48 protein-coding genes are annotated in these 57671 nt (G+C 37.1%); 7 read left to right on the forward strand and 41 right to left on the reverse strand.

Annotated elements, in window-relative coordinates; translation table 11 throughout:
• From DFR56_RS08245 to DFR56_RS08250, 3 genes are all read left to right on the forward strand, one after another.
• Window positions 1-443, forward strand: a 443-nt coding sequence (locus DFR56_RS08245; RefSeq protein WP_110394963.1) for an IS3 family transposase, incomplete at its 5' end; no start/stop codon positions are given.
• A gap of 47 nt (window positions 444-490) precedes the next feature.
• Window positions 491-640, forward strand: coding sequence for a hypothetical protein (locus DFR56_RS22905; protein ID WP_158525570.1), 150 nt, complete (start codon window positions 491-493; stop codon window positions 638-640).
• A 329-nt stretch (window positions 641-969) separates the two neighbouring features.
• The gene (locus tag DFR56_RS08250) at window positions 970-2001 is read left to right on the forward strand and encodes a serine hydrolase domain-containing protein (RefSeq protein ID WP_158525572.1); all 1032 of its coding nucleotides are present in this window, start codon (window positions 970-972) and stop codon (window positions 1999-2001) included.
• Window positions 2002-2299: 298 nt separating this feature from the next.
• Here DFR56_RS08250 and ilvA read toward each other — a convergent pair whose 3' ends face one another.
• From ilvA to modA, 12 genes are all read right to left on the reverse strand, one after another.
• Window positions 2300-3307 carry a threonine ammonia-lyase gene (ilvA, locus tag DFR56_RS08255; RefSeq protein ID WP_244916460.1) on the reverse strand — a complete coding sequence of 336 codons (1008 nt, stop codon included), beginning with the start codon at window positions 3305-3307 and terminating at the stop codon, window positions 2300-2302.
• A 9-nt stretch (window positions 3308-3316) separates the two neighbouring features.
• Window positions 3317-3901, reverse strand: a complete 585-nt coding sequence (gene leuD, locus DFR56_RS08260) for a 3-isopropylmalate dehydratase small subunit (protein ID WP_110394965.1) — start codon at window positions 3899-3901, stop codon at window positions 3317-3319.
• A gap of 13 nt (window positions 3902-3914) precedes the next feature.
• The gene (gene leuC, locus DFR56_RS08265) at window positions 3915-5321 is read right to left on the reverse strand and encodes a 3-isopropylmalate dehydratase large subunit (RefSeq protein ID WP_110394966.1); all 1407 of its coding nucleotides are present in this window, start codon (window positions 5319-5321) and stop codon (window positions 3915-3917) included.
• Window positions 5322-5345: 24 nt separating this feature from the next.
• On the reverse strand, window positions 5346-6407 hold the full coding sequence (gene leuB, locus DFR56_RS08270; RefSeq protein ID WP_110394967.1) for a 3-isopropylmalate dehydrogenase: 1062 nt from the start codon (window positions 6405-6407) through the stop codon (window positions 5346-5348).
• A 242-nt stretch (window positions 6408-6649) separates the two neighbouring features.
• Window positions 6650-8230: a 2-isopropylmalate synthase gene (locus DFR56_RS08275; protein WP_170124498.1), complete on the reverse strand. Its 1581-nt coding sequence runs from the start codon at window positions 8228-8230 to the stop codon at window positions 6650-6652.
• Between the two features lie 211 nt (window positions 8231-8441).
• Window positions 8442-9440: a ketol-acid reductoisomerase gene (ilvC, locus tag DFR56_RS08280; RefSeq protein WP_110394968.1), complete on the reverse strand. Its 999-nt coding sequence runs from the start codon at window positions 9438-9440 to the stop codon at window positions 8442-8444.
• A gap of 311 nt (window positions 9441-9751) precedes the next feature.
• Window positions 9752-10273, reverse strand: coding sequence for an acetolactate synthase small subunit (ilvN, locus tag DFR56_RS08285; RefSeq protein WP_110394969.1), 522 nt, complete (start codon window positions 10271-10273; stop codon window positions 9752-9754).
• The gene (gene ilvB, locus DFR56_RS08290) at window positions 10270-11997 is read right to left on the reverse strand and encodes a biosynthetic-type acetolactate synthase large subunit (protein WP_110394970.1); all 1728 of its coding nucleotides are present in this window, start codon (window positions 11995-11997) and stop codon (window positions 10270-10272) included. Before ilvB ends, ilvN begins: the two co-directional genes overlap by 4 nt.
• 692 nt (window positions 11998-12689) lie before the next feature.
• Window positions 12690-13580 carry a branched-chain-amino-acid transaminase gene (gene ilvE / locus DFR56_RS08295; RefSeq protein WP_110394971.1) on the reverse strand — a complete coding sequence of 297 codons (891 nt, stop codon included), beginning with the start codon at window positions 13578-13580 and terminating at the stop codon, window positions 12690-12692.
• 405 nt (window positions 13581-13985) lie between these two features.
• On the reverse strand, window positions 13986-14642 hold the full coding sequence (locus tag DFR56_RS08300; protein ID WP_110394972.1) for an ATP-binding cassette domain-containing protein: 657 nt from the start codon (window positions 14640-14642) through the stop codon (window positions 13986-13988).
• Between the two features lie 11 nt (window positions 14643-14653).
• Window positions 14654-15334, reverse strand: a complete 681-nt coding sequence (modB, locus tag DFR56_RS08305) for a molybdate ABC transporter permease subunit (RefSeq protein WP_110394973.1) — start codon at window positions 15332-15334, stop codon at window positions 14654-14656.
• 16 nt (window positions 15335-15350) lie between these two features.
• Window positions 15351-16190, reverse strand: coding sequence for a molybdate ABC transporter substrate-binding protein (gene modA, locus DFR56_RS08310; RefSeq protein ID WP_244916461.1), 840 nt, complete (start codon window positions 16188-16190; stop codon window positions 15351-15353).
• 182 nt (window positions 16191-16372) lie between these two features.
• Between modA and DFR56_RS08315 the strand changes: the two genes are divergently transcribed.
• Window positions 16373-17287, forward strand: a complete 915-nt coding sequence (locus DFR56_RS08315; RefSeq protein WP_110394974.1) for a helix-turn-helix transcriptional regulator — start codon at window positions 16373-16375, stop codon at window positions 17285-17287.
• Window positions 17288-17366: 79 nt separating this feature from the next.
• Window positions 17367-17810 carry a VOC family protein gene (locus DFR56_RS08320; protein ID WP_110394975.1) on the forward strand — a complete coding sequence of 148 codons (444 nt, stop codon included), beginning with the start codon at window positions 17367-17369 and terminating at the stop codon, window positions 17808-17810.
• 863 nt (window positions 17811-18673) lie between these two features.
• Here the strand turns inward: DFR56_RS08320 and upp are convergent.
• The 19 genes from upp to DFR56_RS08415 all read right to left on the reverse strand — a co-directional run bounded on the left by upp (window position 18674) and on the right by DFR56_RS08415 (window position 39183).
• Complete coding sequence (gene upp / locus DFR56_RS08325) at window positions 18674-19303, reverse strand: uracil phosphoribosyltransferase (protein ID WP_110394976.1); 630 nt, start codon at window positions 19301-19303, stop codon at window positions 18674-18676.
• A gap of 150 nt (window positions 19304-19453) precedes the next feature.
• Entirely contained in the window at window positions 19454-20689 is a 1236-nt protein-coding gene (locus DFR56_RS08330; RefSeq protein ID WP_110394977.1) for a serine hydroxymethyltransferase, read from the reverse strand.
• A gap of 184 nt (window positions 20690-20873) precedes the next feature.
• Window positions 20874-21422: a TIGR01440 family protein gene (locus tag DFR56_RS08335; RefSeq protein ID WP_110395167.1), complete on the reverse strand. Its 549-nt coding sequence runs from the start codon at window positions 21420-21422 to the stop codon at window positions 20874-20876.
• Window positions 21423-21487: 65 nt separating this feature from the next.
• The gene (gene rpiB, locus DFR56_RS08340) at window positions 21488-21928 is read right to left on the reverse strand and encodes a ribose 5-phosphate isomerase B (protein ID WP_110394978.1); all 441 of its coding nucleotides are present in this window, start codon (window positions 21926-21928) and stop codon (window positions 21488-21490) included.
• A gap of 36 nt (window positions 21929-21964) precedes the next feature.
• Window positions 21965-23254, reverse strand: coding sequence for a methyl-accepting chemotaxis protein (locus tag DFR56_RS08345; RefSeq protein WP_110394979.1), 1290 nt, complete (start codon window positions 23252-23254; stop codon window positions 21965-21967).
• Window positions 23255-23271: 17 nt separating this feature from the next.
• Window positions 23272-23730 carry a low molecular weight protein arginine phosphatase gene (locus tag DFR56_RS08350; RefSeq protein ID WP_110394980.1) on the reverse strand — a complete coding sequence of 153 codons (459 nt, stop codon included), beginning with the start codon at window positions 23728-23730 and terminating at the stop codon, window positions 23272-23274.
• Between the two features lie 114 nt (window positions 23731-23844).
• Window positions 23845-24399 (reverse strand): manganese efflux pump MntP, encoded by a 555-nt coding sequence (locus DFR56_RS08355; RefSeq protein WP_110394981.1) that lies wholly within the window; start codon window positions 24397-24399, stop codon window positions 23845-23847.
• 80 nt (window positions 24400-24479) lie between these two features.
• Window positions 24480-25484, reverse strand: coding sequence for an L-threonylcarbamoyladenylate synthase (locus DFR56_RS08360; protein ID WP_110395168.1), 1005 nt, complete (start codon window positions 25482-25484; stop codon window positions 24480-24482).
• A gap of 292 nt (window positions 25485-25776) precedes the next feature.
• Window positions 25777-26181 carry a GNAT family N-acetyltransferase gene (locus DFR56_RS08365; protein WP_110394982.1) on the reverse strand — a complete coding sequence of 135 codons (405 nt, stop codon included), beginning with the start codon at window positions 26179-26181 and terminating at the stop codon, window positions 25777-25779.
• 56 nt (window positions 26182-26237) lie between these two features.
• Window positions 26238-26903, reverse strand: a complete 666-nt coding sequence (gene spoIIR / locus DFR56_RS08370) for a stage II sporulation protein R (RefSeq protein WP_110394983.1) — start codon at window positions 26901-26903, stop codon at window positions 26238-26240.
• 68 nt (window positions 26904-26971) lie between these two features.
• Window positions 26972-27835 carry a peptide chain release factor N(5)-glutamine methyltransferase gene (gene prmC / locus DFR56_RS08375; RefSeq protein ID WP_110394984.1) on the reverse strand — a complete coding sequence of 288 codons (864 nt, stop codon included), beginning with the start codon at window positions 27833-27835 and terminating at the stop codon, window positions 26972-26974.
• A 1-nt stretch (window position 27836) separates the two neighbouring features.
• Window positions 27837-28907, reverse strand: coding sequence for a peptide chain release factor 1 (gene prfA, locus DFR56_RS08380; RefSeq protein WP_110394985.1), 1071 nt, complete (start codon window positions 28905-28907; stop codon window positions 27837-27839).
• 1680 nt (window positions 28908-30587) lie between these two features.
• Window positions 30588-30833: a type B 50S ribosomal protein L31 gene (locus tag DFR56_RS08385; RefSeq protein ID WP_110394986.1), complete on the reverse strand. Its 246-nt coding sequence runs from the start codon at window positions 30831-30833 to the stop codon at window positions 30588-30590.
• Window positions 30834-30964: 131 nt separating this feature from the next.
• Complete coding sequence (gene rho / locus DFR56_RS08390; RefSeq protein ID WP_110394987.1) at window positions 30965-32245, reverse strand: transcription termination factor Rho; 1281 nt, start codon at window positions 32243-32245, stop codon at window positions 30965-30967.
• 854 nt (window positions 32246-33099) lie between these two features.
• Window positions 33100-34068 carry a class II fructose-bisphosphatase gene (gene glpX, locus DFR56_RS08395; RefSeq protein WP_110394988.1) on the reverse strand — a complete coding sequence of 323 codons (969 nt, stop codon included), beginning with the start codon at window positions 34066-34068 and terminating at the stop codon, window positions 33100-33102.
• Window positions 34069-34112: 44 nt separating this feature from the next.
• The gene (locus DFR56_RS08400) at window positions 34113-35405 is read right to left on the reverse strand and encodes a UDP-N-acetylglucosamine 1-carboxyvinyltransferase (RefSeq protein WP_110394989.1); all 1293 of its coding nucleotides are present in this window, start codon (window positions 35403-35405) and stop codon (window positions 34113-34115) included.
• Between the two features lie 137 nt (window positions 35406-35542).
• Window positions 35543-36190: a fructose-6-phosphate aldolase gene (gene fsa, locus DFR56_RS08405; RefSeq protein ID WP_110394990.1), complete on the reverse strand. Its 648-nt coding sequence runs from the start codon at window positions 36188-36190 to the stop codon at window positions 35543-35545.
• 75 nt (window positions 36191-36265) lie between these two features.
• On the reverse strand, window positions 36266-37129 hold the full coding sequence (fba, locus tag DFR56_RS08410) for a class II fructose-1,6-bisphosphate aldolase (protein ID WP_110394991.1): 864 nt from the start codon (window positions 37127-37129) through the stop codon (window positions 36266-36268).
• Window positions 37130-37572: 443 nt separating this feature from the next.
• Entirely contained in the window at window positions 37573-39183 is a 1611-nt protein-coding gene (locus DFR56_RS08415) for a CTP synthase (RefSeq protein WP_110394992.1), read from the reverse strand.
• 763 nt (window positions 39184-39946) lie between these two features.
• On the opposite strand from DFR56_RS08415, the gene DFR56_RS08420 reads away from it, so the two are divergent.
• Window positions 39947-40567 (forward strand): superoxide dismutase, encoded by a 621-nt coding sequence (locus tag DFR56_RS08420; RefSeq protein ID WP_110394993.1) that lies wholly within the window; start codon window positions 39947-39949, stop codon window positions 40565-40567.
• Window positions 40568-40660: 93 nt separating this feature from the next.
• Here DFR56_RS08420 and rpoE read toward each other — a convergent pair whose 3' ends face one another.
• From rpoE to DFR56_RS08475, 10 genes are all read right to left on the reverse strand, one after another.
• Window positions 40661-41077, reverse strand: coding sequence for a DNA-directed RNA polymerase subunit delta (gene rpoE / locus DFR56_RS08425; protein ID WP_110394994.1), 417 nt, complete (start codon window positions 41075-41077; stop codon window positions 40661-40663).
• Window positions 41078-41892: 815 nt separating this feature from the next.
• Window positions 41893-45132 carry a fused isobutyryl-CoA mutase/GTPase IcmF gene (gene icmF / locus DFR56_RS08435; RefSeq protein ID WP_110394996.1) on the reverse strand — a complete coding sequence of 1080 codons (3240 nt, stop codon included), beginning with the start codon at window positions 45130-45132 and terminating at the stop codon, window positions 41893-41895.
• A gap of 43 nt (window positions 45133-45175) precedes the next feature.
• Window positions 45176-45829, reverse strand: a complete 654-nt coding sequence (locus tag DFR56_RS08440; protein ID WP_342353150.1) for a TetR/AcrR family transcriptional regulator — start codon at window positions 45827-45829, stop codon at window positions 45176-45178.
• Window positions 45830-45841: 12 nt separating this feature from the next.
• Window positions 45842-46981 (reverse strand): acyl-CoA dehydrogenase, encoded by a 1140-nt coding sequence (locus DFR56_RS08445; RefSeq protein WP_110394998.1) that lies wholly within the window; start codon window positions 46979-46981, stop codon window positions 45842-45844.
• 27 nt (window positions 46982-47008) lie between these two features.
• On the reverse strand, window positions 47009-48148 hold the full coding sequence (locus tag DFR56_RS08450) for an acyl-CoA dehydrogenase (RefSeq protein WP_110394999.1): 1140 nt from the start codon (window positions 48146-48148) through the stop codon (window positions 47009-47011).
• Between the two features lie 38 nt (window positions 48149-48186).
• Entirely contained in the window at window positions 48187-49038 is an 852-nt protein-coding gene (locus DFR56_RS08455) for a 3-hydroxybutyryl-CoA dehydrogenase (protein ID WP_110395000.1), read from the reverse strand.
• An 18-nt stretch (window positions 49039-49056) separates the two neighbouring features.
• Complete coding sequence (locus tag DFR56_RS08460; protein WP_110395001.1) at window positions 49057-50244, reverse strand: acetyl-CoA C-acetyltransferase; 1188 nt, start codon at window positions 50242-50244, stop codon at window positions 49057-49059.
• A 270-nt stretch (window positions 50245-50514) separates the two neighbouring features.
• Window positions 50515-52623, reverse strand: a complete 2109-nt coding sequence (locus DFR56_RS08465) for a (Fe-S)-binding protein (RefSeq protein WP_110395002.1) — start codon at window positions 52621-52623, stop codon at window positions 50515-50517.
• A 211-nt stretch (window positions 52624-52834) separates the two neighbouring features.
• Window positions 52835-54505 (reverse strand): arginine--tRNA ligase, encoded by a 1671-nt coding sequence (gene argS, locus DFR56_RS08470; RefSeq protein WP_110395003.1) that lies wholly within the window; start codon window positions 54503-54505, stop codon window positions 52835-52837.
• A complete protein-coding gene (locus DFR56_RS08475; RefSeq protein WP_110395004.1) occupies window positions 54502-54936 on the reverse strand; it encodes a YwiB family protein in 435 nt (144 codons plus the stop codon). Before DFR56_RS08475 ends, argS begins: the two co-directional genes overlap by 4 nt.
• Before the next feature lie 163 nt (window positions 54937-55099).
• Between DFR56_RS08475 and DFR56_RS08480 the strand changes: the two genes are divergently transcribed.
• Window positions 55100-57118, forward strand: a complete 2019-nt coding sequence (locus DFR56_RS08480) for a transglycosylase domain-containing protein (protein ID WP_244916462.1) — start codon at window positions 55100-55102, stop codon at window positions 57116-57118.
• Window positions 57119-57671: the final 553 nt, after the last annotated feature.

Genomic DNA, 57671 nt, shown 5'->3' on the forward strand with positions numbered 1-57671 from the left:
TATATTTAAATCCAATTCTTGATCTTTATAATGGTGAAATTATTGCCTATGAAATGAAGAAACGTCCAACTTTAGATCTTGTCATGGACCCTTTGAAAGAAACGATCGGGATAATAAAGAATCGTGCAACTTATCGCACCACCATTCATTCAGACCAGGGCTGGCATTATCAACACAACCAATGGGTCAAGACATTAAAAGAAAATAAAGTGTTTCAAAGTATGTCACGTAAAGCAACCTGCGCAGACAATGCTTCGATGGAGAATTTCTTTGGCATTTTAAAGCAAGAAATGTATTACGGAGAAGAATTAGTAAGCTATGGAGAATTAAGAAGACGGATTGAAGAATATATCTACTGGTACAACCATGAACGATCAAAAGAAAAATTGGCTGGATTGAGTCCAGTCGAATACCGAACTCAATCCAGCCAATCAGCTTCATAATAAAAACTCTAACTTTTGGGGGTAACCACCCTTTAGGGGGTGTTTTTATGGTTGAGTCAATTCATAATAGACTACCTAGAACAACAAACAAACGTATAATGTTATCGTTCGTTTTTACATCTTATAAAATTTTGTCTGGAACGGCAGGTGGTCGACTCCTAGATAAGACCCCGCAATATCGAAAGATTACAGACTAAAACCGCCCTTTGCGGGCAACGTCTGCATACCCCTTGCCAGGGCAGGAGGCTTATCAGCCGCCAGCGGAAAGCGACCACCTGGAGTGAAAGCCTTTTTCTCAAGCAATATAGTTCGATTTTTGAAGCACTATATTGAATGATGAAATTGATTCGGTTAAACATAGTGAACAGTTTAAAATAAAACTCATCACCAAGTATGTACTTGGAAATCACACGCCTATTGTAATTATTTTCTTTCATAATCTGCATAAGTGATGAATTCTCTTTTCATACCATTTTGTGTATGTATATGTTAATATTGGATTAAACAGGAATGTAAAGGAGTAATGATGAAAAACAGGATTGAAAGCCTTTTAGAGTCTAAGCTTCATAGAGAAAACGAAAAAATTTTACTAGGGATTATTAATCAAAATGGGCGTGAATTGTACTCTGTAGGTCTTGATAAACATTCCAATGTAGCAATGGAGGACAAAATTTTTGAAATAGGTTCTATTTCAAAAGTGTTTACAGCTGTTTTATTACAAACAATGGTAAGAGATAATATTATTCAGTTGGATGAGCCTATTGTACATTATAACCCTGAGTATCAACGAGCATTTGGTAAAGATATGACGTTAAGAAACTTAGTGACTCATACATCAAATTTACCTAGAGAAGCTTCCAATCTTAAAGTGAAAGACCGAATGAACCCTTATGCTTCATACGAGAGTAAAGATTTGGAACATTTTTTATTAAACCATAAGTTAAGAAGGACTAAACAAAAATGGAAATATTCGAATGTTGGTTATGGATTTTTAGGTAATTTACTAACAGAATTGATTGGTAAGAACTTTGAAGATACCATTCGGGATCGGATTTGTAAACCTCTTCATATGAATAATACATTCATTCATATCAATGACGAACATGAAGATAAGTTAATTAAATCGTATCAGAAAAAGAAGGAAATTCCTCCGCTTTCCATTCCATCCTTGGCAGGGGCAGGAGCATTAAGAAGTACCATGCATGATATGTTTCTATTTTTAGAAGCTAATTTAGGACTGCTCAACACTCCTTTACTTCAAGATTTTAATCTAACTCATAAAAAACAACATAAAATTAATAAAAATACTCATATGGGACTTGGATGGATAATTTCTCAGGATAAAGAGACAGGCGAAATAATTCATTGGCATACTGGCGGATCAGTTGGATTTAATACGTATATTGGCATAAAAAAAGAAAAACAATTAGGCATTATCGTTGCTACTACTAAAAAACATTCTTTGTTTAAATTAATTAGGGTGTTTTTAGGGTTCGGTCAACTCGTTCAAGAAGATATTGCTAATGGGGTATATAAGGTTTTAGCACCTCAATCATAATTAATGTTAACAAAGAACAAAGGCGCAAGTACTCTTACAAGCTAAATGCGCGACACACCACGTGACATTGAACGCGATTTTCGACTGTGGAGGGAGCGCGGCGGGGACACCGCGTTCCCTTTTCGTTACCTCAAAACTAGGAAATGGATGCATCATCGTGGTCATGCACTCTCTCGTGTGAAAGTTGGAGCAAGATGTATCTAATTTCGCAATTGAATTTTTATCCATCGTATAATTAAATATAATTTCCTATAAAACGAAAAAATAAGGCTGGGAGTTCCCCTAGCCTTATTTTCATCTATGCTGAATGTTTGTTAGCCAATTGTTGAATTAGTGGGATTTTATCAATGTCAAAATTCCCTCCGCTAACAATCACTCCACAATGCCTTGATTTTATATAATCATTATGTGCAAATAATGCGGCAAGTGCTGCTGCTCCAGCACCTTCCATTAATGTTTTATTACGTTCTAGCATATACAGAATGGCGCTTGCTATTTCTTCTTCTGTAACTGTTACAATATCATCCACATATTGTTTAATAAGTGGCAAAGTGAGCTCACCTGGGTTTTTTACGGCAATTCCTTCTGCTATTGTATCAGCACGTAGAGGTTTAGTCGGTTTTATATGATGGAAACTGTTATAGGAAGCTGAAATTCGCTCTGCTTGCACACCAATAATTCGGATATTCTTATTTACATGCTTCGCAGCTACTGCAATCCCACTTATAAGTCCACCTCCACCTATTGGCACTAGAAATGTGTCAATGCGGTCTTCCTGCCTTAATACTTCCATTGCAATCGTTCCTTGACCAGCCATCACATCGTAATCATCAAATGGATGTACATATGTTGCACCTGTTTCCTTTTGCCTTTCCATTGATGCTTCATATGCTTCTTGAAAAGAGCTACCAACTAATACAACTTCTGCACCGTAATTTTGGGTTGCTTCAATTTTACTATGCGGGGTTTTTTCGGGCATATAAATCGTTGCTTTCACCCCAAGCTTTCTTGATGCATATGCGACTCCTTGTGCATGATTACCAGCGGAAGCTGTAATAACACCTTTTTCGAGTTGCTCATTTGTCAGTTGCATTAATTTAAATGTGGCACCTCTAAATTTAAATGCTCCTGTTTTTTGTTGGTTCTCCATTTTGAAGTATACCTTTTTGTTGACGATTCGATTTGTCGTTTCCGATGTAATTAATGGTGTTCGGTGAACGATCGGCTTTAAACGTTCTAACGCCTTATAAATTTTTTCACCCGTTAATAAATCCCCAATTAGTCCACACTCCCTAGCTAGATCCACTTACTAATACTATAATGTAGTTTGTTCATATTTACTAATTTTATCTTCTAATTGCAATGTTAATGCTATTTCATCCCAACCATTTAATAAATTTTGACGATTGTATTCTGGGATATCAAAAGCAATTTGCAGATTGTTATTATCTGTAATTGTTTTTTCTTCTAAATCAACCGTTAATGTTAATTCAGATTGTGCCGCTTGTTCTAACCATTTATTCACTTGCTCCTCATCCACTTTGATCGGAACAAGTCCATTTTTAAAGGAGTTATTATAAAAAATATCGGCAAAACTTGGTGCGATAATAACACGAAAACCAAAGTCCATCAATGACCAAGGAGCATGCTCTCTTGATGATCCACAGCCAAAATTATCGCCTGCAATTAAGATCGATGCATGTTCATATTTAGGGTCATTTAAACTAAAGCTCTCTCTTTTATTACCTTCATCATCAAATCGCCAATGGTAAAATAAAAACTGTCCAAACCCCGTTCTTTCAATTCGTTTTAAGAATTGTTTCGGAATGATTTGGTCTGTATCTACATTCGTTCGATTTAATGGATAAACAAGACCTGTATGATTCTTGATTGCTTCCATGATGCCACCCTTTCTAATTTACCGCTTCCTTATATGTGCGGACATCGACAAAATGTCCTTCAATAGCTGCTGCTGCTGCCATTTCTGGGCTGACTAAATGTGTTCTCGCTCCATTTCCTTGACGACCTTCAAAATTACGATTTGATGTGGAAGCACATCTACCGCCAGGAGGAACGATATCATCGTTCATTCCTAAACACATACTGCAACCTGCATCCCGCCATTCAAAACCCGCATCTTTAAAGATCTGATCGATTCCTTCTTCTTCAGCTTGCATTTTTACTAAGAAAGAACCAGGTACAACAATGGCACGCACAGTGTCTTTCACTTTTTTTCCTTGTACAATTTTTGCCGCTTTTCTTAAATCATTCATACGCGAATTTGTACAAGATCCGATAAACACGTGGTCGACCTCAATGGATGTAATTGCTTGATTTTCTTCTAATCCCATATATTCAAGTGCTAACTTTACTTCCTCTTGATTCGAAACATTAGCTAGTGTTGGTGTATGACCATTTATAGGAACACCCATTCCAGGGTTGGTCCCCCATGTCACTTGTGGTTCTACCTCATCTGCATGAATCGTTAATACTTTATCGTAAGTTGCACCTTCGTCTGTCGCAAGTGCTAACCATTCTTTTGCCAACTGATCAAATGTTTCTCCTTTTGGCACATGCCTTTTACCACGTAAAAATTCTACCGTTGTTTGATCAGGACTAATGAGACCCGCACGTGCACCTGCTTCAATAGACATGTTACAAATCGTCATACGCTCTTCCATGGAAAGTTTTCGAATTGCTTCACCAGTATATTCAATAATATAACCAGTTCCCATACGGACGCCGAATTTTGCAATAATTGCTAAAATTAAGTCCTTTGCGGTGACGCCAGGTCCTAAGTCACCTTCCACACGTACATTTAATGTTTTTGGCTTTTCTTGCCATAAGGTTTGGGTAGCAAAAACATGCTCAACCTCACTTGTTCCTATTCCAAATGCAATTGCTCCAAATGCTCCATGTGTCGAAGTATGACTATCCCCACAAACGATTGTTTTCCCTGGTTGCGTTAATCCAAGCTGTGGTCCAATTACATGGACAATACCTTGGTCAGGATGATGCATATCTGCGAGTGTAATGCCAAATTCTTCACAGTTTTTCGTTAATGTGTCTACTTGTAATTTGGCAATGGGATCTTTAATTTCATCCCGATTTAGTGTTGGCACATTATGGTCCATCGTGGCAAAAGTTAAATCTGGTCTGCGAACCTTTCTATTTGCCAATCTTAACCCTTCAAATGCCTGTGGTGATGTTACTTCATGAATTAAATGTAAATCTATATAGATTAAATCAGGCTTTCCTGCCTCTTCGTGTACGACCTTCTTTTCCCAAACTTTCTCAATAATCGTTTTAGGCTTTGCCATATGAACACCTCCGCTTTTATGGCATTATAAATTACTAATGACCGTTTCCGTCATTTCCTTTGTACCAACTTCTTTTCCATGATGTATTTTTAAGTCAGCAGTATGAATGCCTTGCTCTAAACTTTCCTCTACTGCTTTTTCAATGGCTGTTGCTTCTTCATTTAAATCAAATGAATAACGGAGCATCATAGCAGATGAGAGAATCATTCCAAGCGGGTTTGCAATTCCTTTCCCTGCAATATCAGGTGCAGAGCCATGTACAGGTTCATATAATCCGATTGTTTCAGATAAACTTGCAGAAGGAAGCATTCCGATCGATCCAGTTAGAACAGAACCTTCGTCACTTAAAATATCACCGAATAAGTTTTCTGTTACGATAACATCAAAACTTGTTGGATCAGTGATTAACTTCATTGCTGCTGAATCAACTAACATATGATCCACTTTGACATCAGGATAATCTTTCCTTTTTTCCTCAACAATTTCTCTCCATAAACGACTAGACTCTAATACATTTGCTTTATCGACAGATGTTAAATGTTTATTTCTAATTCTTGCACTTTCAAATCCTTTTTCAACAATTCGTTCTATTTCGTTACGATGATATAACAAAGTATCAACTGCCACATTGCCATCTTCACGTCTTTCTCGAGGTGTTCCGAAATATAGACCTCCAGTAAGCTCACGAACAATGTAAATATCGCTTCCTTTAATCACCGATTCTTTCAGTGGCGAGGCATGTAATAGTGGCTCAAACCCTTTAATTGGTCTAATATTTGCATATAAGTTCAATGCTTTACGAATTTTTAATAGCCCTTGTTCTGGACGAAGATGTGGTGGCAAGGAATCCCATTTTGGTCCACCAATTGCCCCTAATAATATGGCATCTGCTTTTAAACATGCATTTACTGTTTCGTCTGTTAATGGTTCACCATCTTTCTCATAAGATGTACCACCAATTTCATATTGTTCAAAGTTGAACTTATGATTAAATTTTTCGGCTACTTTCGTTAAAACTTGGATACTTGCATCCATGATTTCTTGACCAATTCCGTCTCCTGGAAGTACGACGATATTTTTTTCCATATTGTCCACTCCCTCCTACATTTATGATTGTATTATTTTATTTAGAGGTTATTAAAAGGTCCGGTAAAAAATGACAATTCGTATTTCTTTGGCGGTTAAGAAAGTATTAATCCTTTCTTACTGCATAAGCGTAACTAAGGCATTTGCAGTGGCTAATGCCAAGTTTTCTAATTGGCTTGCCTTTCCGCTACTCACGTATTAAAATGAATACGCTCCGTCGCTCAATGCTACGCCGCCTCGAACTACTCGGTCCTTTTTATCCTCCTTTTTGTAATCGCACTATTATTATTAATATTCGTTTGTTTTTGAATGACGTAGCGATTTACTGCATTCAAAAAGGCGTTTGCTGATGCTTCAATTACGTCTTGCGCAGACCCTCTACCATTCATTTGCTCTCCATTTACAAGGAGTTGAACATTAGACTGTGCTAATGCATCTTTACCTCCGCCAACGGAGCTAATCTGATAATCTACTACTTCTAATTCTTCTGAGATGAGTTTGTCAAGTGTTGCATATAATGCTTCTACACTGCCACTACCTGTACATGCTTCCTGTATAATAGTATGTTCAGGTGTTTTTAATACAACTGTTGCTGTTGGTATATTATTGGAACCATATTGAACTTGAAACATTTCGAGCTCATATTTATCTACAGACGAAGAGTCCGTTTGAATCTCTGTTAAAATCGTAAATAAATCATCATCTGTCACTTCTTTTTTACGATCTGTTAAAAGCTTAAACTGTTCAAATGCTTCTTTCAGTTTTTCATCTGTTAGTTCATATCCCATTTCTTTTACTTTATCATTAAAAGCATGGCGCCCGGAATGCTTTCCTAAAAACAGTACATTTGAAGATAAACCGATTAATTCCGGTGTAATAATTTCATATGTTTCCGCATGTTTTAAGACACCATCTTGGTGGATCCCAGATTCATGAGCAAAAGCATTTTTACCAACGATAGCTTTATTCGCTTGAATTTGCATACCTGTTAACTTGGAAACTAAATCACTTGTACGTTTAATTTCACTTAACTTCAGATTTGTTTCATACGGATAGCGATCTGAACGTATTTGGAAGGCTACTGCTAGTTCTTCCAAAGAAGCATTCCCAGCTCTTTCCCCAATTCCATTTATCGTGCCTTCAATTTGTTTCACACCATTTTCAACAGCCGAAATGGAGTTTGCAACTGCAAGGCCTAAATCATTATGACAATGACAGGAAAGAATCGCACGATCAATATTTGGTACATTTTCTTTCATGTACTTAAACATTTTTCCGTATTCATCTGGTGTAGCATAACCAACTGTATCCGGTAAATTAATCACTGTTGCACCAGCATCAATAACTCTTTCAATAATTTGTGCCAGAAAGGCTAAATCAGATCGTGAAGCATCTTCTGCTGACCATTGAACTTGTGAAAACTTTTCACTTGCATAACGAACCATGTTAACTGCAAGATCGATTACTTCATCTGGCGACTTTTTTAGTTTATAAGTCATATGGATAGGTGATGTTGCGAGAAATACGTGTAAGCAAGGTTCGTCGGCACCTTTTAATGCTTCCCAAGCTGCATCAATATCCGATTTCACGGAACGCGCAAGCCCTGTTACAGATGTACCTTTAATCGTATCGGCAATCATTTTCACTGCTTCAAAATCGCCTTTGGAGGAAGCGGGAAACCCCGCCTCCATTCTATCTACTCCAAAGCGTTCTAGTTGTTTAGCAATCTCTAATTTTTCTAATTTATTTAAATTTACACCAGGTGATTGTTCACCATCTCTTAAGGTCGTATCAAAAATTTGGATTTTCGACAAAATATTCACGTCCTTTTGTTGGGTAATCGGAAAATAGTGTGATATCCCCGCAAATGGAATATACTCGCTTTCCGTGGGCGGCTGTTGAGCCTCCTCGAGCTTACGCTCTGCGGGGTCTCATCGATGCCTCTCCTCCCACAGGAGTCTCGTATATTCCATTTGCTAGGTGAATTAACATCCTTATTTTTCACACGATAATCCGAATGCCATTATGTTTATATTATTTCAATGGGTTTTTGACAAAAGGCATTAAATCACGTAATTCTCTACCAACTTTTTCAATTGGATGTTGGTTTTCACGAGCATTAATTGCGTTGAACTTCGGACGGTTTGCTTGGTTTTCTAAGATCCAACCTTTAGCGAACTCACCATTTTGTACTTCTTCAAGAATCTCTTTCATACGTGCTTTCGTTTCATCGTTGATTACACGTGGTCCTGAAACGAAGTCTCCCCACTGTGCTGTGTCAGAGATTGAATAACGCATGTTCTCAAGTCCACCCTCATAAAGAAGGTCTACGATTAATTTTAACTCGTGTAAACATTCGAAATAAGCAACTTCCGGCTGATATCCAGCTTCTGTTAATGTTTCAAAACCAGCTTTTATAAGTGCTGTAGCTCCTCCACATAGAACTGCTTGCTCACCGAATAAGTCTGTTTCTGTCTCTTCTTGGAATGTTGTTTCGATCACACCTGCACGCGCCCCACCAACACCTACTGAGTAAGCTAATGCTACGTCTTTGGCGTTTCCTGTATAGTCTTGATAAATTCCGTAAAGTGCTGGTACTCCTGCACCTTCTTCAAACGTACGACGAACTAAATGACCAGGTCCTTTTGGTGCTACTAAAAATACGTCAACATTCGCTGGTGGAACGATTTGGTGGTAATGAACGTTAAATCCGTGAGCAAACGCTAGCGCGCTTCCTTCTTTTAAGTTATCTTTAATGCTCTCTGTATAAACTCGTGCTTGAAGCTCATCTGGAAGTAAAACCATTACAACATCAGACTGCTTAACAGCTTCGTCAACAGCAAGAGCTGTAAAACCATCTTCTTCCGCTTTCTTCTGTGAGTTACCTGGACGAATACCTATAACAACGTCAAACCCACTATCGCGTAAGTTAAGTGCATGTGCATGTCCCTGAGAACCATACCCGATTACAGCAATTTTCTTTCCTTGTAAAACCTCTTTGTTAATATCTTTCTCGTAAAGTACTTTTGACATAAATAATTCTCCTTTTGCATATATGCTTTATATTTTTTTATTTTATAAAAATGAAAATAGTAGATCCATAAACTTAGGATAATCGGGAAACAAAAGGTTCTGCTTCCTAATCCTGCAAATGGAACATACTCGCTTTGCTCGTTGCGGGGTCTCACTTAAACTATACTTCCCGCGACGGGCAATGTTTATTGCGACGAGTAACCGTAGTCCCAATCTCAAGACGTGATCGCCTTTAGCCGATCAGGAGTCTCGGATATTCCATTTGCTAAAACATTAAAATGCCCTCCACAAGCTAATCAGATACCCTATTTTTAGACAGTGAAATGATTTATCTCTGTAACTTGTGCTTGTGGTTGATGTCCACGTAAAAAGGCAGTGACACCTGTTTTAGCTAATTCTTTAATACCATAAGGGCGGAGTAAAGAAATAAGTGCATCCGTTTTTTCTGGTTTTCCTGTAACTTGGATGGTAATGCTATCTTTACTTATATCGATCACTGATGCCCGAAATGGTGTAATTAGCCCTTGAATTTCATTACTTAATTGTGGGGTGCTTGCAACTTTTATTAAAGCTAATTCTCTAGCTACAATTGCTTTATCTGTAATATCAGATACTTTAATGACATCGATTTGTTTGTTCAGCTGCTTCGTTAATTGTTCAATTTTTTGATGATCACTTACTTCCACAACTAACGTCATTTTCGATATGCCAGGAGTTTCTGTTTCTCCTACTGAAATACTTTCAATATTAAACTGTCTTTGTTGCAACATTCCTGTCACTCGGTTTAAAACCCCACTACGGTTTTGAACAGTTGCTGTTATAATACGCTTCATTTCGTCACCCCTATCATTTCATGAATTCCTTTTCCAGGAGCAATCATCGGATATACTTTTTCGAATTTAATGATCCGAAAATCAGCAACGACAGGTCCGTCGTAAGCGAATATTTCCTCTAAAGCTGCTTCCACTTCAGATTCCTGTTCAATTTTCATTCCCCGAATGCCATAACTTTCTGCCAATTTAACAAAGTCTGGATTCATGTCGAGTAAAGATTCAGAATATCTTTCATCATAAAAGCTTTCTTGCCACTGTCTTACCATTCCAAGGGCAGAGTTATTCATAATAATTACTTTAATCGGTAAATTCCATTGTTTAAGTAACATTAATTCTTGCATATTCATTTGAAATCCACCATCACCTGAAATAGAAACAACCAATTCTCCTGGTCTTCCAAATTGTGCACCTATCGCCGCTGGAAAACCGAATCCCATCGACCCTAGCCCACCAGAAGATGCCCAGTTGTGTGGTTTATCAAGTGTATAATATTGTGCTGTCCACATTTGATGCTGTCCTACGTCTGTCGTTACAATAGCATCACCATTCGTTATTTCATGGATCTTTTTTAGTAGCCATTGTGGTGAAATTGCTTCATCAGATCTTTCGTTCCATAATGGATACTTTTCTTTATTTTGTTGTAAATGTTCTTTCCATTCTTGGTGTTTTGGCATACTAATCTTACTTTTCAGTAATGCTTGCAACGCTTTTTTAGCATCCGCAACGACTGGAATTTCAGTTGGTACATTTTTCCCAATCTCTGCTGGATCAATATCAATATGTGCTACTTTAGCATTTGGAGCAAAATGTTTTAAGTTTCCTGTTAAACGGTCATCAAATCGAGCCCCAATATTAATTAATAAATCACATTCATATAAAGCCATATTTGCCGTATAAGATCCATGCATTCCACCCATTCCTAATGAAAGTGGGTTCGATCCAGGAAAACTTCCAAGTCCTAATAATGTATTGACAACTGGTAATTCATATTTTTCGACAAATTCTTTTAATTCGTCAGTCGCCTTAGAGAATAAAATTCCTGCACCAGCCAATACAACAGGTTTTTTTGCTTTTCCTAATGCCTCAGACAATTTTACAATCTGTAATGGATTTGGTTTAGTTGTCGGCTGATATCCTGGCAAATAGAAATCTGTCTCAAATGAACTGTTTGATAATGTTTCTGAAATGTTTTTTGGAATATCAATGACGACCGGTCCAGGTCTTCCTGTTGTCGCTATATGAAACGCCTCGTTAACAACTCTTGGCAAATCTGATATTTTCTTCACTTGATAATTATATTTAGTGATTGGAGTCGTAATACCTAACACATCTGATTCTTGGAATGCGTCTGTACCAATAACATGGTTTGCAACTTGCCCTGTAAAAATTACTAGCGGCAATGAATCCATCTTCGCATCCGTTATCCCTGTTATTAAATTCGTAGCTCCTGGTCCTGATGTAGCTAGTACAACTCCAGGCTTACCAGTAACACGAGCATAACCTTCAGCTGCAAAAATCGAGCCTTGTTCATGCCTTGATAAAACATGTTTGAAAGGCGCATTACTACGATATAAAGCATCGTAAATCGGTAAAACAGCTCCACCCGGATACCCGAATATTGTATCTACTCCTACCTCAACCAACAACTCAATTAACAAATCTGCACCCGTCTTCGGTTTACTCGTCATCTGAGGGCTTGGTTTTGCCTCTGCTTTCAATGTCATTTCCTCCTTACAAGTTCTTTTTATATTTAATCAATCGATGTCAAAGCTACAAATGAAATAGGTTTTTAAAAAATATGCCTTATTTTTGTGAAAAGATCTCATCCTCCAATGACTAATATACTTCGGCTTTCCTATACATATAGAAAGCCATAAACTTTACTACAGTAGGTACCAAAACTAAAAAAACCCTTTTCTCCCAAACCTATCAATAGATTTATGGGGAGAAAAGAGTTACTTTTCACGGTACCACCCAGGTAATTCATAGCATTCTCACGAAGGCTATCTTTACAGACTTTATTAGAAGGTTCGGCTTATCTCCAAGCATTGAATATCGAAAGCCTTACGTGACAAGAAAATTTTATCCTTTCTTATCTTCCAATAAAAGTCCTTTTTGGTAACAGGTGTATGTAGGACACCTGACTATGCCTAATAGAATCTCGTTCAGCACAGCACTCAAGGATGATGTCAGAATAAGATGTATTTCTAGGCTTCCAGCAACCCTAGATCTCTGTAAATACATGAATTCCTATTCCTTTTTTCCCGTCATCGAGTTATCTATAAAAATATGTTCATTTTTTCTATTTTATGATTGCAATTATTCTTTTATTATACGCTATTTTTTATAAAAATACAGTAATATATATAAATTTCACAAAAATGTAATCTTTTGAATCGTTAAAATTTTTAAAAAATTAATTTGTTTTCATATAGCATGGCACGCCATCAATTAACGTCTGTTTTCTAAATTCATGTAATAAACGTCTCGTGATTTCTCCTGGATGGCCATCTCCAATTTGTCGATTATCTACTGTAACAACGGGAATTACTTCAGCCGCTGTACCTGTCAAAAACACTTCATCTGCAATATAGACATCATGTAATGTAAAAGGTGTTTCTTCCACTGAAAAACCTTGTTCCTTTGCAATATCAATAAGTGCATTTCGTGTAATTCCTTCTAACGCTCCAAGATAAACTGGTGGCGTTTTGATCTTGCCATTTTTAACGATGAATATGTTATCAGCCGATCCTTCCGTCACATACCCTTGGTTATTCAAGATGAGAGCTTCATCCGCATCCGCTTGAACAGAGGCAAGTTTTACTAAAATATTGTTTAAATAGTTTAATGATTTTATTTGTGGATTTAACACGTCTGGACTACTTCTTCGATTAACAACGGAAGCAAGTTTTAACCCTTTTTTATAAAGGTTATCTGAATAAATCGACAAAGCTTCAGCAATAACAATGACCGTTGGCTCTGGGCAATTTCTTGGGTCTAACCCTAAATCTCCTGTTCCTCGCGAGACAACAACACGAATATACGCACTATTTAATTCATTTTTACAAACTGTTTCTACAATAATTTGTTGAAGTTCTTCTTTACTATGTGGAATGTTTAACATAATGGAATGAGCAGATTCATATAAACGATTAATATGCTCTTTTAATTTGTACACATTTCCCTCATAGACGCGTATTCCTTCAAACACTCCATCCCCATACAAAAATCCATGGTCGTAGATGGATATGACAGCTTTTTTCTTTTCAACAAACTGACCATTGACGTAAATTAACTGATCACTCAACTTCAGCACTTCTTTCTTACGTTATTTCGATGTATAGGAGTTACTAGTGTATTTTATAATGCCACTCTGTTTATAGCATCTTAGAAAACTTGGCTTTTTTAAAAGCGAGACCGCTAGTTACACTTACTCACAGGACGCTTGCGCTTTTAGCCAATGAGCAGAGAGAAAGAATTTATACTTTCTTATTTACTAAAATAGTGTAGATGCTAATACATAGTGTTGATTCGACCAGTTCCAGCGAATGAATAATCTGTCACATAACAGTTCTTCTTGCATACATTTATGCACCCTAGATGTTACGTACTAGTCAGTTCCTCATTATAATCTAGTAAAAAACTACCATGAATTAATTTACTAATGTGACGATAATGATACAACTTTTTAACTTATCAGTCAATACGTTTGCTACATTTTTAAGCTAATCTTTTCTTTTTCCTGCAGTTTCTCTTCCATTATTTTACCATTCTTCATATATAATACTTTATCTGCTAATAATTCCACTTCACTTTTATTATGTGTCACTAAAATAATCGGAATATGCCATTCTTGATGAACAGCCAATAATTGTTCGTAACTATTATTTTTCGTTTTTTCATCTAGTGCTGAAAAAGGTTCATCGAGTAAAAGTAATTCAGGCTCAGTCGCAATCGCCCTAATTAATGCTGTTCTTTGTTTTTCTCCACCTGAAATTTCATGGGGATATTGGGTTAATAAATGTCCAACTTGTAATTTATCAATTAATTTTTTAGCAAAACTTTCTTGCTTCATTCCGTATTCAATATTTTCCCAAACTGTCTTATGGGGAAATAATGCATAATCTTGAAATAAGTAACCAACTTTTCTTTCTTGTACAGGGACGAGTGACTTGCCTTCCCGAAATAAAACCCTCTCATTCAAACGAATTTCTCCGTCATTGATTTTGGTTAACCCAGCAATGCCGTTAAGGATCGTCGTTTTACCTGAACCTGAAGGTCCAAATAAAACGGCGATTTCTCTTCCCACATTAAACTTTACATCTAATGTAAAATGCGATAATTGTTTCTCCATATGTACTGTAAGCACGCTAATCTCTCCTATCGACTATGCTTCATCATATTACGAGCACTCCACCAATTCAACCATAAAATGGCGAAAAAACCGAGCGCAACAATAATCATTACCCAAAACTTAGCAACATCCATCTTTCCAGATTCAACTGCAAAGTAAATGGCTAGTGGAATTGTATCTGTTGCATTGGGAATATAACCAGCAAGCATTAAAGTCGCCCCAAATTCACCTAAACCCCTTGCAAATGCTAACACTAAACCTGCTAATAGTCCTGGCCAGGCGAGCGGAAATGAAATCGTCCAAAATACTTTCCAGCGTGATTTTCCCATCGTTAATGCAGCGTTTTCTATATTTTTATCGTATTGCTGAAATGCTGCAGATGCACTTTGATACATTAACGGGAAAGAAACAACAATCGATGCAATAACTGCGCCATACCATGTAAAGACAATTTGAAAATCAAAAAGGTCCATTAGCAACTTCCCAATAATTCCATTTTTCCCGAATAAATACAACAAGCCGAAACCGACTACTGTCGGGGGTAAAACAAGTGGTAGTAAAAAAATTGCTTCTACGACACTTTTTCCAACAAATACTTTACGTGCAATGATATACGCTAAAAAAACACCTGACAAAAAAACAACTACCGTCGATATTCCTGCCGTCTTTAATGATAACCATAAAGGAAAAAAGTTAATGTGCTCCATCTTTAACCCCTAGCATTTATTTATTAAATCCATATTTCCCTAAGATTTCCTGGCCTTCATCTGACAATAAGAACTCAATAAACTGATTTGCTTTCTCTTCTTGTTCTGAGTCTGCTGTAACTGCTCCAGGATAAATAATGGCATCATGCATAGACGGATCAGATTCCGTTAAAATTTTTACTTGATCAGAACTTATTGCATCACTTTCATAAACGAAACCAATTTCCGCATTTCCTGTTTCTACGTATGTAAGTACTTGTCTAACATCTTGTGCAAAAACAAATTTGCTTTCAAGTTCATCCCATTTATCAATCGCTTTTAGTACCGCTTCGGTATACTCCCCTGCCGGTACGCTTTCAGGGTTTCCGATCGCAATTTGTTCCACATCATCAAGTTCAATATCTTCAAAGGAGCTATAATCGATCGTTGAATCTTTCCTAACGATTAACACTAATTTATTTCCTGTTACGTCTACACGAGTATCTTCTTTAATTAAATTTTCTTCCACCAACGTGTCCATCCAATTTTCATTCGCCGAAATAAACACATCAACTGGGGCACCTTGTTGAATTTGTTGTGCTAATTTACCGGAACCAGCAAAATTAAACGTTAGCTCTACATTATGTTCTTCTTCATAAAGCGGTTTAATCTCATCCATTGCATCTGTTAAACTAGCAGCAGCGGAAATAAATAGTTCAGCCGGTTCCCCTTCGCTCTTTGTCCCTTCATCTGACTCGTTTGTTGCCGATTCTTCTGATTCATTTGTTGTCGTTTCTTCTTCACCGCCATCATTACTACAAGCCACAACGAATACAATGACAAACAAAGCAAACAACAACATTTTAATATGCTTCAATTTATATCCCCCTTTTATAACTACTTATAACTAATTATGTTTAATTATAACTAATTATAACTAGTATCATTTCATAAGTAAATAAATTTTCTAAATTTTTCTATAATCGTCGCTCCCGATATACTTATTTAGAATAATAAATGATAAACTAATAATAGTTGATTATTTTGGAGGAGATTATTTTGCTACAAAATGATTCATTAACAACAGAAGAAGTAGCACAAGCATTAAAAGTTTCAAAATTAACCGTGTATGATCTTATTAAAAAAGGGGATTTGCCATCCTATCGAGTTGGAAGGCAAATTCGTGTCAATAGAACCGCATTAGAAGAGTATACAAACCGTGGTAATCGTTCTATCGAAAGACATCAAATAGCAGATATAGCTGAAAGCGGAAATATGCGTCCAATTATCATCAGCGGGCAAGATAACTGTCTTGATATTTTAGCAAAACAAATAGAGGGCAATCATCATTTTCGTCCATTACGGTCTTATACAGGTAGTCTTGACGGGTTGGTCGCCATGTATCAAGGAAAAGGTGATATTGTTAGTACCCACCTATTTGACGGGGATACAAAAACATATAATATTCCATACATCCGAAAATTGCTCGTTAGTAAATCGTTTATCGTTATCCATTTGCTGAAAAGAAAGGCTGGTTTTTTTGTAGCAAAAGGAAATCCCAACAACATTACCTCATGGGATCAATTTAATGACGGAACAATAACGATGGTAAATCGGGAACCAGGCGCGGGTGCCCGCGTATTACTTGATGAACAATTACGCCTACATGCCATAGATAAAACGAACATAAATGGATATTCTAACGAGGTAACGAGTCATATCGATGTGGCAAGCACTGTAGCAAGCGGACAAGCGGATGTTGGTGTCGGAACTTGGCACGCAGCTAAAATGGCGGATATTGATTTTGTTCCAATGGTTGAAGAATACTATGATTTGGTTATTTTGAAATCAAAAGAAAACAATGAACTTATTCAAACAATAATGCAAGTTGTCCAAAATAAAGATTTTCAAAAAGCATTGCAATCGTTAGGGCACAATATACAAGAAACAGGAAATATCAGGTTTGAACAATAGGAGGGGGCTATTTTTAGAATAAAGTCATCACTATCAAAAGCTTCATCGTACATCCATTATCATAAAGGAGGGGTATTGAATGAACCGATTAAATATTATTACACTTGGAACAAAAGATATCGTGAAAGCCCATTCGTTTTATAAAAAACTTGGATTTGAAACTTCCATTAGAGGAACGGAAACAGATCCAGCTATCATTTTCTTTAAAAACGAAGGGACGAAGATAGCTTTATACCCATTGGAATTGCTTGCAAAAGATATAAACAATGAAACTCCACCGCCCATTTCGAACGGATTTCCTGGAATCACTCTTGCCTATAATGCAAAATCGATACAAGAAGTCGATGAGTTAATCGTAAAAGCAAAACTTGCTGGGGCTACCATTCAAAAAGAACCTACAAAAACCGATTGGGGCGGATATGGTGGTTATTTTACCGATCTCGATGGTTATTATTGGGAAGTCGCTTATGGAGAAGACTGGGAATTTGACGAATCGAATATGTTAGTTATCCGTGATGAATAGAATTCTATTGTTTAAGATTTATAACTTTTCTTCTTTCGCAGAGTGAAATAAACAAAAAACCTTCGTAGAATAAAGTGGGATGAAGTTACAGTGCTCAAGTAGACATTGGATGAACTGTTTGCTCAGGAGCAGTCTGTTTACACCTAGACTCGACTTGCTCTTTTCGTTACGTTTGTTGCTACGCATTTGAAATAAACTGCTCAGTAACTTAATATAATATTTTCGTCTACAAAACCTAGTCACAGCAACGTTGATTTCCGCTACGGACAGTCGCTTTCCGCGGGCACGACTTCAGCCTCCTCGGAAGCAAAAACCGCTTCCTGCGGGGGCTTCAGACACGTGCTTTTCCCGCAGGAGTCGACTGTCCTACGCTCCAATCAACTATACTTAAGGTGAATGATAATAATGTGATTACACCCATAAACAAATAACCATATGAGTGACAACACCCACCTGAGCGAAGAAAATACACGGAGACTCCTGCGGGAGGAAAGGCATAGATGAGACTACGCAGTGCGTAGCACAAGGAGGCTTATCAGCCGCCCGCGGAAAGCGGAGTGTATTTCCGCAGCGGTAGGTCATCACGCTATTTGAAGTTACTACACAGTTTATCTTTTATACGCTTATATGTAAAAAACAACAAATCTATTTGGTAGGAGAAGGATTCGCAGTCCCAATCTCTTGGAAAACGGTTTATTATCCTAAGGTTGTCAAGGATATATTAAAAGCACCAAAGCTTAACCAAGCGAACTGTTTGAACGCCTTTTATTGGTGCGAAAGGTGAGTTTATAAGTAGAGGGATTTAAAAAAGTAAAAATCCAGCCATTTTTCCCTTTTGGCTGGATTTTCTGCATTGTATAAAATTATTTAGTACCGAATAACCGATCACCAGCATCACCAAGACCCGGAACAATATATCCTTTTTCATTTAAGGATTCATCAAGTGAACAAATATAAATATCGACATCAGGATGATTTTCTTGGATTACTTTTACCCCTTCAGGAGCAGCAACAAGACACATTAGTTTAATCGACTTAGCCCCACGTTTTTTTAAGGATTCAATTGCATCATTCGCCGAACCACCGGTTGCAAGCATAGGATCAAGTACAATTAAAAGTCGTTCCGAAATATCAGACGGAAGTTTTATATAATATTCTACTGGCATAAAGGTTTCAGGATCACGATACAATCCAATATGTCCAACTCTTGCAGCTGGAAGTAATTGAAGCATACCATCTACCATACCAAGACCAGCTCTTAAAATAGGAATTAACCCTATTTTCTTACCTGTAAGTACTTGTGCACGACAATTTGTTACTGGTGTATTAACTTCTATTTCCTTCAAAGGCAAATTACGTGTAATTTCAAACCCCATTAACATGGAAACTTCATTAACCAATTCCCTGAATTGCTTTGTACCGGTATTTTCATCCCGAATATATGTTAATTTATGTTGGATTAATGGATGATCTAATATAATCAGCTTGCCCACACTACCTCCACCTTTCAGACCATTTTCGTTACTATATTACATTTTTCTACCTTAATTGTCTACAAGGAAGTATGTCTTTACATGTAGTTCCAAATATTCGTATTTTCACACTTATTAAAAAAGACACTCTCAAAGAGTGCCTTCCCCAATCTAAGCATATAACGGATATTTTTTCGTAAGTGTCGTCACACGTTCGGATACTTCCTGTAATATGCCTTCATTCTCTATATTTTTTAATGTTGTAGCAATAATTTGGGCAATTTCTTTCATGTCGTCTTCTTGAAATCCTCTTGTCGTTACTGCAGCTGTACCTACTCTTATTCCACTTGTAATAAATGGACTTTCTGTATCAAAAGGAATAGCATTTTTGTTGGTCGTTACCCCAACTTTATCTAGCGCTTCTTCAGCAACTTTTCCGGTTAAACCTAATTTTGAGACGTCAAGGAGTAATAAGTGATTATCCGTACCACCTGATACGATGCGAATTCCTTCTTCTGTTAATGCTTCTCCTAACGTTTTAGCATTCACAATAATTTGCTTTGCATACTGTTTAAAATCAGCTGACAATACTTCTTTAAAAGAAGTTGCCTTTGCCGCGATAATATGCATCAATGGACCACCTTGCACACCTGGGAAAACTTGCTTATCAATTTGTTTGGCATACTTTTCTTTACATAAAATAAGCCCGCCACGTGGACCACGTAATGTTTTATGTGTTGTTGTCGTAACAAAGTCACAATATGGAACTGGATTTGGATGAAGCCCTGCTGCAACAAGTCCTGCAATATGCGCCATATCTACAAACAAATATGCTCCTACTTCATCAGCAATATCGCGGAACCTTTTAAAGTCAATCGTTCTAGAGTATGCGCTAGCTCCTGCAACAATTAGCTTCGGCTTTACTTCTTTAGCCTTTTCTAAAATAGCATCATAATCAAGTTGCTCTGTCTCTTTATCCACACCGTATTCAACGAAATTGTATAAAATACCACTAAAATTAACGGGACTACCATGTGTTAAATGTCCACCATGGCTTAGGTTCATTCCTAATACAGTGTCACCTTGTTCTAAAATAGAAAAATAGACTGCCATATTTGCTTGAGCACCCGAATGCGGCTGCACATTCGCATGTTCTGCACCAAAAATTTCTTTTGCACGATCCCTTGCTAAATTTTCCGCTACATCTACATGTTCACAACCACCATAATAACGTCGTCCAGGATATCCTTCCGCATATTTATTCGTTAAAACGGATCCTGTAGCTTCCATCACTGCTTCTGACACAAAGTTTTCAGATGCAATTAATTCAATATTATTTTGTTGGCGTTTTTTTTCCGCTTCAATTGCATCGTATATTTCACGGTCTGCCTCTTTTAAATGGTCCATTTAGTTTTCGTTCCTCCTAAAAAAATGATTGAATGTATTTTCTATATCATAACAAAAATCAAAGTACTTTTACATAAATAGCTGTTATTTTACCGAAAAACCTGAACGATAATCGTAATATTTTCGTTAACGTTCGTGTATACGGCATTTTCTAGAAAAACAACAGCCCCTGACCATATGTTCGTTATTCATATTGTGCACGGACGCCACCAATTAGTTTCGGTCTTGTTCGTGCTGCTGTTACATGTGCATTACCAACCTTTTTTTGTTTCATCCTTATAGGAACTGCAACTTTTTTTAAATGCATCCCTATCATTGTATCGCCAATATCAATTCCAGCATGTGCAGCTATTTCTTCTACAACTGTAGGTTGATTAAAGTGTCTATATGCATAAGATGCCATTGATCCACCTGCAGTTGGAATTGGTATCACAGATACAGCATCTAGCTTAAGTTGTTCTCGCACTGAATTTTCTAATACTAGCGCACGATTTAGGTGTTCACAACATTGAAAGACTAAATGAATGTTTCTTTCATTGCTTAGTCGTTGGAGTGCTTCAAAAATAATTGCTGCTATTTCTTCACTACCCGAAGTTCCTATATGTTTTCCGGCCACTTCACTAGTGGAACATCCTATAACAAATAGATCATTTTCATTTACATCGTTTGACTCTAACCACTCGGCAACGATATGATCAATATCTACTTTTACTTGTTTTAATAATTCTTCCATTTTTTCACCCTCACTTTTTCGCAAATATGACAAAAACATCCGCCTTTTTAGGGACGGATGGAGTTTCATTCATTCTCATATGCCGAAATTTTATCAATTCTATTTAAATGCCGACCACCTTCAAACTCTGTTGTAAGCCATGTTTTTACAATTTCGCGGGCAAGTCCTGGTCCAATAACGCGTTCTCCCATTGCTAATACATTCGAATCATTATGTTGCCTTGTTGCTTTCGCCGAAAATACATCATGTGTTAACGCACAACGAATGCCTTTTACCTTGTTGGCGGAAATAGAAATTCCGATCCCTGTTCCACAAATGAAAATTCCACGATCGAATTCACCACTCGCTACGCGTTTTGCTGCAGGAAGTGCATAATCAGGATAATCTACTGACGTTGTACAATCCGCTCCAGTGTCTTCATATTCATATCCTAATTCATCTAATACGCTTTTCACTTCATTTCTTAATGTCATGCCTGCATGGTCACCTGTGATAATTACTTTCACAATGAAACACTCCCTTAACATCTAATTCAACATATATTATACACTAAATTGATGAATTTGTTTGTTTAACTCTTCGGATTGTACTTCCAATTCTTGAGCTAACTTTTCAACATTATGAATCGTATTATCTTGTTCGACAATTGCAGCACTTACTTCTTGGGTTGCTGCGGACGTTTCCTCAGCAATTGCAGCAACTTCTTGTGATTGCTGGACAGTTGATTGAATACAGTGTAATTGACGATTGACTAAGTCACGGATCGTAGCGACTTCAGCTGCAACTTCTGTGACAGAACTTGCCATATCCTCAATGGATTGATTCGTCAACTCCCCACTTTTTGCTTCTTGCTTTGCATTCGTTACATGTTCATTTATTTTTTTCACGACGAGCGTAACATCATTTTGAATTGCAGTAATTAAGGATGAAATTTGCTGAACAGCTGAAGCACTCTCATCGGCAAGTTTCCGAATTTCATCAGCAACAACTGCAAAACCTTGCCCATGCTCACCAGCCCGTGCAGCTTCAATCGAAGCATTTAATGCCAATAAATTCGTTTGTTCTGCTATTTCTCCAACCATTGTGATGATCGTTTCCACTTGAAGTGCATTATCTTTTAATTTTTCTACATCCTTTAGAGAAACTTCTTGTTCATTTGCTAGTACTTGAATGCCTGTCACTAATTGATTAACAATTCGTTTACTTTCTAATAATGTTTCTAACATTGCTTCCGACTTATTTGTTGATTGTTCAGCCTTCGTTTGCACTTCTTCTGCTAAGTTTGTTGCCTCTTCCACCGCTTCAACTGTTTGTTGAATTGCTTCTGCAGCGCTTATTGCACCTTTTGAAATATCGTCCGTCGCTCCACTAATAGCACCAGAATGTTTTGAGGCAAGTTCAGCTACTTCTTTCATATTGGATACCGCTTTGTTCGTATTATTAAAGTTATTGTCAATATTATGTACCATATTTTTAATATTTTTAAACATCTTGTCTACAGCAATACTTAATGCGCGAATTTCATCATCAGATCGCGGAACAATAATTGCTTGATTTAAATTACCTTCTGCAGCACTAGATGCAGCCTCTTCCAATCGCTGGAGTGGTTTAGTTAATAAACGTGCTGCAAAAAATGCTAGAATTCCAGACCAAATGATACCTAATAATAATGTGATGATTAAAAACCACTCTTCTGAAATATTCCAAAAAGGGCTCACATAATCATATACAACATAAATAAAAAATGCACTACATGAATAGGTTATCATAGCTAATGTCGTCGTAAAAAAGACTAACTTCCTTTGTAAATTAAATCTGTACTTTCTCCTCATTTGACTTCCCCTCGCTATTACTTCTCTATTTTTTTCATTAAATAATAAATGTATTGCTCCAGTTCTAACAGAGTATTCCGATAAATATCTAGATTACCTCCAAAAGGGTCTCCAATATCTGTATTTATACATGTCGCTTCTTCCTGCTTATCCACATCCGCTACATATTCTCTCAATGTAAATAACTTTTTTTCAAATTGAGGATACTCTTGTATTAATATTTGTTTGTGTGCATTCGTCATTGTTAAAATGGTATCTGCCCAGTTCAACAGTTTCGTTGTGACCGATTGAGCATAATGGACTATGTCAATGTCTTTTTCTTTTAATACTTCAATCGTATTTTTATTAGCTGATTCGTTTTCTTGCGCATAAATCCCGGCAGACTTCACCTCTACTTCTGGCATTTTACTCTTTAATAAAGCTTCTGCCATTGGACTTCGACAAGTGTTTCCTGTACAAACAAATAATATCTTCATTTTTTCCTCCGTAATATTTCTCTGTTTTAATATAACATACATTACATACTTTTGTTACTTAAATAGTCTAAATAGGCTATATTTTAAAATTATATTTAGGTGTAAATGACTATCTTAATAAAAAATACTGTTTAATCCAAAAAGAAACAAAATAATTCCACCAAGTACTTCACTATATACTCCAACAAACGAGTGAGCTTTCCTACCAATTAACATACCAATCCAAGCGAGAATCGTAGCTGAACAGCCAAAAAAGAAAATGATTAAAATCGTTTTTATGCCAGTCATTCCGATGCTTACGCCAACTGGAAAACTGTCTACGCTTACCAAAAAAGCGACTGAAAGTAACTTAATTCCTTTGGGATTTATTTTAAAGTATGTTTTGGGATGAAATGCTGAAAAAATCATATAAGAACCAATAAAAACTAAAATAAATCCACTAATAACCGATGCGATATATTCTAATTTTAATGAAATAAATTGACCGATCAAAATCCCCATAAGAGGCACAAAAATATGAAATAAACCAATAACGAGTCCAATAATCGCAATTCTTTTTAAACGGATGCTTTGCAGTCCAATTCCGAGACTTACCGAAAAACCATCCACACTTAATGCAAAAGACATTAATAGTAATGAGCCAATTCCTCCTAACCATTCAATAAACATGCACTTGCCTCCTTGTCCTTGCTTGTACAATTTATGCAAGGGGACAAGGAATTATGAAACGAAAGGAAGTACATAATAGTTTACAAAATGCTCGTTGCAGCTCGTTTAATTCGATCCATTACCGCACTACCAATCCCATTTATCGGCAAGGATTCACATATGACAACATCAATATCCCTTTTGTCTAGAGATCGTAATGAGTGATATAAATTCGCTGCAATTTCTTGATCATCTATACCAAGCGTAATTATTTTATCCGCTTGGATGCGATTTGCGGTTCTCTTGCTTACTAAAACACCGACACGATGTCCTTTAGCCTTTTCCTGTTCGATTACTTGTTGCATATTTTTATCTTCTGACAGTAAAATTAATGGAACATCAGGAGCATAATGTTTATACTTTAGGCCGGGGGATTTTGGTTTATCTGCCTTTAATCCAGAAATAATATTTGCTTTTCCAACAACTTTTTCAATATCATCTTTTGTAATTTTACCAAGTCGTAATATGAGCGGGGTCTCTTTTGTACAATCAACAACAGTCGATTCGACTCCAACTTCTGCATTACCACCATCTAAAACAGCCGCAATTTTTCCATCTAAATCATCAAGTACATGATCCGCAGTCGTCGGACTAGGTTTTCCAGAAGTATTTGCACTCGGGGCTGCAATCGGAATGTTGCATTCCTTTAACAGTCTATACGCAACTTTGTTATTCGGGATTCGAACTCCTACGGTCGATAAATTAGCTGTTACATTTGGGGCGACTTGGCCATTACTTTTCAATACATATGTAATTGGGCCTGGTGAAAACGTATCAATTAATTTTTCTACATAGGGTGGATAGTCTTTCACTAGAGCAAATAATTGTGTTTTTGTTGCTATATGAACGATTAACGGATTGTCACTAGGTCGTCCTTTTGCTGTAAATATTTTTTGGATAGCAAGTTCATTTGTTGCATCCGCACCTAGTCCGTAAACTGTTTCAGTTGGAAAGGCGACAACTTCTCCTTTTTTTAATAATTGGGCTGCTTCTTTAATTAATTCTTCATCTATTTTGCTTTCAATGACAAGTCGTTTCGTCTTCATATCCATTACCTCGTTTCTTCTACCTTTATTTTAGACGATATAATCTTCATGTACAAAAAAATGATATGATACTCCATCAGAAAAGCTTGAACTGGCGTATAATAGTATGCGAACAATCGCCTGACTGTTCGATAAAAGCGCTAAAAAGTTGCTTATAGCGAAAGACGACAACTCCTCCGGGAATGCAGTCTAATTTGAATGATGAAATTGATTCAAATACGAAAAAAGCTTGTACTATAAAAAATAGTGCAAGCTTTTAAAAATTGTTATGTGCTTTTGTTGAGGGGGAAACTTAACACACTTCGTAAGACCACCAATGTCCTTTACGATTCGTTACATCTGTAAATTGTAGACTTTTTTCCGGTCGTAAAGAAAAGCTAAGAGATTCAAGTAAGAGGTCTGTTACAGGTTGTTCACTATGAGCATAAATCACTTTCGCTTCCCTTTGTTTCGCAAACACTAAAATAAACTCTAGCAATACTGGTAACTTGACAGCTTCCGTTCTGATAATATATAACTGCTTTAACCAATAAGCACCATTGTCTATTGATGCTAATTCAAAACAGCCGATAATTTTTTCGTCATACTCAACAACATATCCTGTTTCTAAAAGGGATTTGATATCAATTTGGTGATTGTTTTCTAAAAATTGTTCAAGTCGCTCTTCTGATACGTGAGAAGCTTGAATAAGTTTCATTCATTCCACCTCAATTATTCATTTTCTTCTTATACCATATGTTTATTTACATTAGATTATGACAATCCGAGCCACTCAAATAGAAAAAATTTCACTTCAACCTCTTCCTCTTCATCCTCAATAGACTCCTCTGTTTCTTCGGTTTCTATAACAATACTTCCCTCGTGTTCTTCTTTTAGTTCTTCCGTTTCTTCCTCTGTTTTTTCGTCTGTTTCTCCTTCTGTTTCAACCGTGGTTCCATTAGAAAAGTCTAAAAAGCATAATGGGGGAAAAAGAACACACCACCAATTCGCCCCTTTCCCTTCACCTAACGAAATAAGTACAGCTTCATATTCTCCTGCCGGATATAAATAATCATCGTATATTTTGGTCGGAAACGTTACATTTGAGCGATATTCAACTGTAAATGCCTGATCTACACCTTCTCGTTGTAATGTTTGCGCAACGATTTTTTCTATTTCTGGAACACTAGCATCAATTACACGTCTACCTTCTTCAATGTCATCGATATATTGAACTAATTCAGAAATATAAGCATTCACATCGTCACGGACAATTCGTTTTATTTGTTGATCTTCTTCAGCATCACTATTCGCTAAAATTCTTAGGCGAATTGCATCATCTGGAATTGCTTGAAATGTTTCTTCCGATTGAACTTCTTGAACTTGTAAAATAAAAACAACAAAAACTAGTAATATAATAAAAATAATTCCCTTTTTCATTGTCTTATCCCCCACAATCATTTACAACCAGTATGGACAGGATGAAGATGAAATAAACAAACAAATTTTTATAATTGGGCGGAAATAATTCTATCTCGATTGTTTATATCTTTTATTGTCTTTATTTCACTATAAGGAAATTGTTGGTTTATCAGTGATGTAACAGCAGTTGCTTGATCATACCCGATTTCAAAGCAGAGTAGCCGTTCCCCGAATTCCTCTAGCTTTTTTGTTTGTGAGATTATTTTTTCATAGGCTTCTAACCCATTCCTGTTGGCAAACAATGCAATGGCTGGATCATAATTTTTCACTGTATCTAATAGTCCTTCTTTATCAGCTTCCTTAATATAAGGAGGATTGGATACGATGATATGAGGATTGATCCTCTGTTCGCATATTGGTCTAAGAAAATCTCCTTGTGAAAAGTGAACAGAAGCTTGATGGATTTCCGCGTTCTTTTTTGCCATTTGTAAGGCTGTTGTTGATATATCGGTAGCATAAATGATCGCGTTCGAAAGTTCTAATGCTAATGTAATGGCAATCACACCACTTCCCGTACCAATGTCAACAATTGTAATGGGTGATGGAAAACATTTTTTTCGTACTTGCTGAATAACATGTTCCACAAGTTCTTCTGTTTCTGGACGAGGAATCAACACATGTTGATTCACTTGAAATCTTCGCCCATAAAAATATTCATATCCAGTTAAATGTTGTACAGGTACTCCAGTAAAGGCATGCTCTTTCACATCTGCCTTAAATTTTTCCTGTACAACTAAAGGTACTTCTTCCTGCATCATCGTATAAAAATGAGACCTTGCCACTTGTAAATGATGTTGTAATAAAATTTCTGCCACTTTTTCTTCACGATTATACTTTTTTAAAAAAGAAAAAGCCCATGAGAGGACTTCATATTGTTTTTCTATGGCCATATTAATCACCTATATGTTCGAGTTGTTTCGTTTGATCATCCATTAATAAAGCATCAATAAATTCATCTAATTTCCCTGCCAAAATTTGGTCTAGTTTTTGAATTGTTAGTCCAATACGGTGGTCTGTTACTCTATTTTGTGGGAAGTTATATGTCCTGATTCTTTCTGAACGATCTCCCGTTCCTACCGCTGATTTTCTCGATTCATCATATTCCGCTTGAGCTTCTTGTTGATACTTATCGTAAAGTCTTGCTCTTAGTACTTTCATCGCTTTTTCTTTGTTTTTTATTTGTGACTTTTCATCTTGACAAGACACAACTATTCCAGTCGGTTCATGAGTAAGTCTAACAGCAGACATCGTCGTATTGACACTTTGCCCACCTGGACCACTAGATGCAAAGCGATCGACTCGAATATCTGCTTCATTTAGTTCTATTTCAACATCTTCTGCTTCTGGAAGAACTGCAACAGTTGCTGTCGATGTATGTACCCGTCCACTTGCTTCTGTTTCTGGTACACGCTGAACACGGTGCGCTCCATTCTCAAACTTTAGTCTTGAAAATGCACCTTTTCCATTGATCATAAAAATAATCTCTTTAAATCCACCAACACCCGTTGTATGCGCCTCAATCACTTCCGTTTTCCAACGATTTGCTTCCGCAAACCGAGAGTACATTCGATATAAATCTCCAGCAAAAAGTGCCGCTTCATCTCCCCCAGCTGCAGCCCTAATTTCCATAATAACGTTTTTCTCATCATTTGGATCTTTAGGGAGTAAAAGAACTTTCATTGTTTCTTCCAATTGCTCATTACGCTTGGTTAATTCATCGATTTCTGCCTTTACCATTTCCATCATATCTGCATCTAAGTCATCGGCTAACATTTCTTTTGCATCGGTTAATTCTGTTTGATTATTTTTATATTCTCGATACGCAACGACCGCATCTTCTAAGTCTGACTGTTCTTTTGAGTAGTCACGTAATTTATTTGGATCGCTAATTACTTCAGGGTCACTTAATAATTCATTTAGTTTATTATATCGATCTTCTAATGACTGTAACCTCTCTAGCATAATTGGACACCTCTTTGTACATCAAAGTATAAATATATAATAACAGTATACACTATTTTTTTACATTCCTATGTATGATCTAAGCAAAAAATCATTTTACTTGGCCGGTTTATTCTTATATCATTCTCTCCAACATGATTAGTTATTAACTCAACTTTCGCAGATTGAAATTGACAAAAAAGCCTTCATAGAATGAAGTGGGATGAAGATACAACGCTCGAGTTGATTTCGGATTAACTGTTTGCTCTAAGCAGTCAGTGTACATCTAGACTCTACCTGCCCTTTTCGTTAAGTTTATTGTTATTAGCACGCATTTGAAATATTCTGTGCAGTAACTTTGAATGGTGAATGTCCTATCGCTACGGAAATGCACTACACTTTCACCACAGGGCATAAGAGCGACATCTATTCAACCTGCGCTATCGCTTGCTTTCACAGTGTCTCCTTTACCGTGGGCGGCTGATGAGCCTCCTCACTCGCTTTGCTCGTTGTGGGGTCTCATCTAGGCCTATCTTCCCACAGGAGTCTCCGTGCATTTCCTTCGCTAGTAGTGTGCTAATAAACAGTACGATACACGTGCTTCTACTATTTCGGTGGCTGTTTGGAGCGGAGAATCATTGACTCCTACAGGAAAGCACGAAGCCACTGAAAAACTATCGGAAATTATACAAAAAAGCCAGGTTGTTTAATGACCAAAAGGCATGTTTTCCATGCCAGTTGTATCACTAATTCAATAGGATGAAAAAAGTCAACATTCCATGTTTGTGTGGAATCCGAATTCACGAAGACTCCAGCGGGAAAAGCAACAGCCGAAAATCCATTTCAAATGTTTTGAATAAAACGTTTGAAATTAGTTGAGGCGTTGCCCGCGGAAAGCGAAGTCGATTCGGATGGAACACATGTACACAAACCTTGGGGACTTTTTCAGCCGTCTCAAAAGCGCGTGTCTGAAGACCCCACAGCGGTGGTCTTTCCGCGAGGCAGATTAAGTACGCGACGTCCTGTCGCAACACCTGCACTAGCACGTCCTGTGCGTCGGAGGCTGATGCCGTGCCCGAGGAAAGCAGTGATCCGTAGCGGAAAATAACCTAACAGTTACTGCATAGTTTATGGATTATATGAAATAAGATTATTTGGCGGGAGAAGAATTCGCAGTTCCAATCTTTTGGAATACGGTTTATTATCCCAGGGTTGTCAAGAATATCAAAAGGATCATAACTTAATCAAACGATCTGTTTGAACTCGTTTTATGGCAAATGTTGAGTTATTAATTTCATCAAGCGAATCAATTTCCTATGACAAAGAACAAAAGCGCAAGCGCTCGTTTAGCGACGTACAAATTGGAGAGCTTCTGACGAGATAAAGGAAACATGCCCCTTCATAGGGGTATGCCAACTCATGCGCCAAAGCCCGATTTTAGTCGGCCTCCCTTAAAACTTGAACCGATGTTGACTTATCATAGGAGGAAGCTTGAAATTTGCTACAGCTTTTGCGCTTAAGCTAGACGCGACTAATGGTGCAAATAAACTGATCCACAATTATATTTAAATATAATTCCCTAGACAATAAAAAACAGGCATGATCTCTGCCTGATTTCATTAAAAAAATATCCATTTTTAAAACGGTCATTCTCGCTTTTCTTTGTCTAGCCGAACTCCCAGTGACTAACGTACTTCCTTATTACTTCATATTGTATTTCTTCTTGAAGCGGTCTACGCGTCCACCAACTCGGTCTGCTTTCTGTTTTCCAGTATAAAATGGATGTGTATCTGAACTAATTTCAACACGAATGACTGGATACGTGTTTCCATCTTCCCATTCCATTGTTTCTTCAGATGTCCTAGTTGAACCACTTAAAAATTTATAGTTTGACCCTGTATCAAGGAAAATTACCTTTTGATAAGTAGGATGAATTTCTTTTTTCATGTCTTCCACCTCTTTTACCCAAATATTAATAAAATTACGATTATAAGTTTAACCTTATCTAACCTCACATCTTGATATTATAACAGTTCAAAGTCATAAATGCAACAATTAATATGACATTTACGAACCGATTAACGTTGGACTCGTTTGTTCTTTAACTCCTCATCGACCGATTGGAAAAATTCCTCGTTGTTTTTAGTCGACTTCAGTCTTCTTAAGAAACGTTCTGTAAAGTCATGCGAATCTTGCATCGTTTTTCGAATGAGCCACATTTTCTCTAAATGATCTTTAGAAACGAGTAATTCTTCTTTTCTCGTTCCCGAACGTAAAATGTCGATTGAAGGGAAGATGCGTCGCTCAGCTAAACTACGATCTAGATGTAACTCCATATTCCCTGTACCTTTAAACTCTTCATAAATAACATCATCCATTCTCGAACCTGTATCAACTAATGCAGTAGCTAAAATGGTTAAGCTTCCACCTTCTTCAATGTTCCTAGCTGCTCCAAAAAAGCGTTTTGGACGATGGAATGCCGCAGGGTCAATCCCTCCAGATAGTGTTCGTCCACTTGGCGGAATGACTAAATTGTATGCACGAGCAAGACGTGTAATACTATCCATTAAAACGATCACATCACGTTTATGTTCCACTAAACGCATCGCTCTTTCTAACACGAGTTCTGACACTTTGATATGGCTCTCAGGAACTTCATCAAAAGTAGAGCTAACGACATCAACATCAGGATGTACCGAGCGCTCAATATCTGTAACTTCTTCAGGTCTTTCATCTACAAGTAAGATAATGAGTTTTGATTCTGGATGATTAGCAGAAATGCTGTTAGCGATTTCTTTTAACAACATTGTTTTCCCAGCTTTTGGCGGGGCGACTATTAGACCACGTTGTCCAAAGCCAACCGGTGTCATTAAATCAATAATTCTTGTTGATAAATTATGTGAATCTTTCTCGAGTTTCATACATCGGTCAGGATATAAGGCTGTTAATGCAGGGAAGTGAACCCTTTCTTTTGCCGTTTCAGGATCATCCCCATTAACAGCATCAACATGGAGAAGACCATAATAACGCTCATTTTCTTTCGGGGGGCGAACTTTACCAGAAACTTTATCACCATTTCTTAAGTCAAACCGGCGAATTTGGGAGGCTGAAATATATATGTCTTCTGCACTCGGGGAGTAATTGATAGGTCGTAAAAAACCAAACCCTTCTGAAGGTATAACTTCTAATATTCCATCCATAAATAAATATCCATCTTTTTCCGCTTGCGCTTTTAAAATGGCAAAAATTAATTCTTTTTTCGTTAGTTTCGCATAATAAGATACTTTATATTCTCTTGCTAAAGCATAAATTTCCTTTAGCGTTAAATCCTCTAAATGAGAAATTGTAATTTCGGACACTTCATCACCACACCTATTCTTTTCATTTTATCAATCAATATCGTTAATGTGATTTTCTTTAAGAAACAACATGTCATTTTTTTCATAGTCTTTTACATAATTTGATAGGTTCATTTGATTGAATCTAGAGAGATATTCATAAAACTATTAGACTGATGTAATGCTCACGTTAAAAAGCTTCAAATCCAAAGCCAAAAATTGCATGGTCTTAGTAACTTATGAATTTGGCCAAGTTCCTACTCATTGGTTTATTCGAAAATTTGCCCTACCACCATGAGTTGCACTTACGATGCACAATGTTTAATCAGACAATTAATCACAATCGCAAAGGGTTTCGATGGGACGAGCAAATGTGCGGTCCCAAAAGCTTTTGGTGGGACGAGTAATCATAGTCCCAGGAAGTTGTGCTTTTAACTAGTGAGCAGTAAGAAGATATAAAACTTACTTGCCTGGCAAAAAAGAGGAGTCGAATGGGAGATTTATTATGTGCTCTTTTCTCTTCAATATTGTCAAAGTGACTAGTTATTATTCATAACTACTTACATTAAAAATATTTAGTAGATTAATCATACATGTTTATCGTCTTATATTCAACCCTACTTTTGTCATAAAATTAGAAAACTTAGCTTGTCACCAAGCCTTTAATGGCAAAAGCCTTCATAGTAATGATAACGTACAATGTTTATTGGGACGAACGAATGCGTAGTCCCGGGACGCACTAGTGTCAATGACGTTCCAAACGCTTTTCGATGGGACAAGTGTAAGCATATTCTCAGGAAGTAGCGCTTTTAGCCAATGAGCAGAAAGATAGTTTTATACATTCTTATCTGCCAAGAAAATCCAAAAACATTTTTTTATGATTCCATCACAAGATTTGGCTTTTTCTTTAAGCTATGTTGTCCATCAATAAAGCGAATGGTTCCACTTTTTGCACGCATAACGACTGTTTGCGTTTTAGCTCTTTGGCCTTTAAATTGAACTCCTTTTAACAGTTCACCATCTGTTACACCTGTCGCTGCGAAAATAGCATCATTTCCAGCACAAAAATCATCCATATAAAAAACTTTGTTCATATTTTCAATCCCCATTTTTTTACACCGAACGATCTCTTTTTCATTTGAAGGGATTAGTTTTCCTTGTATTTCTCCACCTAGACATTTTAAGGCAACTGCAGATATTACCCCTTCCGGTGCACCACCGATACCAAATAAAATATCAACTCCTGTTTCATCAAAAGCGGTGTTCATCGCTCCAGCAACATCCCCGTCCTGAATTAGTTTAATTCTTGCTCCTGCTTCACGTATCTCATGAATGAGCGCTTCATGTCTAGGACGATTTAACACAACTGCAACAACATCTTCCACATCTTTATTCTTCGCTTTAGCTACTGCAATTAAATTATCAGCAGTTGATGCATTAATATCAATTTTCCCAACCGATTCTGGCCCAACTGCAATTTTCTGCATATACATATCTGGAGCATGTAATAAGTTACCACCATCTGCAATAGCAATAACAGATAATGCATTCCAAGAACCACGAGCGACGATATTAGTCCCTTCTAATGGGTCAACCGCAACATCAACTAAGGGGCCTGAACCGGTTCCAAGTTTTTCTCCAATATAAAGCATTGGTGCCTCATCCATCTCACCTTCACCAATTACAACTGTTCCTCGCATCGGAATCGTATCAAAAACCGTACGCATCGCAGTTGTTGCTGCGTCATCTGCTTCGTTCTTCAATCCTCTTCCCATCCATCTTGCTGATGATAGTGCTGCCGCCTCTGTCACACGAACTAATTCCATTGTTAAACTTCTTTCCATTCATGACATCTCCTCTTAAGATTGGCTTTTTCAAGTTTACAAGTTCATATCTTTGTATCTAGTTGCTTTACCTCTTCATCACTCATTGTCTCTCGGCGAATGCGCGCACCTAAGTTCACTAGCTTTTCCGTCATATTTTCATATCCGCGCTCTATGTGCTCAACTCCCGTTATTTCAGTCATACCATTTGCCATTAGTCCTGCAATAACAAGCGAAGCACCAGCCCTTAGATCAGAGGCTTTAACTAACGCACCTTCTAGTTGAATAGGTCCTGAAATAATTGCGGAACCACCTTCTACCTTTATTTTAGCATTCATTCTCCTTAATTCGTCGATATGTTTAAGGCGAGCAGCATAAATTGTATCTGTTACAACACTAGTCCCTTCCGCTTTTGTTAATAACGAAGTGAAAGGTTGTTGTAGGTCGGTTGGGAATCCCGGATATACTAATGTTTTTATGTCGACGCTTTGTAAATTTTTTTTCGTTGTAATTAACAATTGTTCATCACTTTGTTCAATTGACACACCCATTTCTCGCAATTTTGCAAGTAGGGATTCTAAATGTTCTGGGATAACATTGTCGATAATTACTTCTTTTCCTTGAGCAGCCGCGGCAATGACGTATGTTCCTGCTTCAATTCGATCTGGGATAATCGTATGTCGACAACCGTTAAGGTTTTTTACTCCTTCAATCCGAATAATATCTGTGCCTACCCCTTTAATCTTTGCACCCATATTTGTAAGAAGAGTAGCGACATCAATAATCTCGGGTTCTTTAGCTGCGTTCTCAATCGTTGTTTTTCCTTCTGCAAGGACAGCAGCCAACATAATATTAATCGTAGCACCGACACTCACGACATCTAAATAAATTCGTGCACCTTTTAACTCTTCAGCATGTAAATAAATAGCACCTTTTTCATTTGTCACCTTTGCACCTAACGCTTCAAAGCCTTTAATGTGTTGGTCAATCGGGCGCGGACCTAAATAACAGCCGCCAGGTAAGCCAATTGCAGCCCGTTTAAATTTCCCTAACATCGCCCCCATAAAGTAATAAGATGCGCGTAATTTCTTTACCTTTCCATTGGGAATCGGTATAGAGACGATTGATGATGGATCAATATGTACTTTTTGATTTGAATCTCTAACTATTTTTGCACCGATGTCTTCTAAAATTGAATTTAATGTATTAACATCTGATATGTTAGGAAGACCATCAATCGTCACAGTTGAATCAGCTAAAATAGCTGCTGGAAGCAATGCGACTGCACTATTTTTCGCACCATTTACTCGAACAGTGCCTTGTAAGAGATGTCCACCTTCAACTATTATTTTCTCCATTTATAACCCTCTCTTTACATAAAACAACCTATGATCGACTTATTACCTAATCCACAACATTGGTTCATTGGCTTTAAAGCAACTTTTCATGTGCAAGAAAAGACCAATTCGTTCAGAAACAAATAGTTATGCACTAATTATAGATCCTTCACTTTGTTCCAGTCAGATAAAAATTGTTCAATTCCTTTATCTGTTAGTGGATGTTTCACTAATTGTGCTAATACTTTATAAGGGATTGTTGCAATATGTGCACCATTTAAAGCAGCATCTGTCACATGTAGTGGATGCCTGATCGAAGCAGCAATAATTTGTGATTTGATATCAAATTGGTCAAAAATTTGTGAAATAGTAGCGATCAATTCCATACCATTATGACCAATATCATCTAGACGACCTAAGAATGGAGAAACATATGTCGCTCCAGCTCTCGCAGCTAATAGTGCTTGGTTTGGATTAAAGATTAATGTAACATTTGTTTCAATATTCAGGTCACTTAATACTTTGACAGCTTTTAGACCTTCCAATGTCATTGGAATTTTGACCGTTATATTAGGAGCAATCGCCGCCAATTCTTTTCCTTCTTTAATCATGCCTTCTGCGTCTTCTGAGATTACTTCTGCACTAACAGATGTCGATACTTCTTGTGTAATTTCGCGTAAGCGTTCATGAAAAGATACACCTTCTTTTGCAACCAGAGTAGGATTGGTTGTCACACCAGCTAAAACACCTAATTCGTTTGCTGCACGTATTTCGTCAATATTTGCAGTATCAATAAAAAATTTCACGTTTATTTGCTCCCCTCATTATTTATCTTCCTGATTTATTACTTTTAGAAAGTTCGCTATACCAATTCATTTATTTTATGCCTTTTGCGATGAACCAAATTCACGCATTTTACCGATAACTGTTTCTTTAATTGCTTCTTTTCCAGGTCCCATATATTTACGAGGGTCATATACTTCCGTATCATCTGCTAATATTTCACGGATTTTTTTCGTTTGCATTATTTGATTTTCTGTATTCACGTTAATTTTTGCCGTTCCAAGTGAAATCGCACGTTGGATATCTTTTAGCGGAATTCCTGTTCCTCCATGCAATACGAGTGGTACACCTGTTAATTTCATTACTTCTTCCATCCGATCAAATCCTAAATTTGGCTCTCCTTTGTATGGACCGTGAACAGAGCCAAGTGCAGGTGCAAAACAATCAACATTCGTCTCTCTTACTAACTCGTCACATTCAGTTGGAATAGCATACATCGCTTCTGCATCATCCACGATTAGATCATCTTCTTGCCCACCAATTCGACCAAGTTCTGCCTCAACGGAAATACCGTGAATATGTGCTAACTCTACCACTTTTTTAGTAAGAGCAATATTCTCCTCTAGCGGCAAGTGAGACCCATCAATCATCACAGATGTAAAACCTGCATGAATGGCTTCAGCACATTTCTCAAAACTTGACCCATGGTCTAAATGAATCGCAACAGGTACAGTTGTTCCGCTCTCTTCCATAAGTGCTTCTACCATTGCAACGACGACTTTAAATCCACCCATATATCTTGCTGCACCTTCTGAAACACCAAGAATAACTGGCGAGTTTTCTTCCTCGGCCGCCTCTAAAATAGCTTGTGCATACTCTAAGTTATTTACATTGAATTGACCTACTGCATATTGTTCCTCTTTTGCGATCTGAAGCATTTCCCTCATCGATACTAATGGCATCAAAAACATCTCCTTCTAAAATTATCATGTTTAATTAGCATATCAAAGTCCATTATACAATATATAGTTGTAACTTGTTGAATGATTAGAACACTTGGCATTTGGTAAAGAGAACACACCGATTGTCGAGCCGTCAAGGCGGTGACTAGGTGATGCTTGAGCTTATGTAAATAAGTGTTTCACTTAATTGCATAAGCTTTTTCCGCGAATGCCTTAGTTACGTTTACAACATAGGACGTGCTAGTACTGGCTCCCGCGACAAATGTTTTGATGCGACGAACGAACGTGAAAGTTTCAGGACATAGCACTCTTAGTTACTAAGCAGTAAGAAAGTATTGATCCTTTCTTATCTGCTGAAATTCACCAAATTGCTTAGTCAAAGAATAAGTAATATATTCCTTATTTACAAGATATGTTGTGTTCTAAAAAAAGATTAATCCACTTTACCTGGTATATTTTTCTTTTACAATTGCACCAACAAATCCTTCAATTATTGGATGTGCTTTTGTTGGTCTTGATTTAAATTCTGGATGATATTGGCAAGCGACAAACCATGGGTGTGATATTAATTCGATCGCTTTAATTGATTTTTCATCCTCGCCTAAAGCCGAGATAATAAGTCCATTTTGTTCTAATTGATCTTTATACTCATTGTTTAGTTCGAAACGGTGACGGTGTCGCTCTTCCACCCTTTTAACTCCATTATATGCTTTCTGTATTTTTGTACCATCTTTTAGCTTGATCGGATAAGACCCTAATCGAAGCGTTCCACCGATATCATCATTTTGATCAAGCTCTTTAATTAATGTGACGATCGGGTAAGGAGTATGTTCATCGATTTCTACGGAATGTGCGTTCTTTAATCCAACGACATTACGGATAAATTCAACTGCTGCAAGTTGCATGCCTAAACAAACACCTAAAAATGGAATGTTATTCTCTCTTGCATACTGTATAGCTTCTATTTTACCATCAATTCCTCTTGTGCCAAAACCTCCAGGAACGACAATTCCATCAACATGGGATAATTCATCATGGATCGTTTCTTTGTCTAATATTTCGGAGTTAATCCAATGGATGGAAATATCCGTATCATAAGAAAATCCGGCATGTTTTAACGATTCTACAAGTGATAAATATGCATCAGGTAATTCAACATACTTTCCTACTAAACCAATTTCTATTGTACGTGATAAATTCCGAACTTTACTTACAAGCTCTTGCCATTCTGCCATATCCGCTTTTTTATGTTCTAGTCCTAAATGGTTACAAACTAAATCATCAAATTGTTGTTCCTGTAAAGCGATAGGTACATGATATAGTGTATCAGCATCAAGCATTTCAATGACCGCATTTTTATCCGTATCACAGAAGAGAGCAATTTTTTCTTTGTTTTCTTCACTTATAGCGAACTCTGAGCGAAGAACAATCGCATCTGGCTGTATTCCAAGGGATCTTAATTCCTTCACACTATGCTGTGTTGGCTTTGTTTTTATTTCACCTGCCGCTTTAATATACGGAACAAGTGTACAATGGATATACATGACATGATCTCGACCAATATCACTCTTTATTTGTCTAATTGCTTCTAAATATGGAAGTGACTCAATATCGCCGACTGTTCCACCAATTTCAGTAATAACAACGTCTGCTTTTGTCGCTTTGCCCGCTTTGTAAACTTGTTCTTTTATTTCATTTGTAATATGAGGGATTACTTGTACAGTTGCTCCTTTATACTCACCTTTACGTTCCTTTTTTATCACACTAGAATATACTTTTCCAGTCGTAATGTTACTATATTTATTTAAATTAATATCGATAAACCGTTCATAATGACCTACGTCTAAATCTGTTTCAGCACCATCTTCTGTAACGAATACTTCCCCATGTTGATAAGGACTCATCGTACCTGGATCAACGTTAATATATGGATCAAATTTTTGCAATGTAACCTTTAATCCGCGGTTTTTAAGTAAACGTCCTAATGATGCAGCAGTAATGCCCTTTCCTAGTGATGAAACTACCCCACCAGTTACAAAAATATATTTTGTCAATGTTGTACCCTCTTTCTTCTATCATTTTCATGCAGTATATTAGGAAAACTTGGCGTTCGCTAAGGAAAACACGCCGACTGGCAAGCCGTTGCAGAGATGACTAAGGCGATGCCTGAGCTTATCAGACTGGAACACGTATTTTTACAAAGAGAAATCCGAACAATGATGGTTGTATCTAACCACCCACTTCGGAAATACACTTCGCACATCCTACCTAAGGCCGCTGGTGAGTCTCCGATGCACAATGTTTATTACGACGAGTAATCGCAGTCGCAAAGCTTTTCGATGGGATGAGCATTTAACGTAGTCCTAAGACATGCTAGTGTTGGCGTAAGTCACATGGACGTACCCGTTTCTAGCCGACTAGGAGTCGTGTATCTCCCCTCCGCTAAAGCAGTTTTTCGTTCGTCTTTAGATGTGATCATTCTAGTTAAGTACCAGTCCTCTAATCCTATAATCGCGAAAGCCTTCGATTGCACTTTTGTAGGAAGGAAGTAGTATACTTTCTTTCCCACAAATAATAAATGCGTTTCCCAACTTTTAGGGGAAACGCATCTGCTTGTTAAAAATAATCTTGTATAGCCCACTAAAAATTTTACTCATTATATATAAAAATGTCAAGATTTCATCATTGTATTTTGTTTGGATTATTTTCCCCAAAAACAATATGTTTCTTTCATAAAAAAAGTTGACTTAAGGAAAGAAATAGGTTATGTTGTATTTGTGCAACATTTTTAATAATAGCAAAAGGTGGTGATAATATATGTCCTTTTTCACACTTCCGGACCTACCATATGATCTTGAAGCTTTAGAACCTTTCATCGATGCCCGTACTTTAGAGGTCCACCATGGTGGTCATCATGCTACATATGTCAAAAATTTGAACGATGCTTTAGAAGGTTATGACCAATTACAAGATAAATCATTGGAATACTTATTAAGTAATTTGGATACTTTACCAGAAAAAATTCAAACTGCAGTAAGAAATAATGGCGGGGGACATTTTGGGCATAGTCTGTTTTGGGAAGTAATGACTCCTAACGGTGGTGGTGAACCTACAGCTGATATTGCAAAAGCAATTGATAAATATTTTAAAACGTTCGATAACTTTCAAGATCAGTTATCGAAGGCGGCAATTTCAAGATTTGGTAGTGGCTACGGTTGGCTCGTTATCGATGATAACGAAGATTTGTCCATTATAAGTACGGCTAATCAGGATATGCCATTTGAAGTTGGGAAAAAACCGCTACTCGTTATCGACGTTTGGGAACATGCGTATTATTTAAAATATCAAAATCGCAGACCTGAATTCGTAACGAATTGGTGGAAAACAGTAAATTGGGATAAAGTAAATGAACTGTATAATGATGCAATGAGGAATTGATTTGGTGATTCAGGTAATTCAAACTTTAACCTCTCAGGGTGGTAGCTGAGAGGTTCTTTTTAATTCGTTGTGTTATTGACACATTTTTACCTTTTATTCATCCTCTACACTATAATCTAAATCATCATAATCTTCATATAGTGCATCTTCATCTTCTTCCTCTTCTAAAGCTTCATCCTCAAGTTCCTCGTCTAAATATTCTTCTTCCTCTAAATCTCTTTTACGTGATTCAGCTAATGCTTTTTCACTCGTTTGATCAACTGGGTACCATCTTTTTAATCCCCATACGTTTGAACCTAAAGTGGTAAAACGCCCGTCTACATTCAGATCCGTATAGAAACGGGATAATAAATCATCTCTTTGTGCTTGAGTAAAATCTTTCAAATCTGCTACTTTATGAAATAGGTCTATAAAGTTCATTTCCTTTTTTTCATCTGCCAAAACGATATTTGCTAGCTCAATCATCGACATTTTTTGAATTTGTTCATCACTGTATTTTTTTAATGCCATCACAATGCACTTCCTTTTCCAATAATATTAAAAATGATATAAAGAAGACTTGGTTCAGTAGCGAAGTTTAGATTCCATCTGAACTTTAGTCACGCTTACTTACGATTTAGTAAAAAGACCAATTAGTTTCAAAGTTTCGCAATAATGATTAAGAACATCCTTATATGCGGGTGCAAAAAGGCCGATAAAAAGGACCAAGAATTTCTACTAGCTAAAAACGCCACATCCTGCTTCTTTCGATTACTCGCCCCATCAAAATGCCTTGGGACTCCGCTAAATGCTCGCCCCATCGAAATGCCTTGTGGCAACGCCAGTACTAGAACATCATGTTCGTCGAAGGCCGCGTAGATTTCGGGAACAGACTTTCACAGGATGTGAAGACTTCCGTATTGCCCACAACTCTTTTCGATGGGACGAGCGAAGGCGCAAATGCTCTTCGATGGGACGAGTAAGCGCAGTCCCAATCCCAGAACCTGGGCGAATTTAACGGAAGATCCCCTAAAAAGCAAGCTTAGAAAACTTTGCATTCGCAACGCCTTTACTGCGAATGCCCTAGTTGCACTTATGCGAGTCAAGAAAGGATTTATCCTTTCTTAGCAGCCAACGCAGAAATTCGATGCGTCATTTTTGTTGGACTTTTTAACATCTTCTATATGTATAATTATTAACACTAATAATTTTGTAGTATAAACCATTCCCTAGATTATAATCAAGTGACATGAAATTATGCTACATTTTTTTCTTATTTTGTCTAATTAGACACATAAAAAGAGAAACGACTGGAGAAAAAGTCGCTTCTCACATTTAGCTTTCATTTACATATTTCTACGATACTGACCGCCTACTTCATATAATGTTTCCGTAATTTGCCCAAGACTGGCAACTTTTACAGTTTCCATTAATTCAGCAAATATATTTCCGTTTTCCCTAGCTACCTTTTTTAAACGGGTAAGCGCATCTTTTACAACATCCTTGTGTTTTGATTGAAAAACCTTCAATTGATTAATTTGATGCTCTTTTTCTTCTTTCGTTGCTCTCGCTAATTCCATGGCATCGATTGTTTCTTCAGAGGGTGGATTCGGATTTAAATACGTATTGACTCCGATTATTGGTAATTCACCTGAATGTTTTTTACTTTCATAGTAAAGTGACTCTTCCTGAATTTTTCCACGCTGATATTGTCTTTCCATCGCTCCTAGTACTCCACCGCGGTCATTTATCCGTTCGAATTCAGCTAAAACTGCTTCTTCAACAAGGTCGGTTAGTTCATCAATGATAAAAGATCCTTGTAAAGAATTTTCATTTTTAGTTAATCCAAATTCTTTATTGATGATCATTTGAATTGCCAGTGCCCGTCGAACAGACTCTTCCGTTGGAGTCGTAATTGCTTCATCATATGAATTCGTATGAAGTGAATTACAGTTGTCTTGAATGGCGATCAGCGCTTGCAATGTTGTTCGAATATCATTGAAATCAATTTCTTGGGCGTGGAGTGATCTACCCGATGTTTGAATATGATATTTTAACTTTTGACTTCGTTCGTCTGCTCCATATTTTTCACGCATCGTAATCGCCCATATTCTTCTCGCTACACGACCAATAACCGTATACTCCGGGTCAAGGCCATTGGAGAAGAAAAACGATAAATTAGGTGCAAAAGCATTTATATCCATGCCACGACTTAAATAATATTCTACATACGTAAAGCCATTTGCTAGCGTAAATGCAAGTTGAGTAATTGGATTTGCACCAGCTTCCGCAATATGATACCCAGAGATAGACACAGAATAATAATTACGAACTTCGTTATTTATAAAATATGCTTGAATATCCCCCATCATCCTTAAGGCAAATTCAGTTGAAAAAATACATGTATTTTGTCCTTGATCTTCTTTCAAAATATCGGCTTGCACTGTCCCACGTACAACATGTAATGTTTTTTGCTTAATTGTTTCCTGTTCCGCTTCTGTTGGCTCTCTACCTTCTGAATCCATAAATTTTTCGATTTGTTGTGCGATCGCTGTATTAAAATACATCGCCAAAATAATTGGCGCCGGTCCATTTATCGTCATCGAGACCGATGTCTGTGGATCAATTAAATCAAAACCTTTATATAGCTTCTTCATATCATCTAGCGTACAAATACTGACACCACTTTCACCAACCTTACCGTAAATGTCCGGTTCATATGCTGGGTCTTCCCCGTACAATGTAACAGAATCAAATGCGGTAGAAAGTCTTTTTGCTCCTTCCCCTTCGGATAAATAATGAAAACGACGATTCGTACGTTCAGGTGTCCCTTCTCCTGCAAATTGTCTTGTCGGATCTTCCCCCTGCCGTTTAAATGGAAATACTCCTGCTGTATATGGAAATGATCCTGGAACATTTTCTTTCATTAGCCATGTTAACCGATCGCCCCAATCAGTAAACTCAGGAAATTTTACTTTCGGAATTTTTAATCCGGATAAGGAAGTAGTTGTAATGTCAAGCTCTATTTCTCGGTCTCGGATCATAAAGGAAAATGTATCACTGTCATACTTTTCTTTTATATCATCCCACGAGTAAAGCAGTTTCTTTTCGCTGTGATTCAACTTTTCTTCATGTTGATCAAACGTTTGATCAATCAACTTTCGAGCTTGCTCATCCTCGATAAGTTCTTTTGTTCCATCTAATTGATATAGTTTTCTAGCAATGCTACTTTTTTCATTCACATTTTTATGATAGTTACGAACAGCAGAACTAATGTCTCGTAAATAATGGATTTTATCATTCGGAATGATCGTTTTACGTTCAGAAGATAAAACGTGACGATCAAACGGTACTTTTTCATCCCAGTCATATTGCTCATTCAATTTGTCAATAATGGATGCGAATAACGCATTTGTCCCGGGATCATTAAATTGGCTCGCAATCGTTCCAAAAACGGGAAACTTTTCTGCGTCTTCATGAAATAGCATACGACTTCGTTCATATTGTTTTCTAACTTGTGTTAACGCATCATCTGAGCCTCTTTGTTCAAATTTATTAATAACGATAAAATCGGCAAAATCGATCATATCAATTTTTTCTAGTTGTGTCGGTGCACCGAATTCTGCCGTCATGACATACATCGACATATCGGTAATGTCGGTAATTTCAGCATCCCCTTGCCCGATCCCACTCGTTTCAACAATGATTAAATCATAATTTGATGCACGTAATACATCAATAATATCTTTTGTTGCTTTTGAAAGTTCTGTTCGAGATTCCCTTGTGGCTAATGAACGCATATAAACTCGATCAGAAAATATTGCATTCATCCGGATTCGATCTCCTAAAAGGGCTCCACCAGTCTTTCTTTTCGTTGGATCTATGGAAATGATAGCGATTCTTTTATGGTCTAATTCGTGTAAAAAGCGCCGAATTAGTTCATCTGTTAAGGAACTTTTCCCTGCACCACCAGTTCCTGTAATCCCCAATATAGGGATGTTTTTGTTTCCTTTTTCTCTTAACGTTTGTAAAAGTGCTTTTTTTTCTTCCCTTTTCGATTCTGTTTCAATAAACGAAATCATCCGTGCAATTGCTTGCTTTTCTCCTTTACATAAACGATCTGTCTCTTCTTCAAGTTGGATCGGTTGCTGAAAATCACTTAACTCAAGCATGTGATTAATCATGCCTTGTAACCCTAGTTTACGTCCATCTTCAGGTGTGAAAATCCAAGCAACACCATAATCGTGTAACTCAGTTACTTCACGAGGAATAATCGTTCCCCCGCCCCCACCAAATACTTTAATATGATCTGCTTTATTTTCCTTTAATAAATCAATAATATATTTAAAATATTCGATATGGCCACCTTGGTATGATGAAATGGCAATTGCTTGGGCATCCTCTTGAATTGCTGCATAAACGACTTCTTTTGCACTACGATTATGACCTAAATGAATTACTTCTGCGCCGCTTGCTTGTAAAATGCGGCGCATAATATTAATCGATGCGTCATGACCATCGAACAAACTTGAAGCTGTAACAAAGCGGATATGATTATGTGGACGGTATATTTCAGTTTGCTCCATCATGTACCCCCCCTTTGATTTAAGTAACCTTCCCTATGAAACATCACTCTGCAGAATGCTTATTTTCTTTATTTAACGTTTGTAACAAAAGTTTGATTTGCATATCAATATACTTATCTATCGTAAATTGTTTATGCAACATCCACCGTCTAAATCCCCACATATGACCTTGCACAAAAATATTATTTGCTAGTAATTCCGCTTCTTCTTCCACCAGTATATTGGGAACACAAGTCATAATGGCTTGCTTTAACATAAGCACCATTTCTCTTTCTTTTTGTAAAACGACATCCTTTACTTTTGTTTCTAATGATTTAACTTCCTGATATAAAATAATTACTTCCTCTTGCATTTCGTCCATTAACCGATAATACGATTCAATAATTGTCGTTAAGTTATGAACAGAGGGTTTTTTTAAATCGATTACTGTTCGAAGATGCTTATAGACATGATTATTTATCGCTTCATATACTAGGAATAGGACATCTTCTTTTGTACGAATATACTCATACAACGTGCCAATACTAAATCCAGATTCTTTCGCTATTTCCCTTGTTGTTGTACGATGAAAACCTTTTTGTTTAAATAGAGTGATAGCACTTTTAATAATTTGGCTTCTTCGTTTTTCGATTAATGTCGTATCTTTTACTGAGGAGAGTATCGGATCTGCGCACATGTTACCTATCCCCTTTCCCATCAAATTCTCCGTTTATTTCGTGATTAACCGACCGATAACAAGTCGTTGAATCTCATTTGTTCCTTCATAAATTTGGGTGATCTTAGCATCTCGCATATATCTTTCAACTGGATAATCTTTCGTATATCCGTAACCTCCAAAAATTTGCACCGCTTCAACCGTATGACGCATTGCCGCATCCCCTGCATATAATTTAGCCATGGCTGATGCTTTCCCATACTCTAACCCTTCACTTTCAAGCCAAGCAGCTTGATATGTTAATAGTCTAGCCGCTTCAATTTCTGTTGCCATATCGGCTAATTTGAATGAAATACCTTGATTGTGTGCAATCGGCTTACCAAATTGTTCTCGTTCTTTTGCATATTTTACAGATGCATCTAGTGCTCCTTGAGCGATTCCTACTGCTTGTGCAGCAATTCCACTTCTCCCACCATCAAGTGTTGTCATGGCAATTTTAAAGCCTTCACCTTCTTGACCGAGTAGGTTTTCTTGCGGTATACGGCAGTTTTCAAAAATTAATTCTGTTGTAGGAGATGAACGAATTCCTAGCTTTTTCTCTTTCTTACCGAATGAAAAACCTTCTGTCCCTTTTTCTACGATAAATGCTGAAATCCCCCGGTGTTTTGCGTCAGCATCGGTTTTGGCAAAAACGACATAAATATCAGCTACTTCACCGTTTGTAATCCATACTTTGTTACCATTTAAAATATAATGATCTTCCTCTTTTGTAGCCGTCATTTTCATCGATGCTACATCACTACCTGCTCCAGGCTCCGATAAAGCATAAGCTCCAAGTGCCGAGCCTTCTGCTAATCGTTTTAAGAAAGTCGTCTTCTGCATTTCATTCCCATATTTATAAATTGGCCAACTTGCAAGGGATACATGAGCTGATAAAGTTACTCCAGTTGATGCACAAACCCGTGATAATTCTTCTACAGCAATGACATAACTTAGATAATCTGCTCCAATACCGCCATATTCTTCTGCCCACGGAATCCCTGTTAAACCCAGTTCAGCCATTTGATCAAAAATTTCTCGATCAAATCGCTCTTCTTCATCTCGTTCTGCTGCTGTCGGTTCAACTTCATTTAATGAAAAATCCCTTACCATTTTTTGTAACATTTTCTGTTCATCTGTTAATTGGAAATGCATGTATATGATCCTCCTTTAATTTACCGATTATTTTAGTAGGTTTTTTGAAATGACCATTCGCTGGATTTCATTTGTCCCTTCATATATTTCCGTTACTTTTGCATCTCTGAAATATCTTTCTACTGGATAATCTTCGGTGTACCCATAACCACCTAAAATTTGTACAGCTTCAATGGAAACTTTCCTAGCTGTTTGGGCAGCAAATAGCTTTGCCATCGATACTTCTTTTGTACAAGATTTATCTCTTTCAATTAGTGAAGCAGCACGATAAACGAGTAATTTTGCAGCTTCCACTTCTGTTGCCATATCGGCTAGTTTAAAAGTAATCCCTTGATGCTGTGAGATCGGTCTGCCAAATTGCTCTCTTTCTTTCGCATAGACACTTGCATGTTCTAAAGCTCCTTCCGCAATACCTAAAGCTTGGGCGGCGATTCCTATTCTACCAATATTTAAATTGGCCATTGCAATCGCAAATCCTTCTCCTTCTTTTCCAAGCAATTGGTCTTGATGAACTTTACACTGATCAAAACTTAACGATACTGTACTTGAGCCATGTAATCCCATTTTTCTCTCACTTTTTCCGATTGTAAATCCAGGGGTGTCTTTTTCAATAATAAATGCGCTAATCCCTTTCGATCGACCTAAATCACTCGTTCTAGCAAAGGTAATAAAGGTATCGGCTTCTTTTCCATTTGTAATGAATATTTTTGAGCCATTTAAAAGATAATAATCACCTTGTTTTGTTGCCTTCATTTTTAGATTCGCTGCATCTGAACCAGCATGTGGTTCGGTGAGAGCGAATGCACCTAAATATTGTCCTCTTGCTAATTTTGGTACGTAACGCTTCTTTTGTTCGTCATTACCAAAATATAAAATTGGATTCGTTCCAACCGAAGTATGCACAGATAAAATAACTCCAATTGTTGCACTAATCTTTGATATTTCTTGTATAGCAATAATATATGATGTGTAATCCATTCCACTTCCACCGTATGTCTCTGGAATAGGAATGCCCATTAAGCCTAGCTCACCCATTTTTTTTATTATTTCAGTTGGGAAATGATGTTGCTTATCCATTTGTATTACTTGTTTTTTTATTTCTTGTTGGGCAAATTCTCGAACCATCGTTTGCATCATTTTTTGTTCATCAGTTAAATGGATATTCATAACAAGCGTCCTCACTTTCTTCCATGAGTATTCATTTTTTAGTCATACGTATAAAATCCTCGCCCTGTCTTTTTCCCGTACCAACCCGCTTGCACATATTGGCGTAATAATGGACAAGGTCGATATTTACTGTCTCCAAATCCGTCATGCAACACCTCCATAATATACAAACATGTATCTAATCCAATAAAATCAGCTAACGTAAGTGGTCCCATTGGATGATTCATACCTAGTTTCATTACTGTATCGACATCTTCAATGGTTGCAACTCCTTCATAAACGGTATAAATTGCTTCGTTTATCATTGGCATTAAAATACGGTTTGCAACAAAACCCGGAAAATCATTGACCTGGACAGATGTTTTGTATAATTTTTTGGTCACTTCTGCAATGGTTTCATATGTTTCTTCATCTGTCTGGATAGCTCGAATGATTTCGACTAATTTCATCACAGGGACTGGGTTCATGAAATGCATCCCAATTACTTTTTCCGGACGATTTGTAACAGATGCGATATCAGTAATCGGCAGGGAAGACGTGTTCGTAGCAAGTATCGCATCGGCTGGTGCGATCTTGTCTAACTCCGTAAAAATCTCCTTTTTCACATCGATATTTTCAATAACCGCTTCAACGACGAGATCGGTATTTCTAGCATCTTGCAAGTCCGTTGAAAGAGTGATACGGCTCAAAATTGCCTCTTTATTTTCTTCTGTTATTCTTTCTTTTTCTACCGCTCGCAGTAAAAGCTTTTGAATCGAATTGATTCCACGGTCAACTGCCGACTCATTCATATCATGTAAAATCACCCTGAAACCTGATTGGGCAAATACTTGAGCGATGCCTGAACCCATTTGTCCAGCACCGATAACGAAAACATTTTGGATATCCATATACTAACGCTCCTTCGTTTACTGTTTTGGTACCTCTATTAAAATAGCATCTCCTTGCCCACCACCACTACAAATAGCAGCAACTCCTAATCCACCACCACGACGTTTTAACTCATGAATTAATGTTAAAACAATTCGTGCTCCACTTGCTCCAATTGGATGACCTAAGGCAACGGCACCACCATTTACATTTACTTTTTCAGGATCTAAATTAGCAATTTTCACACTCGCTAAGGATACTGCTGCAAATGCTTCATTAATTTCAAATAAATCTATTTCATCTTTCGTTTTTCCAGCCTTATCGAGTAACTTATTAATCACGACCCCTGGCGTTTGAGGAAAATTTTCTGCCTCCACAGCGACAGCAGTATGAGCAATAATCGTTGCAAGTGGTGTCTTCCCGAGTTCTTCTGCTTTTGTATCAGACATAACGACAAACGCACAAGCCCCATCATTTATTCCAGGTGCATTACCTGCAGTAATGGTACCATCTGAGCCAAATACTGGCCGTAATTTAGCTAATCGCTCAATAGATGTATCTTTTCTCGGTGCTTCATCCTTCTCTACTAAAATAGCATCCCCTTTTCGTTGCAGTACTTCTACGGGAACAATCTCATCAGCAAATTTGCCTTCCTCCATTGCCTTTGTTGCTCGTTCATGACTACGGTAAGACCATTCATCTTGCTGTTCTCGATTAAGTTCAAATTTTTCCGCCGTACTATTTCCATATGTGCCCATATGGACTCCTTTAAATGAACATGTTAGCCCATCATGAACCATCATATCGACAACATTTCGATCACCCATTCGATAACCCCAACGTGCATCTGGCAAAATATATGGAGCATTACTCATACTTTCCATTCCACCAGCAACGATTACTTCTTCGTCTCCTAAGCGGATCAGTTGATCAGCCAAGGTTAAACTTCTAAGTCCTGATGCGCAAACTTTATTAATCGTTTCTGTTTTCACATTCCACGGAATACCTGCTTCTCTCGCCGCTTGTCTTGAAGGGATTTGGCCTTGCCCACCTTGGAGGACATTTCCGATAATTACTTCATCAATTACATCTTCATTTATTTCCGCTCTATCAATTGCCGCACGAATTGCTTTCCCGCCGAGTTGTGAAGCTGTCAGTGATTTTAAACTTCCCCCAAACCTCCCAAATGGTGTTCGTGCCCCTGAAACAATGACTGTTTTTAGCATAAGAACATCTCCTTTTTATATTTTACACTGATGACAAATATTGTTATTTACTATTATATATGATACCGCTTTCTTTTGTCGAGCGAACGCTCAATCAAAATTATCTTATGCAAAAGTAATCTCGTATGCGTCTTTTATGGAGCATCTTCGTGATTATATGGTGATTCTCGGTAGGGATGGAGATCCCTCGTGTTTTGGTGGCACACCTAGTGTCTTTTATCATAAAAATTTCATCAAAAAAGAGGTCATAAAGACCCCTTTTCAAATGATCTATGCTGTTTTTACTGCCTCTTCTGCAAAAACGGATAGAGCTAAAATTTCTGCTACATCCATTGTTCCAATTTCTTGATCCACGTCTTTCGCTTTCGTTCCATCACTAAGCATTGTTAAACAAAACGGACAGGCGCTACTAATCATCGTCGGTTTCACTTCTAAGGCTTGCTCTGTTCGTGCAACATTAATTCGATTCCCTGTCGTCTCTTCTGTCCACATTAATCCCCCACCTGCTCCACAACACATTCCATTATCCCGAGTTCGTACCATTTCTACTAATTCGAGCCCTGGAATTGCTCTTAAAATTTCACGTGGTGGATCGTATACACCATTATATCTTCCCAAATAACAAGAATCATGGTATGTCAATCGATGTTCGATTCGACCTGTCGGTTTGAGTTTTCCATCCATTACTAAATCGTATAACATTTGTGTATGGTGAATGACTTCTGCTTTAAATCCAAGATCAGGGTATTCATTTTTAAAAATATTATATGCATGAGGATCAATCGTTACAATTTTTGTCACGCCATTTTTCTCAAATTCTTTTATATTTTTCTCCGCAATTTCTTGGAATAAAAATTCATTGCCAATTCGGCGTGCGGTATCGCCAGAATTTGCTTCTTTATTGCCTAAAATTGCAAAACTAATTCCCGCTTTATTCATTAACTTTGCAAAAGCGATGGCGATTTTTTGGCTGCGACTATCGTAAGCCCCCATTGAGCTTACCCAATATAAATATTCGAATTCTTGCTTTTCTTTTTTAAGTTCTCTTACTGTTGGAATATATGCTTCTTCATCTAATTCTCGCCATTTAATACGGTCTTTTTTCGAAAGACCCCAAGGGTTTCCTTGTCGTTCGATATTCATCACTGCTCGTTGTGCTTCTGGATCCATCTTTCCTTCTGTCATGACCAAATAACGACGCATATCGATAATTTGCCCGACATGTTCATTCATTACTGGACAAGCATCCTCACAATTTCGACATGTAGTACAACCTGCAAGTTCCTCTTCTGTAATCACATCACCAATCATACTTATTTGCTCCATCGTAGCTGCTGCCTCTTCACGCCCCATATGCGCAAATTTATTCGGTCCTTTCTTTGCAAATGCGTATGTTGGAACCCAAGGCGACTTACCAGTAATTGCAGCCCCTTTATCATTTAAATGATCACGTAATTTGATCATAATGTCCATCGGTGATAACATTTTTCCAGTCGTCGCAGCAGGACAAACACTTGTACAACGGCCACATTCTACACAAGCATAGAAATCTAACATTTGTTGTCGGTCAAAATCCTCCACTTTCCCGACTCCAAACGAAATTTCTTCTTCATCTGCCTCTTCATCAAAATCAAAATTTAACGTTTTTAATTTACCTGGAACACGCTTACTTAAAAATACATTTACTGGTGCAGCAATTAAATGTGCATGTTTAGATTGTGGAATATAGACTAAAAACGCTAAAATGGTAACCGTATGAATCCACCAAGAAATGAAAAACAATACCATTGCAGCTGATGGTGAAAGCCAACCAAATAAGATAGCGATGGAGCTTGCAACGGGTTCAGTCCACGTGGCAGCCGTACCTTCCCAAATTTGGAGCATACCATTTCCGAATAAAACAGATAACATTAATGTTCCAATAAAAATTAAAACGAGTCCAGCGTAAAAACCTCTTTTTAGTCGAACCAATTTTTCAATATAGCGACGATAAAACGCCCAAACGACCGCTACTAAAATAATGAATGTCACAATTTCTTGAAAAAATGTAAACCCCGGGTAAAACATTCCAAAAGGTAAATGGTTTCCAGGTGCCAGTCCTTTAATAAACATATCAATAGCGCCGAACTGCACTAATATGAATCCATAAAACATCATGACATGAATAATTCCAGACTTTTTATCTTTCATTAACTTTGATTGCCCAAAGACGATGACACCAATATCTCGCATTCGCTCTTTTAAAGCAAGATCAAAATCTGTCTCTTTACCTAATTTCATATACGCGATACGTGTCATAACTGCTTTAAAAAATAAAAATAGACCATACGCAGTAACAGCAATAAATGCAATAAGGTTAATAAGTAGAAAAGTATCCACCTGCTCTCCTCCTTAAATATTGATAGACTGATAACGTTTTCACATTTTCTTTATCTAATAATGACAGTCTCCAAAGATTCATAATAAGTTACTTTAGTCTATCTTAAAACATGAATGATCATTCAGTCAACTTAATTGGTTACACTTTTGTTAAAAGAAGTCGCTTTACAATTTAAATCATTGGAAAGCGACCGTCCTATTTTCAGTCTTTTTACATTTTTTCTGGAGCGTTAACCCCTATTATGTTAAGAGCATTTGCAATCGTAATTTGAACAGCCTTCATTAAAGCAATTCGTGCTTTTGTTAAAGATAGATCATCTTCATTAATCACTTTTTCAGCGTTATAAAAGCTATGAAGTAAAGAAGCAAGTTCATGAACATATTGTGTCACACGATATGGTGCTTCTCTTTCTGCAGCATCAGCAATAACTTTAGGAAATATTGCTAACTGTTTAAATAAGTCCACTTCTTTTTCCGTCGTCAGTAACGTTACATCAAAATCATTATCGATCTTTATTCCTTTTGTCGCAGCCTGTTCTAACATCGTACAAATCCGAGCATGTGCATATTGAACATAGAATACTGGATTTTCATTTGATTCTGAACGGGCTAAATCCAGATCAAAATCAAGTTTAGAGTCATTAGAGCGCATCGTAAAGAAATAACGGACTGCATCTACTCCAACGTCTTCCATCAAATCTCTTAGAGCGACTGCCTTACCAGTTCGTTTACTCATACGAACAATTTCTCCGTCTTCAAGAACGTTTACCATCTGGATGATACTCACACTAAATTTCTCAGCCGGGTAACCTAGTGCTTGAATTGCCGCTCCCATTCTAGCTACATACCCGTGATGATCTGCTCCCCAAACATTAATAATTTTATCAAAGCCACGATCTAATTTATCTTTATGATAAGCAATATCTGGTGTTAAGTACGTATAACTGCCATCTTTTTTAATGAGCACACGGTCTTTATCATCGCCAAACGCGGTTGATTTAAACCATGTCGCCCCATCTTTTTCATATATATACCCTTTTTCTTGTAAAGTGTGTAATGCCTCTGTAATTTTATTATTTTCATATAACGACATCTCGGAAAACCAATGATCAAACCGAACACCAAATTCATCTAAATCATGTTTAATTTTATTTAATTCATATGTTAATCCGTATTCCCGAAAAAAGGCAAGACGGGTTTTGCGCTCCTTTTCGTTCCAAGATTCGCCATATTCTTCTGCGAGTTCCTTGCCAATTTCAACAATATCTTGTCCGTAATACCCATCTTCCGGCATTGCCGCTTCTTTTCCAAGTGCTTCTAAATAACGTGTTTCAATCGAAACGGCTAGTTGATCAATTTGATTCCCTGCATCATTAATATAATACTCTCTTTCTACTTCATACCCAGCTGTCTCAAAAATATTGCATAACGTATCCCCAAAAGCTGCTCCACGTGCATGCCCTAAATGGAGATCTCCTGTCGGATTAACAGATACGAACTCTACTTGAACACGTTTGTTATTGCCGATGGAGGAGTTTCCGTAGTTTTCTTTTTGCTCTAAAATAGTTGTAATAATACTACTCAAAAAATCTTGTTTCATAAAAAAGTTAATGAAACCAGGTCCTGCAATATCAACTTTATTTATATTCGCCTTTTCTTTGTTAAGATACTCTACTAATTGTTCAGCGATTTGTCGTGGAGGCTTCTTTGCAATTCTTGCTAATTGCATGGCGATATTCGTCGCAAAGTCACCATGCTGTTTCTCTTTCGGCTTTTCTAATACAATAGCCGGAATTTCCTCTTTAGTTGCTAAATTAGCATTAGTAATTGCATTTGCTATTTCCTCTTGTAATGTTTTTTCAATTTCAACTAACACATTCATTCTTTTTCTCCTCCATAAATGAGTGTTAAATGGTGATAACGTTTCTCTTGCCCATTTAATTTGGTTTCATATTCAATGACAACTTTTCCTTCACGATCTTCTTGTAATATTTGATGTTGAATCGATAACGTGTCGACTTCTAAGTGGAATGCACCATAAGGATGTCTATAATAACATTCCGTCACTTTTCCTTCAATAAACTGCTGATTCATCGTTATATGTCCTGATCGCTTCATATTCACTTTATTAGGTTGAATAGTAATTAAATTATTCACTTCGCCAAAATCAGTTTTATCTATAAACGTAACTACTTCGATATGATCCTTTTTCATATATTTGCCTATTTGTTTAATGATGGATAGTTCCTTGTCTCCTTGATCATCAATAACAGTCCGTAATTCTACTTGAATGTTTTTCTTCACGAGCTTCATTTATTTCCCTCAATTATAAATATCATATCCATATTATAACGATATTTATGAGGTTTTACCATTACGAAAGAGTATGTACCGATTCTCTTTTTCGACTTTTAGTTTATTTTCATCAAAAATTTACCATAATGGACAATAGTATCTTACAAAAATGAGGACTAATATGATGAGAAAAGTATTGTTTTTAATAAAACTGTTCATAAGTTCAATAATATTTGGTCTTTTTTGTCTTGGAATTGTTCTATTAACAAGTTATTTACTAGGACCACCCGATATTTCTACTGATTTTATGACCGTCTTATATGATGGAAACGGCGAAAAAATTGAAAATGAAAATAATGAAAATAAATATGTCGAACTTGATCAAATATCACCATATTTAATTGATGCGACCATTCTTGCTGAAGATAAGCATTTTTATGAACACCACGGGTTTGACTTCCGCGGAATACTACGGGCTGTAATTAAAAACATCCAATCTTCACGGTTAAAAGAAGGGGCAAGTACCATTACACAGCAATATGCACGAAACTTGTATTTAACACACGAAAAAACGTGGATTCGTAAACTAAAAGAAGCCTTTTACACGATTCGACTAGAAATGTTTTATTCAAAAGATGAAATATTAACAGGGTATTTAAACTCGATTTACTACGGTCACGGTGCTTACGGTATTGAATCAGCTAGTCATGTCTATTTCGACAAGTCTGTGTCTGATTTAACAATTGCGGAAGCTGCCATGCTTGCAGGCATTCCGAAAGGACCAACATATTATTCGCCATTCAATAACGAAGAAAATGCATTCAATCGGCAACAATTTATTTTAACATTGTTAGTAGACGAACAAATAATTACAGAGGCTGACTATTATACTGCCAAACAAGAAAAACTTGAATTTTCTGAACCACATATTGTTGCCAATACTTTTGCAGCTTATTTCGAGGATGTTGTTTTAAAAGAAGCACAACAAATTTTACATGGAGAAGAGGAGTCCATCCTTACAGGTGGGTATAAAATATACACAACATTAGATAGTGATTTACAAAGAGAAACCGAAAATAGTATTAAGAAACAAGTAGATGATTCAAGCAATATTGAAATTGGCGTCATTAGCATGGAACCAGAGAGCGGCGCAATTCTTAGTTTAGTAGGTGGACGTGAATATAAAACGAGTACATTTAATCGGGCAATCGATGCCAAAAGAATGGTCGGCTCTTCTTTTAAACCTTTTTTATATTATGCCGCTTTAGAAAACGGATACACTCCTACAACGATGTTATTAAGTGAACCGACTTCGTTTGTTCTTGAAGATGAACATGTTTATAATCCAAGTAATTATAATGGGTACTATGCGTATAAGCCTATTTCTTTAGCACAGGCGATTGCCTTATCTGACAATATATATGCGGTAAAAACTAATTTATTTCTCCATCCAAAGGAAGTAATTGCAACAACAAGGAAGTTCGGGATCACGAGTGATTTGCCGAATGTTCCTTCTTTAGCACTAGGGAGTGCCTCTATTTCATTAGTTGAAATGGTCAATGCATACGGAGTGTTAGCAAACGGTGGCAATGAAGTAGAACATTATACCATTGAAAAAATGATCAATCAACAAGGTAAAGTCATCTATGAAAGGAATGAAACAGAAGAAAAACAAGTTTTAGATCCGAATAAAACATTTATACTTACTCATTTAATGACTGGAATGTTTGATAGAAGATTAAATGGATATATGGAGGTAACAGGTTCATCCATCATCGATAAACTTAGCCACTCCTATGCAGGAAAATCTGGTACAACAGATACAGATAATTGGATGATTGGCTTTAGCCCCTCCATTGTTACAGGGGTTTGGACTGGATATGACAACAATGAACCAATCCAGAAGATGGATGAAAAAGCAATTGCTAAAAATGTATGGGCTGATGCGATCGAAGCCGCGCATGACCCTAATGATGACACGATAAAGTTTCATGTTCCTAAAGGAGTTGTAAAAAAAACAATTGATCCGGAGACAGGTTTACTAGCGACGACAGATTGCGATATTAGTGTAGCAATGTACTTTGAAAAAGGAACAGAGCCAACACAATATTGTACTGATCATTTACCAGAGAACGAGGATGGGACATCGGAAGAGGAAAGCGACGACTTTTTAAAAAAATTATTTGAGTTGTTTAGATGAAACAAAGGAGAATTTCACTTATAGGGAGTGAAGGCAAAATCTCCTTCGTTTAATTAAGATATAATTAATTTCTTAACTTTCGCACCAATAAAATGAGATCAAACAGTCCGCTTGATCAAGCTGGAATGCTTCCAATTATATCCTTGATAACCTTGGTATCATAAACTGTTTTCAAAGGATGAGGGATGCGAATACTTCTCCTACTAAATAGACCTGTTGCTTGTTACACATAATCCATAAACTGTGCATTTTTGTTTTGGACTCTACATTTTTGGCTGGAATGTGCATTCCTGTTTTGAACTCTGCATTTTTTCGCTGGAACTATGCATTCCTATTTTGAACCCTGCATTTTTTCGCTGGAGCTGTGCATTCCTATTTTGAACCCCGCATTTTTTCGCTGGAAATGTGCATTCCTATTTTGAACCCTGCATTTTTTCGCTGGAGCTGTGCATTCCTATTTTGAACCCTGCATTTTTTGCTGGAACTATGCATTCCTATTTTGAACCCTGCATTTTTTGCTGGAGCTGTGCATTCCTATTTTGAACCCCGCATT

Source organism: Pseudogracilibacillus auburnensis (assembly GCF_003201975.1).
GTDB classification, from domain to species: Bacteria; Bacillota; Bacilli; order Bacillales; family Amphibacillaceae; genus Pseudogracilibacillus; species Pseudogracilibacillus auburnensis.

Coding starts and splice junctions, on each gene's coding strand:
- DFR56_RS08455 (WP_110395000.1), bottom strand. CDS start 49,038: ATGGATATCCAAAATGTTTTCGTTATCGGTGCTGGACAAATGGGTTCA.
- DFR56_RS08250 (WP_158525572.1), top strand. CDS start 970: ATGAAAAACAGGATTGAAAGCCTTTTAGAGTCTAAGCTTCATAGAGAA.
- prmC (WP_110394984.1), bottom strand. CDS start 27,835: ATGGCCATAGAAAAACAATATGAAGTCCTCTCATGGGCTTTTTCTTTT.
- DFR56_RS08475 (WP_110395004.1), bottom strand. CDS start 54,936: ATGAAGCTCGTGAAGAAAAACATTCAAGTAGAATTACGGACTGTTATT.
- leuD (WP_110394965.1), bottom strand. CDS start 3,901: ATGGAAGCAATCAAGAATCATACAGGTCTTGTTTATCCATTAAATCGA.
- DFR56_RS08320 (WP_110394975.1), top strand. CDS start 17,367: ATGAACCGATTAAATATTATTACACTTGGAACAAAAGATATCGTGAAA.
- ilvC (WP_110394968.1), bottom strand. CDS start 9,440: ATGTCAAAAGTACTTTACGAGAAAGATATTAACAAAGAGGTTTTACAA.
- prfA (WP_110394985.1), bottom strand. CDS start 28,907: ATGCTAGAGAGGTTACAGTCATTAGAAGATCGATATAATAAACTAAAT.
- ilvB (WP_110394970.1), bottom strand. CDS start 11,997: ATGACATTGAAAGCAGAGGCAAAACCAAGCCCTCAGATGACGAGTAAA.
- DFR56_RS08365 (WP_110394982.1), bottom strand. CDS start 26,181: ATGAAACTTATTCAAGCTTCTCACGTATCAGAAGAGCGACTTGAACAA.
- DFR56_RS08335 (WP_110395167.1), bottom strand. CDS start 21,422: ATGGAAGAATTATTAAAACAAGTAAAAGTAGATATTGATCATATCGTT.
- rpoE (WP_110394994.1), bottom strand. CDS start 41,077: ATGGCATTAAAAAAATACAGTGATGAACAAATTCAAAAAATGTCGATG.
- ilvN (WP_110394969.1), bottom strand. CDS start 10,273: ATGAAGCGTATTATAACAGCAACTGTTCAAAACCGTAGTGGGGTTTTA.
- DFR56_RS22905 (WP_158525570.1), top strand. CDS start 491: ATGGTTGAGTCAATTCATAATAGACTACCTAGAACAACAAACAAACGT.
- DFR56_RS08400 (WP_110394989.1), bottom strand. CDS start 35,405: ATGGAGAAAATAATAGTTGAAGGTGGACATCTCTTACAAGGCACTGTT.
- glpX (WP_110394988.1), bottom strand. CDS start 34,068: ATGGAAAGAAGTTTAACAATGGAATTAGTTCGTGTGACAGAGGCGGCA.
- DFR56_RS08450 (WP_110394999.1), bottom strand. CDS start 48,148: ATGAATATCCATTTAACTGATGAACAAAAAATGATGCAAACGATGGTT.
- DFR56_RS08480 (WP_244916462.1), top strand. CDS start 55,100: ATGATGAGAAAAGTATTGTTTTTAATAAAACTGTTCATAAGTTCAATA.
- DFR56_RS08420 (WP_110394993.1), top strand. CDS start 39,947: ATGTCCTTTTTCACACTTCCGGACCTACCATATGATCTTGAAGCTTTA.
- argS (WP_110395003.1), bottom strand. CDS start 54,505: ATGAATGTGTTAGTTGAAATTGAAAAAACATTACAAGAGGAAATAGCA.
- DFR56_RS08360 (WP_110395168.1), bottom strand. CDS start 25,484: ATGAAGACGAAACGACTTGTCATTGAAAGCAAAATAGATGAAGAATTA.
- DFR56_RS08355 (WP_110394981.1), bottom strand. CDS start 24,399: ATGTTTATTGAATGGTTAGGAGGAATTGGCTCATTACTATTAATGTCT.
- DFR56_RS08445 (WP_110394998.1), bottom strand. CDS start 46,981: ATGCATTTCCAATTAACAGATGAACAGAAAATGTTACAAAAAATGGTA.
- modB (WP_110394973.1), bottom strand. CDS start 15,334: ATGGAGCACATTAACTTTTTTCCTTTATGGTTATCATTAAAGACGGCA.
- leuB (WP_110394967.1), bottom strand. CDS start 6,407: ATGGAAAAAAATATCGTCGTACTTCCAGGAGACGGAATTGGTCAAGAA.
- DFR56_RS08440 (WP_342353150.1), bottom strand. CDS start 45,829: ATGGGAAAGGGGATAGGTAACATGTGCGCAGATCCGATACTCTCCTCA.
- spoIIR (WP_110394983.1), bottom strand. CDS start 26,903: ATGAAAAAGGGAATTATTTTTATTATATTACTAGTTTTTGTTGTTTTT.
- DFR56_RS08345 (WP_110394979.1), bottom strand. CDS start 23,254: ATGAGGAGAAAGTACAGATTTAATTTACAAAGGAAGTTAGTCTTTTTT.
- DFR56_RS08385 (WP_110394986.1), bottom strand. CDS start 30,833: ATGAAAAAAGAAATTCATCCTACTTATCAAAAGGTAATTTTCCTTGAT.
- leuC (WP_110394966.1), bottom strand. CDS start 5,321: ATGGCAAAGCCTAAAACGATTATTGAGAAAGTTTGGGAAAAGAAGGTC.
- DFR56_RS08350 (WP_110394980.1), bottom strand. CDS start 23,730: ATGAAGATATTATTTGTTTGTACAGGAAACACTTGTCGAAGTCCAATG.
- icmF (WP_110394996.1), bottom strand. CDS start 45,132: ATGGAGCAAACTGAAATATACCGTCCACATAATCATATCCGCTTTGTT.
- DFR56_RS08460 (WP_110395001.1), bottom strand. CDS start 50,244: ATGCTAAAAACAGTCATTGTTTCAGGGGCACGAACACCATTTGGGAGG.
- DFR56_RS08330 (WP_110394977.1), bottom strand. CDS start 20,689: ATGGACCATTTAAAAGAGGCAGACCGTGAAATATACGATGCAATTGAA.
- fba (WP_110394991.1), bottom strand. CDS start 37,129: ATGCCATTAGTATCGATGAGGGAAATGCTTCAGATCGCAAAAGAGGAA.